The organism is Methylomonas lenta (genome assembly GCF_001644015.1).
In the GTDB taxonomy this organism is placed as follows: domain Bacteria; phylum Pseudomonadota; class Gammaproteobacteria; order Methylococcales; family Methylomonadaceae; genus Methylomonas; species Methylomonas lenta.
The window spans coordinates 1-57,671 of the sequence record NZ_LUUI01000114.1; the positions used below are offsets into that span (position 1 = coordinate 1).

The 57,671-nt window shown below is 47.0% G+C and carries 57 protein-coding genes (1 of these 57 running past the window's edge); 42 read left to right on the forward strand and 15 right to left on the reverse strand.

The features are described 5' to 3' along the window. Positions 1-177: 177 nt before the first annotated feature. The 4 genes from A1359_RS13125 to A1359_RS13140 all read left to right on the forward strand — a co-directional run bounded on the left by A1359_RS13125 (position 178) and on the right by A1359_RS13140 (position 3,612). The gene (locus tag A1359_RS13125; RefSeq protein WP_332310090.1) at positions 178-387 is read left to right on the forward strand and encodes a transposase; all 210 of its coding nucleotides are present in this window, start codon (positions 178-180) and stop codon (positions 385-387) included. A gap of 408 nt (positions 388-795) precedes the next feature. Continuing rightward, entirely contained in the window at positions 796-1,431 is a 636-nt protein-coding gene (locus A1359_RS13130) for a DUF1579 family protein (protein WP_066983624.1), read from the forward strand. After that, on the forward strand, positions 1,403-3,175 hold the full coding sequence (locus tag A1359_RS13135) for a hypothetical protein (protein WP_198159357.1): 1,773 nt from the start codon (positions 1,403-1,405) through the stop codon (positions 3,173-3,175). The genes A1359_RS13130 and A1359_RS13135 overlap by 29 nt, the downstream gene beginning before the upstream one ends. A 230-nt stretch (positions 3,176-3,405) precedes the next feature. Beyond that, positions 3,406-3,612 (forward strand): DUF6494 family protein, encoded by a 207-nt coding sequence (locus tag A1359_RS13140; protein ID WP_066983630.1) that lies wholly within the window; start codon positions 3,406-3,408, stop codon positions 3,610-3,612. A gap of 276 nt (positions 3,613-3,888) precedes the next feature. Here the strand turns inward: A1359_RS13140 and A1359_RS13145 are convergent, their stop codons facing one another. After that, the gene (locus A1359_RS13145; RefSeq protein ID WP_066983632.1) at positions 3,889-4,140 is read right to left on the reverse strand and encodes a hypothetical protein; all 252 of its coding nucleotides are present in this window, start codon (positions 4,138-4,140) and stop codon (positions 3,889-3,891) included. A 256-nt stretch (positions 4,141-4,396) separates the two neighbouring features. Continuing rightward, positions 4,397-4,606 carry a DUF3820 family protein gene (locus A1359_RS13150; protein WP_066983635.1) on the reverse strand — a complete coding sequence of 70 codons (210 nt, stop codon included), beginning with the start codon at positions 4,604-4,606 and terminating at the stop codon, positions 4,397-4,399. Between the two features lie 164 nt (positions 4,607-4,770). On the opposite strand from A1359_RS13150, the gene A1359_RS13155 reads away from it, so the two are divergent. The 4 genes from A1359_RS13155 (at position 4,771) to A1359_RS13165 (ending at position 8,240) form a co-directional block, all read left to right on the forward strand. After that, positions 4,771-5,205: a flavin reductase family protein gene (locus tag A1359_RS13155; RefSeq protein ID WP_083960632.1), complete on the forward strand. Its 435-nt coding sequence runs from the start codon at positions 4,771-4,773 to the stop codon at positions 5,203-5,205. A 19-nt stretch (positions 5,206-5,224) separates the two neighbouring features. Further along, complete coding sequence (locus A1359_RS23220) at positions 5,225-5,371, forward strand: topoisomerase DNA-binding C4 zinc finger domain-containing protein (RefSeq protein ID WP_269747922.1); 147 nt, start codon at positions 5,225-5,227, stop codon at positions 5,369-5,371. Positions 5,372-5,502: 131 nt separating this feature from the next. After that, positions 5,503-6,708: a YcjF family protein gene (locus A1359_RS13160; protein ID WP_066983638.1), complete on the forward strand. Its 1,206-nt coding sequence runs from the start codon at positions 5,503-5,505 to the stop codon at positions 6,706-6,708. Further along, complete coding sequence (locus A1359_RS13165) at positions 6,708-8,240, forward strand: GTPase family protein (protein ID WP_066983641.1); 1,533 nt, start codon at positions 6,708-6,710, stop codon at positions 8,238-8,240. Before A1359_RS13160 ends, A1359_RS13165 begins: the two co-directional genes overlap by 1 nt. Positions 8,241-8,305: 65 nt before the next feature. On the opposite strand, the gene A1359_RS13170 is transcribed toward A1359_RS13165, so the two are convergent. Then, positions 8,306-9,052, reverse strand: a complete 747-nt coding sequence (locus A1359_RS13170) for a VIT1/CCC1 transporter family protein (protein ID WP_066983645.1) — start codon at positions 9,050-9,052, stop codon at positions 8,306-8,308. A gap of 29 nt (positions 9,053-9,081) precedes the next feature. Beyond that, positions 9,082-9,768 (reverse strand): cytochrome b/b6 domain-containing protein, encoded by a 687-nt coding sequence (locus tag A1359_RS13175; RefSeq protein WP_066983648.1) that lies wholly within the window; start codon positions 9,766-9,768, stop codon positions 9,082-9,084. Positions 9,769-9,871: 103 nt separating this feature from the next. Here A1359_RS13175 and A1359_RS13180 point away from each other — a divergent pair, with 103 nt between their 5' ends. Together A1359_RS13180 and A1359_RS13185 are read left to right on the forward strand one after the other, a co-directional pair. Continuing rightward, positions 9,872-10,396 carry a helix-turn-helix transcriptional regulator gene (locus A1359_RS13180; RefSeq protein ID WP_066983652.1) on the forward strand — a complete coding sequence of 175 codons (525 nt, stop codon included), beginning with the start codon at positions 9,872-9,874 and terminating at the stop codon, positions 10,394-10,396. A 160-nt stretch (positions 10,397-10,556) separates the two neighbouring features. Continuing rightward, positions 10,557-11,498 carry a DNA-binding protein gene (locus A1359_RS13185; RefSeq protein ID WP_066983655.1) on the forward strand — a complete coding sequence of 314 codons (942 nt, stop codon included), beginning with the start codon at positions 10,557-10,559 and terminating at the stop codon, positions 11,496-11,498. Between the two features lie 421 nt (positions 11,499-11,919). Here the strand turns inward: A1359_RS13185 and A1359_RS13190 are convergent, their stop codons facing one another. From A1359_RS13190 to A1359_RS13200, 3 genes are all read right to left on the reverse strand, one after another. Continuing rightward, a complete protein-coding gene (locus A1359_RS13190) occupies positions 11,920-12,342 on the reverse strand; it encodes a hypothetical protein (protein WP_066983658.1) in 423 nt (140 codons plus the stop codon). Between the two features lie 144 nt (positions 12,343-12,486). Beyond that, a complete protein-coding gene (locus A1359_RS13195) occupies positions 12,487-12,882 on the reverse strand; it encodes a hypothetical protein (protein ID WP_066983661.1) in 396 nt (131 codons plus the stop codon). Positions 12,883-12,973: 91 nt separating this feature from the next. Then, on the reverse strand, positions 12,974-14,653 hold the full coding sequence (locus A1359_RS13200) for an MFS transporter (protein WP_232322226.1): 1,680 nt from the start codon (positions 14,651-14,653) through the stop codon (positions 12,974-12,976). Positions 14,654-14,953: 300 nt separating this feature from the next. On the opposite strand from A1359_RS13200, the gene A1359_RS22490 reads away from it, so the two are divergent. The 3 genes from A1359_RS22490 (at position 14,954) to A1359_RS13210 (ending at position 16,369) form a co-directional block, all read left to right on the forward strand. Then, positions 14,954-15,112: a hypothetical protein gene (locus A1359_RS22490; RefSeq protein ID WP_157200549.1), complete on the forward strand. Its 159-nt coding sequence runs from the start codon at positions 14,954-14,956 to the stop codon at positions 15,110-15,112. Continuing rightward, positions 15,109-15,909 carry an alpha/beta hydrolase gene (locus A1359_RS13205; protein WP_066983664.1) on the forward strand — a complete coding sequence of 267 codons (801 nt, stop codon included), beginning with the start codon at positions 15,109-15,111 and terminating at the stop codon, positions 15,907-15,909. Before A1359_RS22490 ends, A1359_RS13205 begins: the two co-directional genes overlap by 4 nt. A gap of 64 nt (positions 15,910-15,973) precedes the next feature. Continuing rightward, a complete protein-coding gene (locus A1359_RS13210; protein WP_066983667.1) occupies positions 15,974-16,369 on the forward strand; it encodes a hypothetical protein in 396 nt (131 codons plus the stop codon). A gap of 127 nt (positions 16,370-16,496) precedes the next feature. On the opposite strand, the gene A1359_RS13215 is transcribed toward A1359_RS13210, so the two are convergent. After that, positions 16,497-17,975, reverse strand: a complete 1,479-nt coding sequence (locus tag A1359_RS13215; RefSeq protein ID WP_066983671.1) for a DUF1254 domain-containing protein — start codon at positions 17,973-17,975, stop codon at positions 16,497-16,499. 262 nt (positions 17,976-18,237) lie between these two features. Between A1359_RS13215 and A1359_RS13220 the strand changes: the two genes are divergently transcribed. From A1359_RS13220 to A1359_RS13235, 4 genes are read left to right on the forward strand one after another with little or no spacing between them, the layout of a single operon-like run. Then, positions 18,238-18,894: a CerR family C-terminal domain-containing protein gene (locus A1359_RS13220; protein WP_066983673.1), complete on the forward strand. Its 657-nt coding sequence runs from the start codon at positions 18,238-18,240 to the stop codon at positions 18,892-18,894. Positions 18,895-18,953: 59 nt separating this feature from the next. After that, the gene (locus tag A1359_RS13225; protein ID WP_232322228.1) at positions 18,954-20,288 is read left to right on the forward strand and encodes an efflux transporter outer membrane subunit; all 1,335 of its coding nucleotides are present in this window, start codon (positions 18,954-18,956) and stop codon (positions 20,286-20,288) included. Continuing rightward, positions 20,281-21,495: an efflux RND transporter periplasmic adaptor subunit gene (locus tag A1359_RS13230; RefSeq protein ID WP_066983680.1), complete on the forward strand. Its 1,215-nt coding sequence runs from the start codon at positions 20,281-20,283 to the stop codon at positions 21,493-21,495. Before A1359_RS13225 ends, A1359_RS13230 begins: the two co-directional genes overlap by 8 nt. Then, positions 21,492-24,632 carry an efflux RND transporter permease subunit gene (locus A1359_RS13235; RefSeq protein WP_066983697.1) on the forward strand — a complete coding sequence of 1,047 codons (3,141 nt, stop codon included), beginning with the start codon at positions 21,492-21,494 and terminating at the stop codon, positions 24,630-24,632. Before A1359_RS13230 ends, A1359_RS13235 begins: the two co-directional genes overlap by 4 nt. Positions 24,633-24,684: 52 nt before the next feature. Here the strand turns inward: A1359_RS13235 and A1359_RS13240 are convergent, their stop codons facing one another. The 3 genes from A1359_RS13240 to uvrD all read right to left on the reverse strand — a co-directional run bounded on the left by A1359_RS13240 (position 24,685) and on the right by uvrD (position 29,108). Continuing rightward, positions 24,685-25,875, reverse strand: a complete 1,191-nt coding sequence (locus tag A1359_RS13240; protein WP_269747923.1) for a glycosyltransferase — start codon at positions 25,873-25,875, stop codon at positions 24,685-24,687. Then, positions 25,872-26,693, reverse strand: a complete 822-nt coding sequence (locus A1359_RS13245; RefSeq protein WP_157200550.1) for a hypothetical protein — start codon at positions 26,691-26,693, stop codon at positions 25,872-25,874. Before A1359_RS13245 ends, A1359_RS13240 begins: the two co-directional genes overlap by 4 nt. A 246-nt stretch (positions 26,694-26,939) precedes the next feature. Beyond that, positions 26,940-29,108, reverse strand: coding sequence for a DNA helicase II (gene uvrD / locus A1359_RS13250; protein ID WP_066983706.1), 2,169 nt, complete (start codon positions 29,106-29,108; stop codon positions 26,940-26,942). Between the two features lie 99 nt (positions 29,109-29,207). On the opposite strand from uvrD, the gene A1359_RS13255 reads away from it, so the two are divergent. Continuing rightward, complete coding sequence (locus A1359_RS13255; RefSeq protein ID WP_066983709.1) at positions 29,208-29,483, forward strand: YgaP family membrane protein; 276 nt, start codon at positions 29,208-29,210, stop codon at positions 29,481-29,483. Between the two features lie 47 nt (positions 29,484-29,530). Here A1359_RS13255 and A1359_RS13260 read toward each other — a convergent pair whose 3' ends face one another. After that, a complete protein-coding gene (locus A1359_RS13260; RefSeq protein ID WP_066983713.1) occupies positions 29,531-29,980 on the reverse strand; it encodes an FxsA family protein in 450 nt (149 codons plus the stop codon). 95 nt (positions 29,981-30,075) lie between these two features. On the opposite strand from A1359_RS13260, the gene cutA reads away from it, so the two are divergent. From cutA to A1359_RS13315, 11 genes are all read left to right on the forward strand, one after another. Beyond that, positions 30,076-30,393: a divalent-cation tolerance protein CutA gene (gene cutA / locus A1359_RS13265; RefSeq protein ID WP_066983716.1), complete on the forward strand. Its 318-nt coding sequence runs from the start codon at positions 30,076-30,078 to the stop codon at positions 30,391-30,393. Next, positions 30,375-32,594: a protein-disulfide reductase DsbD gene (gene dsbD / locus A1359_RS13270; protein ID WP_066983718.1), complete on the forward strand. Its 2,220-nt coding sequence runs from the start codon at positions 30,375-30,377 to the stop codon at positions 32,592-32,594. Before cutA ends, dsbD begins: the two co-directional genes overlap by 19 nt. Continuing rightward, positions 32,591-33,115 carry a TlpA family protein disulfide reductase gene (locus A1359_RS13275; protein ID WP_066983722.1) on the forward strand — a complete coding sequence of 175 codons (525 nt, stop codon included), beginning with the start codon at positions 32,591-32,593 and terminating at the stop codon, positions 33,113-33,115. Before dsbD ends, A1359_RS13275 begins: the two co-directional genes overlap by 4 nt. Positions 33,116-33,218: 103 nt before the next feature. Next, positions 33,219-33,680, forward strand: coding sequence for a type II 3-dehydroquinate dehydratase (gene aroQ / locus A1359_RS13280; RefSeq protein WP_066983727.1), 462 nt, complete (start codon positions 33,219-33,221; stop codon positions 33,678-33,680). Beyond that, positions 33,670-34,104 carry an acetyl-CoA carboxylase biotin carboxyl carrier protein gene (accB, locus tag A1359_RS13285; RefSeq protein WP_066983729.1) on the forward strand — a complete coding sequence of 145 codons (435 nt, stop codon included), beginning with the start codon at positions 33,670-33,672 and terminating at the stop codon, positions 34,102-34,104. The genes aroQ and accB overlap by 11 nt, the downstream gene beginning before the upstream one ends. A gap of 18 nt (positions 34,105-34,122) precedes the next feature. After that, the gene (gene accC / locus A1359_RS13290; protein WP_066983732.1) at positions 34,123-35,466 is read left to right on the forward strand and encodes an acetyl-CoA carboxylase biotin carboxylase subunit; all 1,344 of its coding nucleotides are present in this window, start codon (positions 34,123-34,125) and stop codon (positions 35,464-35,466) included. A 60-nt stretch (positions 35,467-35,526) separates the two neighbouring features. Next, on the forward strand, positions 35,527-36,411 hold the full coding sequence (gene prmA / locus A1359_RS13295) for a 50S ribosomal protein L11 methyltransferase (RefSeq protein ID WP_066983735.1): 885 nt from the start codon (positions 35,527-35,529) through the stop codon (positions 36,409-36,411). A gap of 3 nt (positions 36,412-36,414) precedes the next feature. Beyond that, a complete protein-coding gene (locus tag A1359_RS13300; RefSeq protein ID WP_066983738.1) occupies positions 36,415-37,053 on the forward strand; it encodes a DUF3426 domain-containing protein in 639 nt (212 codons plus the stop codon). A gap of 5 nt (positions 37,054-37,058) precedes the next feature. Continuing rightward, positions 37,059-38,255 carry a class I SAM-dependent rRNA methyltransferase gene (locus A1359_RS13305; RefSeq protein WP_066983741.1) on the forward strand — a complete coding sequence of 399 codons (1,197 nt, stop codon included), beginning with the start codon at positions 37,059-37,061 and terminating at the stop codon, positions 38,253-38,255. Positions 38,256-38,437: 182 nt separating this feature from the next. Beyond that, entirely contained in the window at positions 38,438-39,010 is a 573-nt protein-coding gene (locus tag A1359_RS13310; protein ID WP_408606557.1) for a hypothetical protein, read from the forward strand. 271 nt (positions 39,011-39,281) lie between these two features. Continuing rightward, positions 39,282-39,650: a hypothetical protein gene (locus A1359_RS13315; RefSeq protein ID WP_066983745.1), complete on the forward strand. Its 369-nt coding sequence runs from the start codon at positions 39,282-39,284 to the stop codon at positions 39,648-39,650. A gap of 110 nt (positions 39,651-39,760) precedes the next feature. Here A1359_RS13315 and xdp1 read toward each other — a convergent pair whose 3' ends face one another. Together xdp1 and prsT are read right to left on the reverse strand one after the other, a co-directional pair. After that, positions 39,761-40,621: an exosortase-dependent surface protein XDP1 gene (gene xdp1, locus A1359_RS13320; RefSeq protein WP_066983749.1), complete on the reverse strand. Its 861-nt coding sequence runs from the start codon at positions 40,619-40,621 to the stop codon at positions 39,761-39,763. 232 nt (positions 40,622-40,853) lie between these two features. Beyond that, positions 40,854-43,670 (reverse strand): XrtA/PEP-CTERM system TPR-repeat protein PrsT, encoded by a 2,817-nt coding sequence (prsT, locus tag A1359_RS13325; RefSeq protein ID WP_232322234.1) that lies wholly within the window; start codon positions 43,668-43,670, stop codon positions 40,854-40,856. Positions 43,671-43,870: 200 nt separating this feature from the next. Between prsT and parC the strand changes: the two genes are divergently transcribed. From parC to A1359_RS13385, 12 genes are all read left to right on the forward strand, one after another. Beyond that, on the forward strand, positions 43,871-46,102 hold the full coding sequence (gene parC, locus A1359_RS13330) for a DNA topoisomerase IV subunit A (protein WP_066983881.1): 2,232 nt from the start codon (positions 43,871-43,873) through the stop codon (positions 46,100-46,102). Positions 46,103-46,307: 205 nt separating this feature from the next. Beyond that, positions 46,308-47,465, forward strand: coding sequence for an MlaE family ABC transporter permease (locus tag A1359_RS13335; RefSeq protein ID WP_066983755.1), 1,158 nt, complete (start codon positions 46,308-46,310; stop codon positions 47,463-47,465). 18 nt (positions 47,466-47,483) lie between these two features. Beyond that, positions 47,484-48,266: an ABC transporter ATP-binding protein gene (locus A1359_RS13340; RefSeq protein ID WP_066983758.1), complete on the forward strand. Its 783-nt coding sequence runs from the start codon at positions 47,484-47,486 to the stop codon at positions 48,264-48,266. Between the two features lie 2 nt (positions 48,267-48,268). Beyond that, on the forward strand, positions 48,269-49,303 hold the full coding sequence (locus A1359_RS13345) for an MlaD family protein (protein ID WP_066983761.1): 1,035 nt from the start codon (positions 48,269-48,271) through the stop codon (positions 49,301-49,303). Position 49,304: 1 nt separating this feature from the next. Beyond that, positions 49,305-49,907 carry a PqiC family protein gene (locus A1359_RS13350; protein WP_066983764.1) on the forward strand — a complete coding sequence of 201 codons (603 nt, stop codon included), beginning with the start codon at positions 49,305-49,307 and terminating at the stop codon, positions 49,905-49,907. A gap of 115 nt (positions 49,908-50,022) precedes the next feature. Beyond that, positions 50,023-50,994 (forward strand): tRNA dihydrouridine(20/20a) synthase DusA, encoded by a 972-nt coding sequence (gene dusA, locus A1359_RS13355; RefSeq protein ID WP_066983768.1) that lies wholly within the window; start codon positions 50,023-50,025, stop codon positions 50,992-50,994. Positions 50,995-51,037: 43 nt separating this feature from the next. After that, positions 51,038-51,583: a GTP cyclohydrolase I FolE gene (gene folE / locus A1359_RS13360; protein WP_066983771.1), complete on the forward strand. Its 546-nt coding sequence runs from the start codon at positions 51,038-51,040 to the stop codon at positions 51,581-51,583. A 9-nt stretch (positions 51,584-51,592) separates the two neighbouring features. Continuing rightward, entirely contained in the window at positions 51,593-52,570 is a 978-nt protein-coding gene (gene hemH / locus A1359_RS13365; RefSeq protein WP_066983774.1) for a ferrochelatase, read from the forward strand. Positions 52,571-52,597: 27 nt separating this feature from the next. Then, entirely contained in the window at positions 52,598-54,196 is a 1,599-nt protein-coding gene (locus tag A1359_RS13370) for a MutS-related protein (protein ID WP_066983775.1), read from the forward strand. Further along, on the forward strand, positions 54,193-55,395 hold the full coding sequence (purT, locus tag A1359_RS13375) for a formate-dependent phosphoribosylglycinamide formyltransferase (protein ID WP_066983780.1): 1,203 nt from the start codon (positions 54,193-54,195) through the stop codon (positions 55,393-55,395). Before A1359_RS13370 ends, purT begins: the two co-directional genes overlap by 4 nt. 22 nt (positions 55,396-55,417) lie before the next feature. After that, the gene (locus A1359_RS13380) at positions 55,418-55,999 is read left to right on the forward strand and encodes a lytic transglycosylase domain-containing protein (RefSeq protein ID WP_066983783.1); all 582 of its coding nucleotides are present in this window, start codon (positions 55,418-55,420) and stop codon (positions 55,997-55,999) included. A 2-nt stretch (positions 56,000-56,001) separates the two neighbouring features. Next, positions 56,002-56,886: an HDOD domain-containing protein gene (locus A1359_RS13385; protein WP_066983785.1), complete on the forward strand. Its 885-nt coding sequence runs from the start codon at positions 56,002-56,004 to the stop codon at positions 56,884-56,886. On the opposite strand, the gene A1359_RS13390 is transcribed toward A1359_RS13385, so the two are convergent. Beyond that, the gene (locus A1359_RS13390; RefSeq protein WP_066983788.1) at positions 56,862-57,440 is read right to left on the reverse strand and encodes a Maf family protein; all 579 of its coding nucleotides are present in this window, start codon (positions 57,438-57,440) and stop codon (positions 56,862-56,864) included. The genes A1359_RS13385 and A1359_RS13390 overlap by 25 nt on opposite strands. Positions 57,441-57,507: 67 nt before the next feature. Here A1359_RS13390 and A1359_RS13395 point away from each other — a divergent pair, with 67 nt between their 5' ends. Next, positions 57,508-57,671: the beginning of a YceD family protein gene (locus A1359_RS13395; RefSeq protein WP_066983791.1), read on the forward strand. It continues 355 nt past the right edge of the window; only the first 164 of its 519 coding nucleotides appear in the window; its start codon is at positions 57,508-57,510; its stop codon lies beyond the right edge, outside the window.

A 57,671-nucleotide genomic window follows, 5' to 3' on the forward strand; every position in this document is an offset into this window, starting at 1 on the left:
TAACTTAATGGCAGTGACTTGATAGGTGGGAAAGAGAGGTTTTAGTTAATCTTAAAAGTTGGTCGGTTGAGCGTTATAAAGTTGCATTAGTCGATAGCTTGGCAACCGAAGCAATGACTTTGATCGATAATTACTCAGAACTCAAGTGTGTTTTTGAATTACTGACCGGCTTAAGGCATTGCCGAAACCAGCTCCATTGCCCTGATGGACGAACTACTGTTATTGTCACCCAGATTGTCTGATCGCGAGTGGATCAAGTTTGCCGGCCTTGCCCTCAAGGCCTTTGAATCCGGAAAAAGCGTCCACAAAAAGATTTGCCTATCCAAAGCCGGTAACCGGCATATTCGCTCGGCGCTATATGCCGGCACTTGGCGCCAAACAGCATGATCCACATATGCGAGCTTATTTCCAACATTTGATCGACAACGGCAAGAAACGGCTTCAAGCCGTCTGGGCCATCATGCGTAAATTGCTGTATGTTAAAGCTCGACCAGCCCCTCGATAACACGCGGTTTTATGCCATTCCAGCACTATCGTCGTCGAATACAAAATCGGTGACATTTATTGTTTTTGAACAGCGTATCTACGAGCGGATTGGGCTGTTTGATGTTACGGGGGCTCTAAGGCCCGTTATAACAATTAACTACCCAAGCGGGTGTCACGGTAGCATAATCGGCGTTAGCGTATCGCGCCGTAAAATGCCGTCATGGCAATTTTTGCGTACAACCTCCATCGTGTTTAACGGGTTTAGTAAGTGGGCATGAGGGGTGAACAATCGAAACGAGGAGGATTCAGATGAAGTATGTCAGCAACATAACGTCTATCTGCCTGTTTTACCTGCTTTTATTCGTAAGCATCACTCAATCGCAGGCGGACCAAATCCAAGATACCGCACTCAGCACCCCTCCGCCAAACCATCGCATTCTCGACAAATGGCGTGGCACCTGGAAAGTCACGGCGATCTACCATCCGCCGGCCCCGAAAACCCTAACTTATGTCGATACCTTCAAATGGGTACTTAACGGCCGTTTTTTACAAGGTGAGTCATCTGAAAAATCCGATGGCACCAAAGCCATGTCCATGATTTGGTTCGACCTCTTCACCCAGTCGTATCGGTTCGTGATTTATGATTCGTCGGAACCGAAACCCGCGGAAAAGGCTGGAGAAGTGCCTTTACCGTGGGGCGGTATCGCGGTTGAACTGCCTCCGCCCACATGGCACGAAGATACGCAAACCATGGAGTGGGATAGTGGTTTCTTCGGCCCGGTGAAATACACCGGCCGCAGTCGCTTCGTCAATGACGATATGATTATATCGAGCGGCCTTTTGAAAGACTGGAAAGGTACGGTCATAGTGGACGTGGAAACGACTAGTATCCGGCAACATAACGCGCCAAATGAAAATGCCTGCCGTTGCCCTCAGCCTCAATAGCGGATTTGGTATTTTTTTCGGCTTATTGTTTGTGGTGTTGCTTGCCTCGCTGATGACGATTTTGCTGTCCTGGCTGTTGTTAAGCCGTTATAAAAAATCGGTCGGTCAATTAATGTTGGCATGCGGTAATTCCACAACCGCCACAGCGGAGTATAGCCGTCACGAGGCTGATGACACTCTCGGTCCTGGTCTAGCCTGCTCCAATATATCCGCGGATAGCCATGCCGATCTATTGTATCGACGGATGATAGCCGGACCTTGGTTGTATGCGGCCCGATACGCCTTGGCGGGGATGCCTTTCGCAGTGGTGATGTCGGTTTCATTCGGTATGGCCTTTTCACAAGCACAAATCAATCCTTTGGGAGCGGCGGATCACCCTCTACAATTTTTGTTGATGGGGTGGCTATTTGCCTGGCCAGTGGTAGTCGCGGCATTGCTGATTACTAAACTGAATTGGCAAAACAGGTGTGCGCTACTGTGTGGATATTTTGTAATATTGATCATTTTAGGCGCCTTACTCACCCTGATGCCGACGGAAGCAATCTCGCTGTGGGGAAAGAGGGCGATAGGTTGGTCGGGTGAAACGCCGACGCGGGTGGCGGCCAAGTGGTTTATGTTAAATCTGGTGCCGACGCTACTGCTAATCACGTTTCGGAACCGTCGCATACGCGCAGTAGCGCCGCTAGTATTGGCTTTTATGACAGCGGTGGCCACAGGTTTGCTGAGTGTACTGTTATGGTTAGTGATCAATCATCAACATTTTCAGGCGGCGAGTGATTTTCTGACGGTAGCATTTGCCATGCGAGCCAATACGGCATTTATTATAACACTAATATTGATTACGCTAGCGGCTTGCGGCGTATTTGCCGTTCTGGGAGGATGGCTTTCACAAAAAATTCGGCAAGGTTATCTGGCCAAATCGCTGAGCGACCTGTCGTTGAGCCTGGATGCTGTGTGGCTGCTGTTTGCTTCTTGTTATGCCATCGTGTTGGCGCTGGCTGGTCCCGGTTGGGCGGTATTTGGAATAGCCGCTTTTTTGCTGTACAAATTTTCCTTAAAGCATACGTACAAACTGCTGCCCTCGCATCAGTCGGATGCGTATTTTTGCCCCACGCTCTTGGTATTAAGAGTCTTTTCTCTGGGCAAACGAAGCGAGACATTGTTTGATACCATCGCCGCCTATTGGCGCTATATCGGCACTATCCAACTGATTGCCGGTACGGACTTGGCTCAATCGACCGTAGCACCACATCAATTTCTGAGTTTTATCACCGGTAAACTGAAAGGGCTGTTTATCGATAGCGAAGCGGCTGTGAATCGAAGTATTCGAGCAATAGACCACCGTCCGGATGCCGACGGCCGATTCAGGATCAATGATTTTCTTTGCCATCAGGATACCTGGCAAAGCGTACTGTCAAAGTTGGTTGCCGGCAACGATGTGGTATTGATGGACTTAAGAAATTTCCAGCCGGAAAACCAGGGCTGCATTTTTGAAATTAATCAGCTACTACAGTCAGTGTCCGTTCATCGCCTGGTTTTAGTTGTCGATAACACTACCGATAGGCAGCTGTTTAGGGAAGTTTTGCTGGCAGCATGCGCTGGATTACCGCTTGGTTCGCCTAATTCAGGCATTTCGGCGGATGAGGTACAACTGTTTGAATTGAAATCTGATCATGCGAAGGCATTGCGGATGCTGCTGATGAGATTATCGGCGGCGGCTGGAGGCGCCAAGAGCGTTGCTTAAAATATCAGCTCGTTAGATACTTTGTGGAAAATAGCCTCTAAATTTAACCACTCATCAGCACTGAATTTTCCAGGCAACTAACTAGTGAATTTAATAATATGTATATGATAGCCATTTAATACTGAAATTTAAGCGCTGTTTTCTTGTGAAAGTGGCAAAATTTAGAGGCTGTTTTCCAGCTGAAAGGCTTTTAAACAGGAAACTTTAAACTTACTCATTAGGACATCGATATGAACGAAGATACCTTTAACATGGAAATCAGAAAATATCTGAAAACCGTCGGCATAGCCTCGCAACGCGAGATTGAACAGGCTGTTTACAAGGCTCTTGAATCAGGCGGATTACAAGGCTCTGAAACGCTTAAAGTAAAGATGACCCTGGAAGTGCCCGGGATCGGTATATGTCATTGTATCGACGGACAGATTGCACTCGAATAGCGTTGGCTAATCTTACGAAAGCTCGAAAGGCTAAATCAATTTTTTTAGAGAATCGATGTGCAGACAGCCGGTAAAACTCCGGTGTTCGATCCGAAACGGCAATTTGAAATACGAGGGGGTATACTTCACGGCTTTGTCATAAAAATCCGCAGGGAGCTGTAGTAGAATCGGCGCCCCGACCGGCAGGTTGTGACCGGCTGCCGCAGATGGCTAGCAACATATTTCAGTTGCAAGTTATGTCGGTTTGCACGCTCGTAAGTTGCCACGATGTCATTTTCAATTTGATACAGGTATTGACATCCATTTTTTGTTTCCGCCTATGTTTTCTAGGCCGTACGATTCGACTATTTTATCCCCACGCCATACGGTTATTTCCCAAAAACCGCTTTCAGCATTGCCGCCTCGCTCTGCAAGACCTGATAGCGCATCAGGTTGTGCTGCCTGCGCTTCATTTAACGAATTGTAATGGCCCATTTCAATAGCAAATTCCGCGTCGTCAGATACCCAAACAAGAGTGTATGTTTTCATGTTGCCTTCCTTTGATTAAAGTGCGGTGACGTTCTCAGCTTGTGTTTCTTCAGTGCCCCTGGTCGCTTCCATGCTGAGGCGTTGACTTTATTTCAGGGTCTTGCAGCCACTGCCTTGGATAAGGTTGAATTATACCAATACATCTTTGCCGCCATCTTGATCGATGAAGCTAAAGCCCTTGTCATCATTAAACCGTTTCAGCAGCATCAAGCCAGGTCATCAGCTTGATGGTGTTTTCGCAGGCTACACTGATGATTCACTTTCTTAGAGGATCGAGCAGTGATTTCAGGCCATTGTGATCGATCTCCTGCATTAAGGCCAATAAACGTCCTAATTCACCATTAGGAAATCCCACGCGTGCAAACCAATTAAGGTAGTAACCTGGCAAGTCCGCAATGACGCGTCCTTGGTATTTGCCGTAAGGCATGGCAAATGTAAGCAGTTTTTGTAAGTCTTCGGATTCCATAAGGGTGTTGTTCGGGCATTTGCCAAATTTAACCAGATAATTGACGTTTTAGCTTATTTTGGACGAATACTGCGAGCCTTTTTGATAAAAAGCCTGGCTGTATGCCATACGGACTGCGATAAACTGTCTACTATCCTCTGGCCAGCAGCATGAGGTATACGGTAATGAAGACGATGGCAATTAGCAAAGCTTTCACGCTGATTGAACCCGGCTCAGTGGTTTTGATGGCGACCAATGATGGAGAGAAAAATAACATCATGACCATCTCTTGGAGCATGGCGATGGATTTTACGCCGAGATTTGCCATAACGACAGGTGCTTGGCATTATTCCTATAACGTGATTCGGGACTCCAAAGTATGCGTCATTGCGATTCCTACTCTGGATCTTATAGGCCAGCTTGTTGGGGTGGGGACATGTTCTGGCACCGACACAGATAAATTTCAAAAGTTCGGACTGACGCCACTTAAGGGAATACATGTCAGGGCGCCGCTGATCAAAGAATGTCTGGCCAATGTTGAATGTAGGGTTATCGATATTGTTGAAAAGTACAGCATAGTTGTTCTCGACGGTATCGAAGCACGACAGATCGATTGTTGAGCATAAGCAGCAACAAGCGGTGCAGAAACAGCAAAACGATAATAATTGTCTAAAGTGTGGGTCGCCGATGCTATTAAGAACGGCCAGCAGTGGAACAAATCAGGGCAACCAGTTTTGGGGATGTAGTGGTTTCCCAAAGTGTAGAGCAGTCAGACCGGTATCTTAGATTTGGGTGACATTGACTGCAAGAGTGGCGAGGTTGGCTTGATGATTTTGGTGCATCTGTTCGGGTACTGTTAAACTGGATCAATAGCAACAACAGTGTCAGTAGCGTCGTTTTGTAACCCAATAAAATCTATGATCAATAACCTTTTGAACAGGGATTGGATAAATCAAATACTCAACCCTAGTGTTTCAGATAGTCATCTACATGAAAAGCTGGAACAGGCGCGTCAAAATATGCCCATTCCGGTGTTTTGGTTATTAGGCAAAACACAAAGCGGCAAGTCTTCAATTATTCAAGCTTTAACAGGTTCGAGTCGCGCGGAGATCGGGCAAGGATTTCGTTCGTGCACTCGACAGTCCACGGTGTTTGACTTTCCCGATGAAGATGCTGCGTTCGTTCGATTTCTTGATACCAAAGGATTAGGCGAAGCGGACTATGATCCCAGCGAAGACATGGCGTGGTGTCAGAGCCAAGCCCATTTGCTAATGGTCGTCATTAAAGCGATGGATCATGAACTGGACGGTGTGCTATCGGCAACTCAAGCAGTCCGGGCTGCACATCCTGAATGGCCATTACTTGTAATACAGACCTGTCTGCATGAAGGATATCCAACTAAAGCCACGAGCCATCGTCAACCCTATCCATTTTCAGGCGAGCATTTTGATAGCCATTGCCCACCGGACTTGGTCCGATCAATGAGTGTGCAAAGGCAGCATTTCAAAGCCTTAAACGCAAAATTTGTCGCTGTCGATTTGACTCAGGAAGAAGATGACTATGACCCAGTGCATTACGGATTAGAGGCATTATGGTCTGCCATCGAATCAGCTCTACCGATGGGTTTGCAGCAAATGTTATTGCAAAACCAACTGCATAGCGATCGACTTAATGATGTCTATGCGCAACACGCTTATCCTCATGTGATGGGTTATGCCATTTCCGCTGGGTTTTTGGCTATGACGCCGGTTCCAGCAGCCGGCATGCCCTTGGTCATCGCGGCTCAAGGCAAAATGTTTCATAGTATAGCTTCGATTTACGGCGTATCCCTCACTAAACGGAGTATTTACGAAGTGATCAGTGCAGTCGGTATCGGTGGGCTGAGCGTGGGCTTTGGCGCACGCGAATTGGCCAAACTGATACCCGGTTGGGGATCTTTGATTTCAGGCTTATCAACCGCCGCCATTACCTATGCCTTGGGCATGACCTTATGCTATTACTACGCCCAAACACAACAGGGCCATGCGTTTAGCGCAAAAATGTTAAAGGTCGTTTACGAGGAACAGTTAAAACGTGGCCGTCAGCTGCTAAAAGCACGATTTACTGAAAAATCCGCATCATGATGAAACATGCTTTATGGCCTTGGTTGGCACTATTGGTTATTGGGATAATCCCTGTTTTGGCCTTGATGGTGATAGGGGCTTGGTGGGTATGGCAACAACAGTGGTATTGGCTATGGCTTAATCTGGCGGTAATGTGTGTCGGCATTGTCTGGATTACTGCACGAAAAATCAATCGATATCAAAAAAATCCGCTAATCGATAACGCTATCAAATTCGACACCCCATTTTCGCAACGCGATCAAGCGGCGTGGGCTGCGGTTCAGGCCTTGATACCCAGCATTAACAAAAATACTCGGCAGAAACTGGACAACATCGATACCTGGCTACAGATAGGTCAACAGGTATTGACGTTGGTGGCTAGGCATTATCGTCCCAAGGCTGAACAGCCTGAAATGGACATACCGGTTACCGAACTGTTGCGTATGGCCGAGCTGGTTTGCCATGATTTGCATGCACAAATTCAGGGCAATTTGCCGCTTAGTCATGTGGTGACTTTGGCAGATGGTTTGAATCTTCAGCGTTGGCTGGATCATTTGAGTGATGCTAATGCGGCATTTCGTTTAGGTCGGCTGATATTAAATCCCCTGACGGGCGGTTTTTACGAAGCCAAAAATTATGCCCAAACGAAAGTGTTAGCCTTAACGCTGCCCCGGCTTCAAGATTGGTTGCTGGAATTGTATGTTCAGAAAGTAGGGCATTATGCAATTTTGTTGTACAGCGGACGCATGGCAGTAGAGCAACAAAGAATTGATGTCTTGTCCGCCAAGTCGAACAAAGACGGTCAACAGGCGATGAAACAACAGACGGCATCGAACCAAGAGCCGTTACGATTTTTGGTGGCTGGACAAACCAATGCCGGTAAATCAACCTTGATCAATACCTTATTTGATTCTCCGCGCGCTGCTGCAGATGTGGTGTCGTGCACAGATGCCATCATGCCCTATGCGCTAGAAAGCGAAGGCCAGTTTTCGGGGTTAATTTTTGACACGCCGGGTTATGGCGAAAAAACCAGTTGGTTGTATGACAACCGGGAGGAGTTAGATAAAACCGATTTGGTCATATTGGTCTGTAATGCCAATAATGCCGCAAGATCAGCAGATCGTCGGTTTCTACAAGAATTTCAGCAACACTTTCAGGATCAACCGAATCGAAAAATCCCCCCGATGATTCTGGTGGTGACACATATCGATGAGCTGCGTCCTATTCGAGAATGGCAACCACCCTATGATATTGCAGAGCCAAATTGTGTGAAGGCAGCCAACATTCGGGCCGCCATGGATGCTATTCAGCATGACTTGTCACTGTTTGATGATACAGCTATCGTTCCCGTTAGTTTCGGCAATAACAATGGCATGGGGTCTTATAACGTCGACTCCTTATTGTTAGCCATAGGCCGGCAAATGGATGAGGCTAATCGAGCCCGCTTATTAAGATGTTTGAAAGACGCCAAAAACAGCGAGAAGTGGACTCGGCTGTGGCAGCAAGTTACTCAATCCAGCCGTTGGTTGTTAAGCAAAATAGTGGATACATAGCCTTAAAAAAATCCACGGTTATTATTTCTATGACAATTGTGATTGCAAACAGAATTAGCAAAAGCTCATCCGCTCACGCTGCCGAAAAGTAAACCGATATAGGCGGTAATACCCATCGACAACAGGCCCCAGAACGTGACGCGGACAATGGCTGTTAAGATCGAAGCGCCGCCAGCCAAAGCAGATAGCCCACCCAATAACATAAGCGAGAACAATGAAATCGAACCTACTGTGGTAATCAGCGGCATAGTTTTCGATGCGGTTAAATCTACAATTACTTGATTGACTTGTACCAAAGTTAAATAAGGGAAAACCAGCACCGTTAAGAGCGGCAACAATGCCCCCAAGGAAAACGTCAGTGCAGAAGTTAAGGCAGCCTGCAAGGGACGAGCCGTAGTGATTTCTGTTAGCCCTAATTCATCCCGCGCATGCGCTGCCAAAGCATCGTGAGCCATCAATTGCTCGGCAACCTGCTGGGCAAGTTCAGGTTTGAGGCCTCTGTCGATATAGATCGATTTCAGTTCATTCACTTCATGAGGGTGATTTTCCGCTAGCTCCTGCTCTTCCCGCTTTAAGTCGGCTTGCTCAGTATCTACTTGAGAGCTGACTGAAACATATTCACCGGCCGCCATCGACATGGCACCTGCTACCAATCCGGCTGTGCCGCTAACCAGTATGGCCTGCAGGTCTGCATGGGCAGCGGCGACGCCGATCACAAGACTGGCGGTTGAAACGATGCCGTCGTTAGCGCCTAATACGGCGGCGCGTAACCAGCCGATACGATGGGCGCGGTGAAATTCAGTATGTCTCAAACAAGCTCCTTACTTTTAGAATTTTGACATTACTGGTAAGTGTCATCGATGTCTTTGTTTCCAGTAAACATAGCTTTAACCAATTTCTCTTTATCGATGTAGCTGGATACTGCAACACCTATAATGTGTAAAAACACTAACAACAGGGTCAGGTTAGTGAAAACCTCATGCAATTCTTCCCAAAATTCTTCCGCTTGCTTATCGATCTTGTATTCGCTGTCAATCAATTCAGATTTTTCATCATCATCTTCGTTATCTTCTGCATTAGCCACGGAAATCAGACTGACAGACTGAATTTGTGTCTGGACTTGTGTTGCTGACAGGGCGAACGGGCCTTTGTTATCTTCTACCGCGTAAAGCTTCAACCCCGTCAATGTGGTTGCCGACAAACTGAGTAATAAGGCGATCACCATGGCACCGCCGGCAGGGTTGTGACCTATATAATGCTGCGGTTTGGTAGCTACCAGATTTTTTATGTAACCCATAATCTGGTTTGGGGAATAGATAAAATTACTGAAGCGAGCATACTTCCCACCCACAAAGCCCCACACTATTCGAGTGAGTAAATAAACCCCCACGACATAACCTGCCCACACATGTAAGGTCATGAAATCATCTTCGGTAAAATAAGCCGTAAAAAATGCAAGCACTAAAGTCCAATGCCCAATACGAATCACCGGCTCCCATACCCTTAATGTTTTTTTCTCATTTGTCATGTTATTGCTCCCAATCAGTTGTCGGATTCAAATCAAGTTCAGCCACATGTTGCGTTAAACTTATCTTTTTGGCATCCGTCATCCGACGTATAGGCGATTATTTATGGCATTTATTAACGAAAACAAACGCTTCAGCCAATGGGCTGTTGCTATCTGTTTGCTGGTTTTTGTGCTGATAACAATGGATTTTCTGGGTGACTATCGAGACGGCGTGCCGTGGCCGCACTTGTTTGTCGAAGCCATCATTCTGATACTTTCTCTGGCAGGGTTAGTTTATTTCGGTCGACTTTATTATCAATTTGCACAAAGCAAAATCAATTTGCTGGCGCGGGATTTGGCATTAGCCAATCAACAAGCGCAACAATGGCGTGAAGCTAATCGTGAGCTTATTGCGGGCTTGGCCGTTCAAATACGGAAGCAGTTTGACAATTGGCAACTCACCCCGGCAGAAGCCGAAGTCGGTATGTTGATGTTAAAGGGCTTGAGCCATGGCGAAATTGCCCAGCTGCGCAATGTCAGCGAGCGCACCATACGCGACCAAGCTCGCGCTGTTTACCGGAAAGCCGGGGTGACCGGGCGCACCGAGCTATCCGCTTTTTTTCTGGAAGATTTGTTGCTGCCACGTTAGCCGCATTAATCCTCCTGGCAGCTGGGCAATCGCTCCGGCAGTGTATGAATGTGGGCGTTAGTCTAAAGTGCCGCAATAGGCACTTGGATACTTTCATGCCATTTTGCTATTCGTTTTAATTACGCTCTACATATTACAATGCACAGTTTTGGGCAAATGAATGGCCATTACAAAACAAGACATCTTTAATGCCGCCACAGCTATTGCTGCAAGAGGTCTAAAGCCAACACTGAATCATATTCGCAAGGAATTAGACTCTTGGGATTTCGCACTGATTAGCGATGCCATGATTGAATGGCGGACTATTCAGAAGGCAGCAGTGCTCAGTATCTCAGCATCAGTCAAAGAACCCGTGCCGGATTCTATCTCCGGACGACTGAACGAACTCGCCAGTGATGTATGGGAAATTGCCTTGCAATTGGCACATGAACGATTACAGTGTGAACGTGAATCTTTGGAGCAAACCAAATCTGAAATGGAGCTGGCGAAGCTGGAATTTGCCGAGTTAGCCGATTCATTAAATACTGATCTTGAAGTGGCCCAAAATTTCATCCAACAGCAAACCGAAGCCGCCTCTGCAGCCCAGGCAGAAATTGATAAGCTGCATAGAGAAATTTCTATATTTAACGATTCACTGGTTAAGGCAAATCATGATGCTCAATTAGCCAATGCGGCGTTGACAGAGGCTCATGGTCGCGTAGAGCAGCTAACAGCGATGTTGGAAAGTGAAAAATCTGAACGCATTCATGCCAGCAAAAAACTCGAGCAATCATTAGTGACTATTGCGGAGATCAATGCCAGTGCGACAGAGTTAGCGGGTGACCTAAGTGTGATAACCGGCAGAGCTACTGCAGCTGAGGCCAAGTCGAATCAAACGGATCAAGTGCTGAATGACGTCACCAAAAAACTAGATAAGTCAGTGATTGAAATCCAGCTATGGCAAAACAAGGCAACCCTGGCAGATGCACAACTGGTTTCCCTAAAAGAGCAACTGAGCGAATTAAAGGCTGAGGCTAAGCACTCGATCGAAGATGCAGCAGAATTACGTGGAAAATTAATTGCGGCTCAGGAACGAATTTTTGCTTTGGAAAGCCTTGCATGACCAAGAAAAATTTAATGTAGATATTCAATGTCTTGAATTGCGCTGTGCAATTGTTTGCCCAACCCTACAGTATCCGGGCGTGGTCGAGCAAGCTTGCTGTATTTTGCAGTCTACTGCCCGACACTCTCTCGTGCGATCACGAGAGAGTTATAGTTTTGCAAAAATGCAAAAAAAACGGCGCCAGGTTTTGCAATAAACCATCTATAGCTTTAACTAACTCGCACCTATCTATTCAGCTGCTGTCACGAACACCTACAACAAAGTGTCCGCAATTGGCCGAATACTGTGAACTCTCCAATCTCGATAGCTGCCGTTAAAATTACTTTTGGTTTTTGGGGAAACTAAGGCTGCCACCGCCCCATCAGTCCGCTAGAGCGAATGGTTAATCAACCGCAGCAACCATACTTTTTTCCATGAGGTGCTACAGAAGCCCGAGGTACTTAAGGAATAGCCATGCCGGCGTCTGCAACGCGTGCGCTGTATAGGCTACAGCTAACCCGAATAGAATGGGTGAACCTGCTATTGCAGCGGACTCTCCAAAGGACAGCGGTGGAGAAACTGATTTACCCACCAGCCAGTGGGCGCCGAACCAGAATATTGGTACTACGGTAAATAGTAGCCCGTAGAACACGGCCAAACCTTCCATCCCCGAAACTGCTTTTGTGGGAACTACTGCAATTGCGACCGCAAAGATAGCAATAGGGATTGAGGAAATTCTGACGCGACGCCAGCAGTGTCCTTTACCTCTCTCAATGAATTGAGATCTCTCCCAGCGAATCATAAAAGCAAATGCAACAAGAGCAAATAGCGCAAATACCAATAGCAATACATGGAATGGATGCATCGCTAATCCCTTTTACGTTCGCTTCTGGGCGTTGCTAATTTCAACACGGAGTACCTTTTTCTTTATGGTTAACTTCGAATTTCACCGGGATTTTACAGAGCGGAGTGGCGCAAAATTTCCGAGTGAAAATGCCTTGTTAGGGGCTTATCCAATTTGAACATTTTTAATGTCAGGGTGATTTTCAAATAGCTTTTTAAAGAATATAAAGCAGCTATCGGTCGCCGACATCTTATTTTTACCAAAGAGCTTCTGTTTGAAACTTCGATTCTTTTCAACTTGAAATACCCATTCCAGCTCTTCCGCTGGATTATCACCTTCTTCGAAATATGCGCTAGCTCCGATAAGATAATTGCTGCCCTGATAAACAAGTTCGCTATACCAACCCCAATCTTCCGCATCAGGCTCTGTAATCTCAAGCTTTCCCTTTAGTTCTTCCTTTAACCATTCCAACAAAGATATTCCGTATATCGGATTTATGGGATTCACTTTTTCTTTTGAAACATCAAACAGTGATGTCTTGAAATGAATTGCGTGGTTCATGGCTCTACTTGGCAACTAACTAGTTATTACGCTGTTAACAGTATATTCGAATAAAGCTTGGCAAACCTATCGTAGCGCTCACAGTGATAATTCATTCTTTGTCATCTTCTTGCTTGACTAAAAAAGTACGTCCGGCGACCACGATCGCGAGCAACGGCATCGCCAAGCTGAGTATCATTACGCAAATCAACAACATGCCCAACTCACTGTAATCGGCCACAGAAATCACTGTACCCGTTGCTGCATCTTTGACTTCTCGTGTAATCAGGAACCACTGGTTCAGAGCCTTAGTCAGCAATTGAGATAGCGACAAAGCCAGATTGACGAAAGCCGCCATTACCGCGAAATAGGTTGCCTTTAGTTTTTCCGGTGCCGAATGAGCGATCCAAGCTAGCATCGGAATCATCGCAATCTGTCCCAATGGCGATTCCAAAGCGTTATCGAACAGTGCGATGAAGCGAGCATCGACCACACCACCGCTATGCGCCGCCGTCCATTCATGCACGCCGTAAAACATGCCGACATTCGGTAGATATAAAACACCCAATGCCACAGTCAGTACCGCGATAATGTATGTAATCGGGCGTTCAGCCATGAAACGGCGAAAAATGAACATGCCGAGCAAGGCTAAAGAACTGGTCAACAGTGACAGTTGGGATAAGAATTGCTGATCGAAATTTAACTCGTCGATCATCCACCAAGTTTCGCCAGAGCCGGTCGTCGGTACGGCGCGAAATGCAAAGATCACAAATGCCGTGCCGAAAAGCTGATTACGCGTTCGACGATCCAAATCACTAGTCAAACGCCAGATCAAAAACAGTATTATCGACAATGAGCCAGCGAATACGATTTCTTCGTTATAGGGTATGTCGGTCAGCCCCATGACTAATGCAAACAGGACGAAACCGAGCCCTCCGCCCAGTATCCACCAATTTACTTGCGTGAGTTGGGTTTCATTTCGCCCTAAAAAACGATCGATATCGACGAACTCATAGCCTTTCGCGGCAAGCTCGCAAGCACGTTGGTGGCGCTGATAAGATGCCAGCAACACGCCGGCTACCGAAATCAAGGGTACCAACAACGCCCAATGATAAATACGTAAATAAACGCCGGCTTTTTCCGCCACTGTCATAGCCGCGACACCACTGAAAAAACCAACATTGGCTGCTGCTACCAGTATAGAGCCACCGATAATGGCCACCCTACCCAATGTTTGCATTGTCGTGTGCGCCAAATGCGCATCGGCCTCGTTAACCGGCCGTCCTTGTGGGTCATAGCGAGGCACAGCCTCGACTGTCATCGCATCGGCTACGGTATCCTGAATGACATAACCAATCGGTGCCAACACCGCAGCCAATACATACCAATTCTCGGCAGGCATGATATTAATCATGAAATCGAGGTCGGCTAGCAAGTTACTCATAATCAACAAGCTGACCGCAATCAGCGCGCCCCCCAGATAAACCAGCTTGTTTTTGTGTTGCCACTGTAAATCGATCAAATGACCTATCGGCATTTTCAGGGTCCACGGCAGCATGGTCCAGAAGCCCAGCGCTGCCAGGAACTCAGCCGATAACCCTAAATATTCCTTGACGAAAAAAGTACCAACGATGCCGGTCAGTCCGGAAATGCCGGCTGCCAAATACACCATCAACGGCGGCAGATAACTCAAGCGAACTTGCCGGCCCAATTCGAGGATATTCTGGTCGAACCAAACCTGAGTTCGAGACATAACATTTATATGTTTAGCATTTTTGTTTTGCTCGATCACTATCAATCTCCCTCGCTAGAAAAAGCACTTTACGCCATTTTTTACGCCGGAATCGGCGCTCCCGTCAAACAAGTCATTACGCATCCTGCGTACAAATAATCTTATCAAGATCCTCTCAAGAAGTATGAAATGGTTAATATGCCAATTGTGCTTGATCAGTAATTTGTTTTTTGGGTTTTTTAGGAAGCTTTATCTTGCATCAATTAAACCAAAAAATGTAGAACAATAAGCGTGTTTTAATGGTTTTAATTGACCACAATACTGCAAAAATCAGCAGATCGGTAGACAGCACAAAACGGCATGCCTGTGGCGTCATTTTCTATCAGTAAAGCCGATGATGGTCGAATGAATATCAAATATCAGGGGGGTAATGAGATGGCAGTGGGTATGGTTGACTTAATCGTGGGGTATGCCAATCGGATAGATGCGCCTGCCGGAATTCCTGCAACATTTTCATGAAACTACCGCATATCGTGTCTTTGATCCTTATTTACTTGTTCATCCTACTCGCGGTTTTCTTGTTACAGCGGAAATTGATGTATTTTCCGGATCGCGTAACACCGGACGAACAGGAAAACCAGCTTGCGGCGTTCAACTTACAAGCTTGGCCGTCTTTGGCCGAATTACATGGGTTTGTCAGTAAAGAAAAACTGACTCATCCGAAAGGCACGCTGCTGGTTTTTCATGGCAACGCAGGTAGTGCGGTGCAGCGGACTTATTACATCGATGCATTACAAAAATTGGGATACCGAGTAATCCTTGCTGAATATCCTGGGTACGGTACCCGCACCGGAAGTCCGTCGGAAGATGTGCTCATCAAAGACGGCATTGCTACAGCTAAACTGGTGTTGCATGCGTTTTCTGGGCCACTATATCTATGCGGTGAATCGATTGGCAGTGGTGTAGCATCAGCTGTTGCCGCTTCGGGAGAAGTGCCGGTTAAAGGTTTGCTGCTCATCACACCATTCGATTCTATGGCCAAGGTTGCTCAACAGCATTATTGGTATTTTCTTGCCCGCTGGTTGATCTTAGATAAGTATGACAATCTGTCCAGGCTGAAAAACTATCAAGGTTCTATCGCGATGCTATTGGCCGAGCAGGATGAAGTAGTACCTAACCAGCGGACAATGACTTTGTTTGATGGTTTATCCGGCCGGAAAAAGCTTTGGCGGTTTGAAAACGCGGGCCACAACTCCCTACCCATGGAACCTTGGCGTCCCTGGTGGGGGGAAGTCATGCAGTTCCTAGAGCACTGAGCGAGTATCCATTCAATTATGGGACGATTAAATTCTATCGACCTGGATAGGTAACGCTATAACAGTGAATTCATTTCGCTTGATCGAGGGCGATGGCTTGGTTGCACACACTTGCGAAACGATAGGTTATGACACCCCCTGGTGCCAGGTTCATGGCATGCTGCTGCAGGCCGCAAAAAGCCCCCCCGGCCTCCGCTCTGAACCCAAGCCATTTGTAGCGCAAACTGCACTGTCTGACTACTATGTTGAATACCGATTGACCGCGCAGGTAGAGTGTCCCGAAATTCGTAGAATCACAATCACAACGCTGCATGTCAATATTCAGGATGTGTTTAACGAGTATGGCGTCCGGATCATGTCACCGCATTATAAAGACGATCCTTTTGAAAAAATCTGGGTTTCGAAAGAACAGTGGTTTGAGGCGTTTGTTGCAGAGGTCATGAAATGTAATTCAATTTAGGCCGGGTAGCTCCGATTAGCGTAGCCTAATCGGAGCAACTAAACTGATTCCGAACAACTAGGCTACGCTATTGTAACTAAGCGCTGTACCAAGGTGGTCATGCAGAGCCACCCAGGCAAACAGTCGTTTACTTGGTTTTGACGATACCCGGCGGACTCCAGGTTCCTGCTCCAGCTGGGAGGACGGAAGGCGAATCTGTTTTTGGCCAATAAAGACGCATAACCAGGTAGATAGTATCGTTGGGTGCAGGCAGCCAGTTGCTCTCCTTGCTCTTGCCGGGACTATCTTTCTGGACATAAATCGTCAGCGAACCGTCGGCATTCTTCTTCATGTTCGACAACATCGGCGAGTTGATAAGGTAGCGGTTAATCGGGTTCTGAATCAGAAACTGCGTCTTGCCGTCGTACATGGTCACTGACCAGAATGCGTTCACGGGTGGCAGTTGTCCTGCAGGAAAGGTCAGCGTGTAGTTGTGCTTGCTGCCGTCGAGCGTCTCGCCATCGGTGTCGACGCGGGTCATCGGATAGGTGGCCTCGACGGAATCATTGCCATAGATACCGGCCTTGGCACCGGCGGCGCGCAGCAGCCAGTCGCCCTTGAAGAAATCCCGATCTCCGAAGAGCGAGCCGATTTTCCAGCCGTTGACGTCTTTTTGCGCGGTGGTGAGAAACTTATCGATCTTGTTTTCGCCTTCCTTCATCGCCAGCAGCATCGCGGCCTTGTGCTCAAGCGAGAGGTCCTTGAAATCGAAGGTCTTGCCCGGTCCCACGCCGATGCTCGCGAGCTTGGCGCGGATTTCCTTTTCCTCAGGTCCGGCTGGCGCGAATTGCAGCGCGAAGTCGAGGTATTGGAAAAAGTTTTCCTTGATCATGGCCTTGTTGATTTTCGGGAAATCGATCTTCGCAGCGGCGGCCGGCGCGGGTTGCTTGAGGAAGGCGGAAAGTGTCTGTCCTTTGTAGCCGGACTGGACTTTCATCACGTTCGGCATGTCCTTGGCATTGAAGAGCTGGGTGCGGAATCCCGCGATCGAGAACTCGGTGGTGGATTGGAAGACCTGCTTGATGCCGGCAGGCGTCTCGCCCTTCCAGCCGGGCCCAACGACCATGTAACTGCCGGCTTCGTTGCCGGTGGAACGGCTGCCGATGTAGCCATAGTTGAAGGTGTTGCCGTCCTCCAGCTGCACCGCGTAGTAGCGGTCCTTCTCCACCGCCGGGACGCTGATCACCATCGGTTCGGCACGTAGATCCATCCACAGGAAGGAATAGGGGGTGTCGCTGTTAGGCGTGATAATGGCGGTGTCCTTGTAAGTGAAGACACGGGCCTCGTTCATGATTTCGTTGAAGGGGGCCTTATACTGGCCGGAATTCTTGTCGACGGAGTATTCATACATCACCGCGTAGTTCATCACAATCGGCAGACCGTAGATAAAGCCCTCCTCGGCAATCGCCTTGGTTTCAGCTATGCCAGGCACAGAAATGCCAGCTTTTTTGTCGACTTGTTCGGCAGCAGAAATAGGATCGCCTGTCTTATTACAGCCGACGAGTAGCGGCACTGCGATAGCACCACACAGCGCGCTGAAGATGAGGATATGCCTAGGTTTATGCATTTGTCTATACTCCAAGTTTGCATTCATAAATAAATAGGTAGGTTAAGTTTTATTCTATCGTTACCAATTTGGCAGTTTGATTATAGACCGCAAATCGGTGTCGAACAGGTTGAACATAGCCTATGGTGACTACCCAGACAAAAAAATCCCTGCTTCACTACCTGGATTCTTACGCTCTTGAGCATGAAAAAATAATTTGCTTTTAAATAATTCAAATGTATATTTGAATTATTCATTTGAATTATAGAGTTGATTTGCTGCTGTGAGCACCCCTAAGCCAAGACGCCCAGATACCCGTACCCGTTTGCTGACGACTGCCAGCCGCATGTTTGCTGAAAAAGGTTTTCAAGAGACGACTATTGCCGATATTTGCAAGCAGGCCGAGGCCAATATCGCTTCGGTAAACTATCACTTTCGAGACAAAGAAAATTTATATCTGCAGGCCTGGCGCTTCGCTTTTCAGCTGGATTTGGCCGCGCATCCGGTCGATGGAGGAGTGCCGTGTGATGCGCCCGCCAACCAACGTTTAGCGGGACGAATCAGGTCCTTGATGGGGCGGATCGATGACGATAACTCACATTTTTTTGCCATTATTAATAAAGAAATGGCCCAGCCCACACAACTTTTACCGGAGATCCTGGTCAAGGAAATCAACCCGCAACGACAGGCAATGATGGCGATTATTAAAGAATTGCTAGGCTCGGCAGCCAGTGAGCAGAATGTGCAATATTCCCATGCCAGCATCATCGGTCAGTGTTTTCATTTCGCCCGCATGAAACATATGCTGGCTAACAGTCAGCTGCCATTTGAATTGCCTGATGAACTGGATGCGACGGCTTATACCGAACATGTGATTCGTTTTTCTCTGGCGGGGATTGCTGCTTTACGTCAACCCATGTCAGGGAATGGTGAGATTTAATGTACCGGATTTTGAGGTTAGCGCCATTTTTGTTGTTTGCGACTGCTTGCAGTGTGGATGTGAAACCATTTGATGTGCCTGTGGCTTTGCCAGAGCGGTTTTCAGCCAGCGGCGAGGCAATGACACCTGATCGCTGGTGGTTAAGTTTTAATGATAGCCAGCTCAACCAATTGATTGATACGGCGCTGATGCAGAATCAGGATCTGCGTGCTACCTTCAAGCGCTTGGAGCAGGCGCAAGCAATTGCTCAAAAAGTCGGGGCTGAACTGATTCCGGCTTTGAATGGCAATAGTGGGATCGATCGCGCGATCCTGGATCAACCGAATGCCGGTCAAAATATTACAGATATTTTTACGATTGGTCTGGCTGCCAGCTATGAACTGGATCTTTGGGGACGGATTCGTGCCAACACGCGTGCAGCCGAACTGGATAGCCAAGCCGTAGCCCTGGATATTCATACTGCAGCAATTGCCTTGAGCGCACAAATTGCCAGCACTTGGTATCAACTCATCGAACAAAATCGCCAGTTGGACTTGTTAAACCGGCAGCTTGTCACCAATCAGCAATATGTTGATTTGGTGATGGCGCGTTTTAAAGGCGGGCAGGGCACCGCTGCCGATGTATTCCAGCAAAAACAGCTGTTAGAAGCCGTAAATGGCGATAAATACTTGGTGCTCGCTGCTATTGATGTGCTGAAAAACCAGCTAGCCGTGTTGACAGGCACAGCGCCCGGATTATTTAAGGTGCCGACTGTGACAAGCTTTCCGCCGCTGGCCGGACTCCCCAGCACAGGCTTGACCGCGGATTTGATTCAGCGGCGACCCGATATCCAACAGCAATATTTGAGCATACAAGCGGCCGATTTACGAGTCGCGGCCGCGATTGCCGATCGATTTCCTAAAGTGAGTCTGTCTACCAGTATCAATACCAGCGCACCAGACTTGCAAGATTTTTTCAACAATTGGCTGGCTACCTTAGCTGGAAACCTAGTGGTGCCCATCATTGATGGCGGTCGCCGGGTGGCTGAAGTTGATAGGAATAAAGCCGTTACTGCGGAAAACCTGGATTTGTATGGGCAAAAAATTCTGAATGCTTTACAGGAAGTGGATAATGCTCTGGCTCAGGAGTATCAGCAGCATAAACGTGTCGACAGCCTGCAGAAACAATTACGCTATTCATCCGATGCTAACAGCCAAATCCGCATGCGCTATGGCTACGGTGGGATCGATTTTCTGCGTATCTTGACCAGTCTTATCAACTTACAAAGCCTGGAAAGATCAATGATTCGGGCAGAACGCGAATTGATTGAATACCGCATCAACCTTTATCGGTCTTTAGCCGGTGGCTGGGAACTGAAGAAGCCTGAGACTGAAAGGAGCGCAACTCATGGTTAATATTTTTAAAAAACTCATCAAATTCTTGCCAGCCTTGCTTATCTTGCTAGTGGCTGGCGGTCTGTCCTTTTACTGGCTGGCAAACAAACCCCGCGCTGCTCGGATGCCTGCAGCTGTAGTAGCGCCCTTGGTGGAAATCATCGAACCGCAGCTGGGCACGCATCAAACCAGTATTAATTCGTTGGGCACTGTGATTGCATCGCAAAGCGTGAATCTAAACTCACGGGTTAGCGGTATGGTGATATCGGTGAGTCAAAACTTTATTGAAGGTGGCATTCTTAAAAAAGGCGAGCAAATCGTACAACTCGATCCGACAGATTTTCGCTTGTCTGTGCAACAACGCGAAAGCGAATTAGAGCAGGCTAAATTCAATTTCAAAATCGAAATGGGACAGCAGTCCATCGCCAAGCGCGAGTTTGAATTGTTGGGTGGAGACCTGGATGATCAAGCCAGAGAGCTGGTATTGCGCAAGCCTCATCTGATCGCCGCCCAAGCCAAGGTAAAAGCTGCGGAAGCAGCGCTGGCGCTAGCCAAGCTGGAATTATCCAGAACCGTGCCGGTAGCGCCTTTTAATGCTATCGTTACCGCGCGTAATGCCAATATTGGCTCCTGGATTTCCACTTTTTCAACCGGGACGCCGTTGGTTAAATTGGTGGCCACCGACAATTTCTGGATAGACGTTTCCATACCGCTGGACAAAATTCGCTGGATAGATATTCCAGGTATCAACAGCAGCGAGGGTGCCTCAGCCATTATCAGCTATGATCAAGCTTGGGGATTGGACAATCATCGCAGCGGTAAAGTAAAGCGCTTGAAAGCCGAAGTCGAGGCAGAAGGCCGGATGGCGAAAGTGATAGTTGAAGTGCATGATCCGCTTTGCTTGTTAGCGGAAAACGCTAAATCACCGCCTATGATACTGGGTTCGTTGGTGCGCGTACAAATTGCCGGCAAAACCCTGGAAGATGTTTACGCGCTACCGGAAACAGCTTTACACGACGGGCTAACCTTATGGCTGTTGTCGGAAAATAACACCTTGCAGTTTGTCGATGTGGAGCCAATTTGGGCGCAACAAGGCTTGATTTATCTTAAAGCTGATCAATTGCCCGCTCAGCCAAAAATCATTGTCAGCAATTTGTCCGCACCGGTGGAAAACATGCGCTTGCGTAGCCAAGCAGAAACTACTCAAAACAGTCAAGGCAACTTATGAGCCACGCGCAAATTCCACAACAGCGTGGTCCTGTTGCCTGGATGGCTGGCCATTCGGTTGCCGCCAATTTAGCCATGTTTGCCTGCATCATTGGCGGCCTGCTGTTTATGATGAACATGACGCAGGAGGTGTTTCCGGAATTTGAGCTGGATTCTGTCAGTATCACCGTGGCTTATCCGGGTGCCAGCCCGGAAGAAGTGGAAAGCGGCATTGTTCTAGCCATAGAGGATGCCGTCAGTGGTATCGACGGGATAGACGAAATCAACGCCTCAGCTAAAGAAGGCATAGGCTCGGTGATCGTCGATACTGAGATTGGTGAGGATTTGCAACGCATTACTCAGGATATACAAAAAGAAGTGGATCGTATTACCACCTTTCCGGAGGATGCGGAAAAGCCGCAGGTTACAGTGATAAGCCGTAAGCGTACCGTCATTTCCGTGGTGATGTATGGCGATGCCAAAGAGCGAGTTTTACATGAGCTGGCCGAACAGTTTCGTGACCAGCTGTTACAGGATCCCGGCATTACTCAGGTCGAGCTGTCGGGTGTTAAACCGATGGAAATCAAGGTTGAAATCCCGCAGCAAAACTTGCGGCGCTATGGCTTCTCGTTGGGCGATGTAGCGAAAAAACTTACTGAAGCCAGTATCGATTTGCCGGGTGGCAGCATTAAAACCGGCAGCGGTGAAATATTGATCCGCATGAAGGAGCGCATGGATTACGGTCAACAATATATGCGCCTACCCATCATTACCACGGCGGATGGCAGTCAAGTTTTGCTGGGGGATATCGCCACCATTACTGACGGCTACGACGAAAGCGATTATTACGCCATTTTCAACGGCAAGCCGGCGGTGATGCTTGAAGTTTACAGTGCCAGCAAACAGACACCGATCCAGATTTCCGATACCGTCAAAGCCATACTGGAACAGGTACAGCCCGAATTGCCGGCCGGCATTCATGCAGAAATTCGCCGCGACACCTCAGTCGAATACAGGCAACGGATTGATTTGTTGTTGCGTAACAGCGCCATGGGCCTGAGTTTAGTGTTTATTACCCTGGCTTTGTTTTTGGAATTGCGTCTGGCTTTTTGGGTGATGATGGGGATACCCACTGCTTTTTTGGGATCCTTCCTGATCCTGCCCAGCCTCGGCGTGTCGTTGAACATGATTTCCCTGTTCGCATTTATCATTGCACTCGGTATCGTGGTCGATGACGCCATTGTGATTGGCGAGAATATTTATCATCGCCGGCAAGAAGGGATACCGCCTTTACAAGCGGCCAATCAGGGCACACAAGAAATGCTGATGCCGGTGACGTTCAGTATTTTGACCAATATCGCCACCTTCGTGCCGTTATTGTTTATACCGGGCTTTACCGGGAAAATATTTTCGGTGATACCACTGGTGGTGATCTCGGTATTTTTATTGTCGCTGTTTGAGAGTTTGTTTGTGCTGCCCAATCATTTGGCACATATTGACCAGAAAGAGCGAAACGGGCTGGAAGCATGGCTACATCGCCATCAGCAAAGCTTCAGTCTAAGCTTCAGGCATTGGGTTAATAACCGCTACGGACGATTTTTAAACTGGATTTTAAAACATCGCTATCTGACCATGGTGGCGGCCTTTTCCTTATTGATCGCCACACTGGCCTATGCCACTAGCGGCCGTATGGGCATGACGATGTTTCCGAAAACCGAAGCCGATTACGCTCAGGTGACTTTAACCTTACCTTTCGGTACCCCATTGAGCAAAACAGAGGCCGTGTCGCAACATTTAATTGCCGCTGCGCATCGCGTCGCCGCCAGCATACCGCAGGGCGATAAATTGCTTACCGGCGTCTTCGCCGAATTGGGCACTACCGATCATCGCCAAAGCTTGGGTAGTCATTTGGCCTCGATTCGGGCCTATCTGGCAGAGCCGGAAGTGCGGGAAAAAATCATGAGTACCGAGCAGTTTAGTCAGCGCTGGCGGGAAGAGGCAGGTGAAATTGTCGGCATCGAATCGATACTGTTCGAATCCGATGCTGGCGGGCCTGGTTCCGGTTCCGCGCTTACCATAGAACTCAATCATCGCGATATCAAAGTGCTGGAACAAGCCAGTGAGCAATTGGCGGCCATACTGAGTGCTTACCCGATGGTTAACGATGTCAATGATGGTTTTAGTGCCGGTAAAGAACAGCTTGACTTCAGCTTGTTACCGGAAGGCAAAAGTTTGGGTTTGACTACACAGAATGTCGCGCGGCAAATTCGTAATGCCTACTATGGTGCCGAAGTCATCCGCCAGCAGCGCGGTCGAAATGAAATCAAGATTATGGTGCGCCTACCTGAAGACGAAAGAATGTCGGAGCAAAATCTCAGCAAACTCATGCTGTGGACGCCGGCGGGTAAGGAAATTCCGTTGCGGGAAGCGGTCAGCATGAAGCGGGGTCATGCCTATACCGAAATCAACCGTCGTAACGGTCGGCGTAATGTGCAAGTTAAATCCGGTGTCACCCCAAAAAGTAGAGCCGGGGAAATTATCAACGACCTGAAAGCGACCGAGTTGCCCAGATTAATGGAGACATTTCCAGGCTTGCAGTACAGTTTTCAGGGTAGTCAGGCCGATATGGCAGAAAGTTTTGGCAGCTTGAAGCTAGGTTTCGTACTGGCGGTTCTGGCTATTTACGCCATGTTGGCAATTCCGTTTCAAAGCTATTTACTGCCTTTTATCGTCATTGTCAGTATTCCATTCGGCATTATCGGCGCCATTTTTGGGCATATGCTGATGGGCTTTGATTTAAGCATTATGAGTATGCTGGGCATCGTCGCGTTATCCGGCATTGTCGTCAACGATGCGCTGGTTTTGATCAATTACGCCACAGAACTGAGGATGGACAGTACAAAGTCGGCCTTACAAGCCATTAAGCAGGCCTGCATTCAGCGCTTCAGGCCTATCTTGTTGACGACCTTGACCACCTTTGGCGGGCTGATGCCGATGATTTTGGAAACTTCGCGGCAAGCGAGAATATTGATTCCGATGGCGATATCCATCGGTTTCGGGATTTTATTCGCCACGCTGATTACCTTGATTTTGATACCATCGCTGTATCTAATCGTCGACGATATCAAACGGCTGACCGGGCAGGGTACGCGGCATTAAAGTAGTAATCACCGATTAGGATAAGCTTGTGGCCTGGAATGTCACGTAACCACTATTGCGGCAAGCTGAGCCCTGGGCTTTTATTTAGACAGCTGGCAAACCAGGAGGCGTAGCTATTAATTTGATGAGCAGTTGTATATTGTTGGCCTACAGACTTTGCTATATCGGCTTTTAACTGATGGTAGTTCTCCTCAGCTAAAGCCTTTAACTGTTCAGACCATAAGTCTATGGTATCTTCATCTATAACAGGTATATCGGCGTTTCGATTTTTAAATGGTAGTACTGTGCCAGCCTTACCGACGATCTCCGGTAAGGCGCCGGCATCGGATACTAAGGTCGGTATACCGTTGGCCAAGGCTTCCGCTGCAAGCCTTCCGGCTGCTTCATCTACCAGGGAAGGCATTAGCAATACCCGGGTTGCGGCAAAAATGTCTTTGGGTAACACCGAGCCGGATGAAAACATGACATTGTGCAGTTTTTCTATTTCAATACCTGCTGCTTGCGCAATGATATTGAAATGACCGCTGTGAGCGCGCGATTCCACTATCAGGAATGGCAAGTCTGGATGTCTTGCGGCAAGATGGGCAATCAATTCGGCACCTTTTGCGCGTTCCGGATTGACGAATGTAAAGAATATCGGCTCTTTTTCGGTTGCGATTATCTCCTGATCCCAAATTGGCGGCGCTAATATCTGCACATTTTTGTAGCCTGCCGCAGCATATCGCTGAGCCATAAATGCCGATGGCACTAACAGTTCATCGTATTCCTGAATGATGGCACGCAAATAAGCCAGATTGTGCAGGGCAAATATCACTCGAATACCACGCGCACGCGCCATGGCACGCCGACGTAAATCTGCAGTTGTAGCACCAAACGTCAGTATCAAATCGGGCCGAAATGTGTCGAGTATTGATGAATAACGCCGATCAAAAAAATCAGACACTTTAATGTGCGGGTGGGTTACGGAATTTTGGTCAAACTCAATCAGTTCGAAATCGATACCTTCATGCTGCAGACGAAGGATGGTTTGATTTTCGTTATGAGAGCCACCATCGCGTGTTGTTCTGGTCGCTTGTGGAAATACATTGGCAGCATTCCCTTCGGTCAAGTCAGTAGACAAGGCATGTACCTGCCAGCCGGATTTGGCAAGCAGGTATGCCATGTGCCGCATTGATACTGCTGCGCCGCTCGACCCATCAAAGGGCGATTGAGTCAGCAGTAATAATAGGCGTGGTGAAGTCAAGCCTGGCGTCGGCCGGCCTTGGATAGTAAAGGCAGTAATCCGCTAAGGAATAACAATGCTGCGCCGGGCACAGGTACCGCGGTGACATAGCTCACATCGATAGATTGGTTGGGGACATTCAGAGAAACGCCGGGAAAATGGGTGGTATAGACGCCATTGTCGGTTCGCCTCCAGTCATAGGCCGAGCCATACACACCTATCACGATTTGCCAATAGTAGTTATCCGAACCGACTTCGTAATCCTGTAATGGCTCAGTAGTGACGGAGCCTATCAGATTATCGCCATTGATTTCTGTCCAGTTATCCAGCAAAGCATTGTTAACATTATTGTAAGGTTCGTAACTACCCAAGTAGGCAGACAGAACATAGCTCATCCCGGTGGCAGGCGTATCAAAGTCCACACTGAAATCGTAATGGATGCTCAGTGAGTCGCCAACACCTGGCGCGCGTTGCACTGTGCCGCCCCAAACCATTGCTACCCCGGCATCGTGAGAGAAATAATAAGGCTGACCATTATCGTCATAATGCATGTTGTGTGCGTACAGCTCTGCTGCAGTTGTTGATACTGATCCATAAAGTTTGGGCGAGCCGTCAGGATTTGTTTCGTTTAGCACCTGGCTATTGCCGGGGCCAGAGTCATAATCTGCAAAGTAACCCGATGAATTATAAAAATAGCTGCCGGAATAATTGACCTGTAAGTCGTCAAGCGATACGGGGTCGGCCTGCGCCATATTACTTACCGGGACGATGGCCAATGCGGCAATCAGCGGTGAGTTTGATTTGAGAAGAGAACGGGCGCGATTTAATAGCTGAGACATGTCATGATCTATGTGGGTTGAGGATGAAATAATGGTAACTTGAGATATCTAGTTGTCAATACGTACAAAAGGGCAGAGCTTAGGGTTAGGGTCTACGTAAACATTGAATAACATTTGAATGGGCCAGGGGGGTAAGCCTAATCCTAATATTTAACAGCTTCAAAAGTTGCAAAATATTACTGACGGGATTGCAAACTCCGTCCGATTAAGGTTGCATGTCCCCGACGCCTACGCTACCTGCGGGCGTTAAACAATCTCCAACTTGGCATAAGCCAGCATCAGCCATTTAATCCCGGCATTACGGAAATTGACTTGCACCCGTTCCTGATCGCCATCGCCTTCGGTTTGCAAGACTACGCCTTCGCCGAACTTTTCATGTTTGACGCTTTGTCCTAACCGGTATTTGCCGGTTTTTGTGCTCATCTTGCCAAGATCGCTGTTGCTGTTAGCTAGCGGGCGACTGATATTGGCGCGCATGCGGATTTCCTGCAACGATTCGGGCGGTATTTCCTTTAAAAACCGGGAAGGGCGCGGATAGCTGTCTTTGCCGTACAAGCGGCGGGATTCGGCATGGGTCAGGTACAATTGTTCCATGGCGCGGGTAATGCCGACATAACATAAACGGCGTTCTTCTTGCAGGCGACCAACATCATCTGTGGATTGCTGGGAAGGAAACAGACCTTCTTCCAGGCCCACCATAAACACCAGTTTGAATTCCAGACCTTTTGCGGAATGCAATGTCATCAGCTGCACGCAATCTTCATCGACATCGGCTTGCATGTCGCCGGCTTCCAATGCAGCATGGGTGAGAAACATATCTAGTTCGCTGATATTTTCTTCGGTTTGATTGTCGACATCAAATAGACGTGCCGCATTGACTAACTCCTCCAGGTTTTCCACCCGGGCTTCGCCTTTGTCTTGTTTTTCTTTTTTATACAGTTCGATTAGGCCGCTTTTTTCCACCACCAGTTTGACGGTTTCGTACAATTCCAGGTCTTGAGTGTCGGTGCCTAATTGCAGAATTAACTGTAAAAAACCTTTTAAGGCATTGCTGGCGCGCGGTGGTAAACGGTTTTCGTTAAGCATGCATTCGGCAGCTTGCCACATGGATAAGCTTTGCTCCCGGGCTAGCACCCGCATGTCATCCATAGTTTTAGCGCCGATGCCACGGGTTGGGGTGTTGACTACGCGTTCGAAGGAGGCGTCGTCATCGTGATGGCTGGCCAGACGCAGATAGGCGAGGGCATTTTTGATTTCCATCCGCTCAAAAAAGCGTAAACCACCATATACACGATAGGGGGTGCCGGTAGTCATCAAGCGCTCTTCAAATTGCCTGGATTGGGCGTTGGAGCGATATAAAATAGCTATATCGCTGCGCAAGCCGCCGTCTTTGACCCATTGGCGAATTTTTTCCACCACAAAATAAGCTTCATCTTGTTCGTTAAAGGCGGTGTACAAAGAAATGGCATGCCCCTCGCCGGCTTCGGTCCACAGTTCTTTTCCCATCCGGCTGTCGTTGTTGGCAATCAAGGTGTTGGCGGCTTTTAAAATATGGCCGGTGGAGCGGTAGTTTTGCTCCAGTTTAACCACTTGATGGCCGGGGTACTGTTTTTGGAAGGCAAAAATATTTTCGATTTTGGCACCGCGCCAACCGTATATCGATTGGTCGTCATCACCGACTACGAACAAGTTGTTATTGCCTTCGGTTAATAAACGTAACCAGGCATATTGTATGGTATTGGTATCTTGAAACTCGTCGACATGCACTTGTTGAAAACGCTGGCGGTAAAAATTCAACAAATCCTCGTTATCGCGCAGCAGTTCGTGGGCGCGCAACAGTAATTCGGCAAAATCTACCAGGCCGGAACGGTCGCAGAGCTCTTCGTAAGCTTTGTAAACAATCAGCATTTGCCGCTGATAAAAGTCGCCGTTGTCGGCCATGTGCCGGGCACGAATGCCTTCTTCTTTTTGGCCGTTGATAAACCATTGCACCTGTTTGGGCGGCCATTTGCTGTCGTCGATATTCATGGCTTTTAGCAGACGTTTTACGATGCGTAATTGATCGTCGCTGTCCATCACCTGAAAGTTATCCGGTAGTTTTGCCTGTTTGGCGTGCTGACGTAAAAGTCTATGGGCAAGGCCGTGGAAGGTGCCTATCCACATTGAGCGGGCCGATATTTCCAGCAGTTCTTCAACTCGCCCGCGCATTTCGTTGGCGGCTTTGTTGGTAAAGGTGACCGCCAAGATATGCTGCGGCGAAATATGATTGATTTTAATGTGCCAGGCGATGCGGTGTACTAATACGCGGGTTTTACCACTGCCGGCACCGGCTAATACCAGCATGGCCTGCGGTGGAGCGGAAACAGCCAGACGCTGGGCATCATTTAGCGGGGCTATGATTGAGGAGACATCCATATTTATTTGCAGAATTTAATGAGCTGTGTATATTTGCTGACACTTAAGGGAAAGCCTTACGTCAGGAAAATAAAAAATATTACATAGAGAGGGTTGGAAATGAATTTTGATTATAAACGTATGATTAAGTTTGAGCACAATGTCGGGGCAAAAGACAAAAAAGTTCGCATGATAGCGGGCGTTGTATTGTTGGCGGCATCTTTGTTTACTGCAAAAATATTGCTGTTAATAGTCGGTTTGTTACTAGTAACTACTAGTTATATTGGCTGGTGTCCGGCTTATTCAGGGTTTGATAAAAACACACTGGGTTCAGATGCTGATACAGTCGTTGCTGATGCAGGGGCGGAGACTGACACTGACAACGACGGTCAATAAAACATAGATCCTCTAAATTCGGATTTTTGTCGAATTTAGAGGATCAATTAATCTTTGCTATCTTCTTTACTAAATTCTCCTTCAATTGCATCTATATCGGGGCGTTTTTGTTTAAATGCGCTGCCGAATTCTGATACCAATAAATGGTTTTCGATGATGTATTGGGCAATTTTGCGGCGTAAAGTCGGGATAAGGCAGGCAAACCCCAAAATATCGGTAAAGAAACCGGGCGTCAGTAACAGCGCGCCGCCGACCAATAGAATCGGCCCCTCTATCATTTCATAGGCTGGAATCGTACCTTGCGCCAAATTGGTTTGAAAGCGTTGCCAGGTGACAAAGCCTTGACGGCGTAATAACCAGGCGCCTAGCGCGGCGGTAAATACCACCAGAAAGATTGTTGGGAAAGCACCAATTAAGCTGCCGACTTGTAGCAATAGGTAAATCTCTACAAAAGGCACGACAAGAAAAAATATAAACAGGATTTGCAGGGGTTTCATTAGAGAACTCGTTGTTGGGTTAAAAATGACGTCACTTTTTAGCGGAAACTTTGTATCTCGACAAAATTTCAAGTCATTTGCAGGATAATAGCAGCATGTATCATTTGATTTATTGTACCTGTCCTGACCAGGAAACTGCTGAGCGGATTGCCCGGCAATTGATCAGCGATAAATTGGCGGCTTGCGTTAACATTTTACCGGGTGTTAGCTCGATTTACGAATGGCAAGGCCAAATCGAAATTGCGCAGGAACATTTGTTGCTGATAAAAAGTCAAGAATCTCTTTATGCGACAATTGAAACTGCCATTAAAGCGTTACACCCTTATCAATTGCCGGAAATCATTGCAGTCGCCATAGAACGCGGCTCTGCTGAATACTTAAAATGGATCGATTCATGCCTGTCTACCGACTAATTTTACTCTGTATTTTTGCATTATATGTTCAGCCGGTTGCGGCTTTGACCAGTGCAGATATTCTTCCGCCCGAGCAAGCCTTCCGATTGACAGTTGTCGGTCAGTCGCGGCAGCAGGTCGAACTTAGCTGGCAAATTGAGCCTGGTTATCACTTATATCGAGACAAAACCAAGATTGAGTCGCAAAGCCCCGCGATACAATTAGACGCGTTTGAAATGCCGCAGGGTGCGCGGGAGCATGATGAAGTATTTGGTGATGTCAGTGTCTATCGCGATCAAGTCAAACTCAGTCTACCGTTAATCAATCCAAATAATCAGCCTCAGGTCAAACTACTGATCAAATACCAGGGTTGCGCCGATATCGGCGTTTGTTATCCACCGCAAAAAGTGGTCATGGATGTAAGTCTGCCGGAAGCCTTGGGTCCCAATCAGGTCAATGCAGTCAATCAATTTTTTGGCGGTTTAAAAAAACTGACACCTAGTTTGTTTGCAGAAGAATTATTACCGCCGGAACAGGCTTTTCAATTTTTCGCCAGCCTCAAAGACCCACAGACCGTACATGTCAGCTGGATAATTGCAGAGGGCTATTATCTCTATAAGAATAAACTGGGCCTTACACTGGATGAAGCCAGTAAAACTAGGTTAGCTCAACCATCTTTGCCGGTTGGCGAATTGCATCTGGATGAGGAATTCGGTGAAGTCGAGATTTATCGCCAGGAATTGAGTTTGGATGTGCCGATAATCCGGCAAGGTCTGGCGGCAGAAACTGTAGAATTAACCGCCAAATTTCAAGGTTGTGCAGATCGAGGTGTCTGCTATCCACCAATGACCAGTAAAGTGGTTTTGGACTTACCTGCAACGGCCAGTTTAGAGTCGATTCCTGAACAGAAACCCCAGGTTGCTGCCTCCGAACAGGATCAGATTGTTAATGCGCTTAAGCAGGACAGCTTAGCCTTAACCTTGCTCAGCTTCTTTGGGTTTGGCCTGCTGCTGGCGCACACGCCGTGTGTGTTTCCTATGATTCCAATTTTATCCGGCATCATTGTTGGTCATGGACATCAGATCAGTACTCGTAAGGCTTTTTTGTTATCGGCTAGTTTTGTATTCGCTTCGGCCTTGATGTATACCGTATTTGGCATATTGGCGGCATTGTTTGGAGCAAATTTGCAAGCCACCTTTCAAGAGCCCTGGGTGATTGCAACCTTTGCCGGTTTATTTGTGTTGCTGTCATTGTCCATGTTTGGTTTTTACAACTTACAGTTGCCATCTGCATTGCAATCGAAATTACATCATTCCAGTGATCAACATCGTGACGGTTCTTATTGGGGGGCGGGCATCATGGGGGCTTTATCATCACTGATCGTTGGGCCTTGTGTGGCAGCACCGTTGGCGGCAGCTTTGATTTATATTGGTCAGACCGGTGATGTGGTATTGGGTGGTTCCGCCTTATTCGTAATGGGTTTGGGTATGGGGCTGCCTTTATTAATAGTGGGTGCTTCAGCGGGTAAGTTGTTACCTAAAGCCGGTGCCTGGATGGACGCTACCAAGGCGGTATTTGGGGTGATCATGTTGGCGGTAGCAGTTTGGATGTTGTCGCGGATTTTGCCCGCAGCCATTACCATGTTGTTAACCGCAATGTTGTTGATTATTCCAGCTATTTACCTTAACGCTATCGAGCCATTGCCACAACCCGTGTCTGGATGGAAAAAGCTGTGGAAAGGTGTCGGTTTGATAATGTTGGTGTTCGGCGTCATGCAATTGATCGGATTGAGCGCGGGGAATAGTAATCCTTTGCAACCTTTGGCTGGATTGGCAGTTGGGGGGGATGTGCAAGCCAAGACTGGGATCCAGTTTCAACGAGTGCGTTCGTTATCCGAGCTGGAGCAAAAGTTGCAGCAAGCTAAAGCCAATCAGCAATGGGTGATGTTGGATTTTTATGCCGACTGGTGTGTATCCTGCAAAGAGATGGAGGTCTATACCTTTTCAGATGCTCAAGTTAAACAGCAGTTAAATGGATTTATGCTGATACAGGCCGATGTGACGGACAATAACCCAGAAGATAAAGCTTTATTGCAGCGTTTCAATTTAGTGGGTCCGCCCGGCATTATTTTTTTCGATCCTGAGGGGCAAGAGCATAGCGAGCGTCGTGTCATTGGTTATCAGGATGCAGCCACTTTTGTTAACACGCTAAAACAATTATGAAAACAAATTTGCTGATTGTAGTGGTGGCGGCGCTGGCATTGGGTGTGGGTGTTTTGCTACAGAGTAACCGTCCTTCGGCCGGATTGCCTGAAACCATCAGTCCAGCGTTGGATTTTAGTTTTCCGGATATACACGGGCAGCAACAACCGGTGTCGCAATGGCAAGGCAAAATTTTAGTCATTAATTTTTGGGCAACTTGGTGTCCGCCTTGTTTGAAAGAGATACCTGAGTTTATTCAGTTACAGCAGGCCTATCAGGCTAAGAATCTGCAGTTTGTTGGTATTGCCATAGAAGACAGGCAGCCTGTGGCTGATTATATGCAAGGTATGAATTTCAATTATCCGGTCTTGGTTGCTGGCGATGCTGGCAGTTCATTGTCACGTCAATTGGGTAATATTATTGGCGCTGTGCCCTTTACGGTTATCGTGAATCCTGAAGGGCAAATTATTCATCGACAGCCTGGCGAGTTCAGTAAAGAACAGTTTTTGCAGATTGTGCAGCCATTGTTGCTGGGTAAATAATCTAAAATCGCCTTAAATTGACTAAAAAGCGGGTTTATCTGGACAAAAACTGACAAAGTAGGCAAAATTCGCACCTTCAAAATTTTGACTGTTTAGTGATTGCATGGCGACTATTTCCGTTCTTAACGGCCCCAATTTAAATTTGTTAGGTGTGCGAGAACCAGGTATGTACGGCAATAAAACTTTACTCGACATACAAAACAGTCTTGAACTGATGGCAGGCCAACTTGGACATCAGCTAAACTTTTTTCAAAGTAATGCAGAGCACGCCATAATAGAACAAATCCATTTGGCTTATAGTCAGAGTGTAGATTTCATCATTATCAATCCTGCAGCATTTACTCATACCAGCGTGGCGATTCGTGATGCCTTGCTGGCGACCAAGATTGCATTCATTGAAGTACATTTGTCCAATGTGCATGCCCGCGAAGCTTTCAGGCGACATTCCTATTTTTCAGATATCGCAGTCGGCGTTATCTGTGGCTTGGGCGCACGCGGTTACGAACTGGCCTTACAGGCTGCTCATCAGATTTTACTAGAGAGAACTCATAACAATGGATATTAGAAAAATAAAAAAACTTATCGATCTTATCGAGGAATCCGATATTACCGAGATAGAAATTAGCGAAGGGGAAGAGTCGGTTAGAATTAGTCGCTATTCAGCGGCAGCCCCAGTTCAATATGCGGCTCCGGCTGCGGCGGCACCTGTAGCGATTGCTGCTGCACCAGCTGCAGCTGTTGAAGAAAAAATTAGTGGCCATGTAGTTAAATCTCCGATGGTCGGGACATTTTATCGTTCTGCATCACCCGGCTCTGCTTCCTTTGTTGAAATCGGTCAGTCGGTATCGGTCGGTCAAACAATCTGTATTATTGAGGCCATGAAAATCCTTAACCAGATTGAATCGGACAAAAGCGGCAAAATTAAACAAATTCTGGTCGAAAACGCCCACCCGGTTGAATACGGTCAGCCTTTATTCATCATCGAATAGCGGCCAGGGGACTAATCAATGTTTGAAAAAATTGTAATAGCCAATCGTGGCGAAATTGCGTTGCGGGTATGGCGCGCTTGCCGTGAATTAGGTATTAAAACCGTGGCGGTTTTTTCAGAAGCCGATCGTGATCTAAAACATGTCCGCTTGGCCGATGAAGCGGTTTGTATCGGTCCGGCACCTTCTGCACTCAGTTATCTGAATATTCCTGCCATCATTAGTGCGGCTGAAGTGACGGATGCGCAAGCTATACACCCTGGGTATGGTTTTTTATCCGAAAACGCTGATTTCTCGGAAAAAGTTAGTCAAAGCGGTTTTGTGTTTATCGGACCAAGAGCGGACACCATACGCTTGATGGGCGATAAGATTTCTGCAAAAAATGCCATGCTGGAAGCCGGTATTCCTTGTGTGCCGAGTAATGGCGATGCCTTAGGAGATAACGACGAGGCCAATCTAAAGTTGGCGCGGGAAATTGGTTATCCGGTGATTATCAAAGCAGCCGGTGGTGGTGGCGGTCGCGGTATGCGTACTGTGCATACCGAAGCAGCGTTGATAAACTCGATCAGCCTGACTAAAGGTGAAGCTGGCGCGGCATTCGGTAACGATACGGTGTTTATGGAAAAATTCCTGGAAGATCCACGTCATATCGAGTTTCAGGTGTTAGCGGATTCTCATGGCAACGCTATTCACTTGGGGGAGCGTGATTGTTCCATGCAGCGTCGCCATCAAAAAGTAGTTGAAGAAGCACCTGCACCCGGTATTACAGCAGAACAGCGCAAAATGATCGGTGAACGATGCGCCCAGGCCTGTGTGAAAATTGGTTATCTGGGTGCGGGCACGTTTGAGTTTTTATACGAAAATGGCGAGTTCTACTTTATCGAGATGAACACCCGGGTGCAGGTTGAGCATCCTGTGACTGAGATGATTACTGGTTTTGATATTGTCAAAGAGCAGTTACGCATAGCTTATGGCTTGCCTTTGTCGATTACACAAGATCAAGTCAGATTTACCGGTCATGCCATCGAATGTCGTTTAAACGCAGAAGATCCAAAAACCTTTATGCCTTGCCCTGGCATTATTGATCAATTCCACATGCCGGGTGGGCCAGGTATTCGCTGCGAAACTCATATCTATAATGGGTATAAAGTGCCAGCCTATTATGATTCCATGATAGGCAAGCTGATTGCGCATGGTGATGATCGCAATAGTGCTATTGCCCGTATGAAAACGGCGCTTAGCGAAATGGTGATAGACGGCATCAAAACCAATATTCCTCTGCAGCAAAATATCATGGCTGATTCGGCATTCGAGCTGGGCAGTCAAAACATTCATTACCTGGAAAAGAAACTGGGTATTCATTAAACAAAAGACACGTTTATGTCAGCAACGATGTAAACGTGTTTCTTACTCTAAAATCAAACTATGGCATGGCATCAGCTTTCAGTGGTGACTGACGAGCAAACTGCTCCTGAGTTGTCGGATTTTTTCAGCGAACTGGGTGCGGTTTCCGTCACCTATAGTGACGCCGAAGACGAACCGGTTTACGAGCCGGCCATCGATCAAACCCAGATTTGGAGCAATACTCGGGTGACGGCTTTATTTGAACTGGATGCCGATCCCGATGTATTGCAAACCCTGATGTTTAATTCATTCATCGGCCAGCCATTGCATCAATGGCAAGTGGAAGTTATTCAGGATCAAGCCTGGGAGCGGGCCTGGATGGAGCATTTTAAGCCTATGCAATTTGCGGGTAGGTTATGGGTGTGTCCCAGTGGTCAGGAAGTGACAGAACCTGGTCAGGTTTGTATGACCTTAGATCCGGGCTTGGCTTTTGGTACTGGCACCCATCCTACGACAGCTTTGTGTCTGGAATGGTTGGCGGGACACGATTTACAAAACAAGGTCATGATCGATTACGGTTGCGGCTCTGGAATTTTAGCAGTTGCCGCCTTATTGCTGGGCGCCGAGCAGGCGCATGCAGTAGATATCGATCCGCAAGCCATAACCGCGACGCAATACAATGCCGAAAAAAATCAGGTACTGGATCGCATCAGCTATTACCTGCCGGAACAATTTACAGTAAGCGGCGCAGAGGTGGTGGTTGCCAATATTTTGGCCAAGCCGTTGATCGAGTTATCTGCCACGATTGCTGGATTGGTCAAGCCTGGCGGTTATCTCGTATTGTCCGGCATACTCAACGAACAAGCAGAAGCTGTAGCGGATGCTTACCGAGCCCAAGGATTACAAGTGGCCGAACCCGTCAGCCAAGAGGACTGGTGTAGACTGGATGCCGAGAGACCGGCTTAATCCATGTATAGCCGTTGCCCCCATTGCGATGCACAACAAGAATTAACCGCGCAGCAATTACGCGATAGTCGGGGGTTATTGCATTGTGTTAGTTGTCATCAGCCTTTTGATGCCTTGCTTTCGTTGTCCGAGCAGGCGGATGATGTCGTGGAGCCGATCAGTACAGACATTGCATTAGCACAGCAGCAGAATACTGAGTCTGTCTGGCGCTGGCGCGTGGGTAGTTTAATGATGCTTTTGGCTTTGTTGGGACAAGTGGTTTATTTCGAAGGCGAGTCTTTAGGTCGTCAGCCCAAAATTTATGCAACATTGCTACAGGCTTGCGAAACTTTAGGTTGTGCGTTGCCGGCTTATAAAAACAGCGATGATTGGGCCGTATCACACAGTGCTTTACAAGTTCATTTGGATAAGCGCTTCCTTGTGACAGCAGCGCTGACTAATCAAGCCGGCCTTGCGCAAGCACTACCGATTTTAAAGCTGACTTTAAAGGATTTTAACGACCAGCCAGTGGCAGAACGCCTATTTGCTCCGCAACAGTATGCGAATGATGCAGCCTTGTCAGCCAACCAAACCACTCAAATTCGCTTGCCTTTGGTATTTTCCACCAACGAAGTTGGCGGATTCACTCTTACTTTGATTTAAAAACCATGAATTATCCCGAATTGTTCCTGAAAAAACACGAAGACAAGCGCTTGCGGCAGGGGCACTTGTGGGTGTTTAGTAATGAAATTGACATCAAACGCAGTCCTTTGGAGCAATTCACAGCTGGTGACCTGGTGCTAGTGAATGATAGCGCTGGTAAGGCTTTAGGTGTGGCTTACATCAATCCGAATGCATTGATTTGCGCCCGCTTACTGACCCGTAAACCCAATAGCAGCATCGGCGAAAAGTTTTTCAAAGCTCGGTTGATGCAAGCTTTGGCTTTGCGCCAACGTTTATTTGAGCAACCTTTTTATCGATTGGTGTTTGGCGAAAGTGATGGTTTGCCTGGTTTGGTGATCGATCGTTACGACACTGTATTGTCGGTACAAATCACCACCGCCGGCATGGAGATGCATAAGTCATTATTGGTTAAAGTGCTGGTCGACTTACTTCAGCCGAGCGCAATACTGCTTAAAAACGACAATAGCCAGCGCCAGTTGGAAAATCTGTCTTTGCAGCCGGAACTGGCTTACGGTGAGATGCCCGACCGTTTGATTATTGAAGAAAACAATACCCGCTTCATAATCAATGTGGCGGCAGGCCAGAAAACCGGCTGGTTTTACGATCATCGTTGCAGCCGGGCGCAGTTTGCGCAATGGTCAAAAGGTCTTAAAGTGCTGGACTTATTCAGCTATGCCGGTGCTTGGGGTATAACTGCGGCGGTGGCAGGTGCTGCAGAAGTGATCTGTGTGGATAGTTCTGAAAGTGCTTTGGCACTGGCTGTAGAAAGCGCTACATTGAATCAGGTACAGGACAAAATGCAGTTTGTGCGCAGTGATGTATTTGAATTTTTGAAACAAGCTCGCGAACAAAATCTGCATTTTGATGCCATCGTGTTGGATCCTCCGGCTTTGATCAAACGTAAAAAAGATCATAAGGCTGGTTATGAAGCTTATCGCCGCTTGAATCATCTGGCGTTGCAAGTGTTATCGAATGACGGTATTTTGGTGTCGGCGTCCTGCTCACATCATTTAAGCCGCGATAATTTGCACGAAATTTTGCGCTCATCGGCACGCCATATCGATAGGCATTTAGTGCTATTTGCCAGTGGCGGTCAAGGGCCGGATCATCCTGTTTTACCTGCCATGCCGGAAACAGAATATTTAAAAACCTTTTTCTGCGCGGTATCAAGCCGGATATAAATCTGCCGTATGAAAAAAAGTCATTATCCTTGCGACCTCTGCGGTCAGCCTGTGAAAATATCTGGATTTAGTTTAGTCAGTCCAAGTGGGCAGAAAAAATTTTGCTGCGAAGGCTGCTTACGTATTTTTCAATTGCTCGATCCCGAGCAAAACTTAAACCATGAATCAGGGGAGAAAATTTCATGAATACCCAAAAGGGCATAAATACCCAAAAGGGCATAAAAGCCTGCGAATCTTGTGCCGAGCGTGTCAATATCGGTTGCCATCATAAACAAATGTCTGTGCTAGCCAGGGCATTCGGTTTGCTATTAGTTTATTTACCGATTTTAACCCTGCCGTTTGTGATCACCAGTGCTTATTTGACTTACTTTAGCTTGAAGTTTGCAGGGGCGCAAAAGGTAAAAAAATGGGGCGATTTTTTGCCGGATCGTGCCAGCCATCGTTACAGCATGAAAAATCAGATCGTTATGAACGGATCGTTTAAGCTGAGTATGGCGCAATCAAGATTATTTTGGATACTCAATTGCACGTGGTATTGTCCTTATAGCGTGGGTTTGTTTGAGTGGCATGCTTATTTAGTCAAGGTTGTGGAAAACTGGTGGTGCCCGTTCGGCCACAGTCGTAAAGACAGCTATACCGAGGGCGCAATAGACCAATCTTTCTGGCACATTTATCCTGATGAAAAGGCAAAATTAACCGAAGAAGATAAAAACAACCCAATTTTTACAAATGAGGCAGACAAACCGCATGATTGATTAAGGCGATGGCTTTTTGTCGTGCTGTACAGCTCAACCATCCTGTAGATACTGTTTGATTTTCCGAAACATGAAAAGGTGAATATGTTTTAACGTATTCACCTTTTGCTACATTTAGGATGGTTGCGCTGAGCTTATCCACTCCGCTTAGTTTTTATCCAGGTATGCAGTTTGTTGAGGCCATATTGGTTGCTTGGCTTGCTCTGGGCAATCGTGATAATAAAAACCAATTCTCGCCTCCAAAACCACCGAAAATCGCCAAAACATCATTATGAAGCTAAATAAACTATTGATCCTGGGATTGGCCTTAATCCTAGCTGGCTGCGGACATGGGTTCGAAGGTGAATACACCGAACAAGTCGGCTCGTCGGTCGAATTCCTCAACGCGTTTGCTCAGGTAGCAGGCGAAAAAACTGTAGTTATCGGCCCTGATTACATCGATTCAGACGGACTTAGGACTGAATACAAAGATATTTTCGTACGCGATTCGGGTAGTCAGAAATATCTGATTTTACAAAAACCGGATAATAGTGAAGAAGCCTGGAAGATTGAAGACAACGATACGTTGATTCGTGGTGGTGGCTTGGTGTCAATTACTTTGCAACGAATACAGCCGAAAAAGCGCGAAGCTTATGATTAGTTTCGGCGCGCCCTGCGGATTTCAGGGTTGTTTTTGGTAAGATTTGGGTATAAAAAACCGTCTTTCCAGTTTTGGGAAAGACGGTTTTTAATTTGAAAAAATCGTTTATTTTAAGCAGCTAAAGCTTCGTTGGATTCAGCTTGTGCTTTGCTGTAACGGTTTAAGCGCCAGCCAAGTAGCCCGCCAGTGAATAATAATAGGCTGGAAGGTTCGGGCACGCTGCCGGTGTTACCACTACCGCCACCTACGGTACCGGTTAGTCCGGAGATTTTAAAGAAGTCATCACCAAAATCTAAAGAACCGTTTGAATCCGGTACGCATACGTAGCTATTGCTGCTATTGGCATTAGCGCAGCTGGTGTAGGCGCTAACCAGCCAGTAGCTTGAGGAAACATTGCTTGCATTGATGCTGGCGGTTGGATTTGAGGGATGATCCAATTCCGAGTAGTTACCTATAAGTTGCCAGCCAGAGCTTAAAAGTTGGGTAAATGTTTTGCCTAGGATACTTGCGGGGCCGCCACTGCCAGTATAGGCTAATACTGATATATCGGCATCATAGTCTGGGTTGGTCCCATCCCAGCCAATTGACAGTGAGGTCAAGCTTACGCTTTGGTCAAAAGCGAATATGGCTGCGTCGACATCTCCGCCGGGACCCTCATCGCTTGTGGTATTGGCGCCGCCGTCATTATCGAATGCATGGTGAGGAGAGCTGCCAAAGGAACCGTCTTCCTGGCTCTGAACGCCTATGCCACCGCTCCAGGAGCCAAGTGTTCCTGTTTCAAACTTGTCTCCAGACGAGTCCAGAGTGGTCGAAAAAGCACTTACGCTGACCGATCCCGCACCAGAAGAGCCGCTAAAGGTATGTTGTGAGCCATAATTCTGCCCACTTCCGGTAAAACTCCAGCTTAATGTAGCATTTGCGGACAAAGGTGTCAGCATAGCTGCTATGAAAAACAAATCTGACTTTTTCATGACAATTCCTTAACTTTATTTTTGAAACTAAGCTTATTTGCGTTCTATCTTGTGTGTTCTAACGATTGTTTGTTATTGTACAAAAGTGCAGGACTTAGATAGTAAAAATATTAGCACTTATCATGCCTGTTATTGTTATTTATGTTGATTCATAATCTTATATTAATTTTATCTTTGCCCAAACACGTTCAATTGGGGAAAGTGTAAAAAAATCCGACAGCTTTGTAGTCAATTACTGACTCAGTTTTTCCGATAAAGCCTTGGCTTGCTCAATGCCGTTAAATGAAAGATTCGAATTCAACGCTTGTTCAAGTTCTTGCTTCGCCTCGTCTTTTCGGCCTAGCTTGTCCAACGCCACCGCAATGTGGTAACGAATTTCCGGATTCTGTGACTCACGTGAATGCGCGCTACGCAGGTAATGTAAGCCTTCATCCACTTTACCGGTATTAACCAGAATCCAGCCTAGAGTGTCGTTGCTGGAGGCTTGTTCCGGGGCCAATTGTTGGGCTTTTTCCGCATAAGATGAGGCTTTGCTGTCGCCGCTAGAGAAGTAAATATAAGCCAGATTATTCAAAAACTGTGCTTCGTTAGGATATTGAGTTAATAAAAATTCATAATGCTTTTGGGCTTCCTTGAGCTTACCTTGTTGCAGTAGTTCCTCGGCCAATGCAGCTATTGGAACCAGATCTTTGGGGTGTTTCTTGGTCCATTCAGCCAATAAATCGAACGCTTTTTGGTTTTGTCCGGTTTGATTAAGGCTTTGATACAGTTTCATCAATAAAGCGGTATCGGGTTCTAAATCAAAGGCGGTTTGGTATCGGGTGGCCGCCAGACTGAAATTTTTATCTTGTGCGGCAATATCGCCCAATAAGCGGTTCGGAAAGCCGCTTTGGGGGTATGCCTTGAGCAAGTTATTGGCACGGCTGAGGGCAAACACCGGTTTGCCGTGATAAAGCTCCATTTCTGTCAGGGCGATTTGGGCTGGGATGTGTTTTTCATCCGCCACTATGGCTTTTTTCAGGGTTTTGATGGCATCCGAGTAATCGCCGGCCTGAATTTGATAGCGCGCAACGTTGTAAAGTTTTTTGACATTCAAGCGAGCTTGGTCCGCCATGCGCCGATAAATACTCAGGGCTTTTTCACGATTATTGGAGGCTAGATAGCTACGTGCCAGGGCTTGCAAAAGCTGTGGGTTTTCTCTATCGATTAATTCTGCTGCTTCACCTATGCTGAGAGCTTGCAGAGTACGACCGGTTTTGATGTTTAAGTCCATCTGAGCTAACAGCACCGGCATCGATTTTTGGTCGATTCTGCGGGCTTTTTCCAACCATTGATTAGCGCTGTCGTTGTTGCCGATGGCTTGGTCTACTGTCGACAATTCGATTAATACGGCCACGTTATCAGGGAATTTCTGATTAAGCGCTACTAATCGTTGTTTGGCTTTATCGATTTTTTTCTCGGCCACGTCGAGCTTACTCAGGTTGAGGTGGCCGGTGATAAAGGTCGGGTCGAGTTCTACAGCTTGTTCAAAACTTTGCCGAGCTTGCTTCAAGTTTTGCGTTGCCACTTGGGCGGTACCCAATAAATTCAACAGTGTAAGATTTTTCGACTGTTTTTTGTGCATAGCCTGGGCAATTCGCAAGGCATTTTGGCCTTCACCATTTCTAATATAAATTGCAACCAGCGGTATGCCGGCCTGGGTATTGCCGGGATTTTTTTGGATCGCAGCTTCCAGTTCCTGGATGGCAAGTGTTTCCTGGCCCATGGACAAGCGGTTGAGGCCGATTTCGGCGTGAATGTTTTCGCCGCCGTCTTCGCCGGCCGAGGCTTTTTCCAGTAGCGCGTTGGCTTTGTCGTGTTTGCCGACGTTCATATAGGCGGTGCCGAGCAGGAATAGCAGGCGATAGTCGTTCGGGTTGCTGGCAACCACTGGCCTAAGTAGGTCGATGACTGTTTCGGGTTCGTTTTTATTTAACAGTATCGACGCCAGTAACTTATACGGGCCTGGTTGACCTGGGTAGGACTTTACATATTGACGCAAGTATTCGGCGGCGAGGTCAAAGCGTTGCAAGCTGTAGTTGATCAAGCCGGACAGCATCAGGGTTTGGCTGTGTTGGACGAGGTATTCCGGTTTGACGGCAACGATGATGTCCGAGGCGGCTTCCAGCTCCTTGATGGAGGCTGCTTGTTGGCCGTTGCGAGCCAATAACACTGCATGCAGATAGGCTGCCTTGGGATCAAACGGGTAGTGTTTCCGTAAATAGGCTAAATCCTCGTCTGCACGCTGGTCTTGCTGCAAGTCCATCAGAACGCCGGCTCTGGCAATGCGTGCATCCTGATAATCAGGCAGTAGTGTTATGGCTTTGTCATAGTCTTTAATGGCATTTTCCAGGTCGCCCTGCACATGTTCGATGCTGCCTTTGACATACCAGTTACCGGGATTGTCGGGTTGCATGGCCATGGCTTTTTCGACTGCCTGCGTGGCACCGGCGAGATCGTTGCGGCGCAGCAAGGCGTTGGCCCGGCCTATCACGGCATCTACCCGGCTAGGGTCGATTTGTGCCGCTATGTCGTATTCATTTAGCGCTTCGCTGATTTGATTTAGCTGCAAATAAGCGTGGCCGCGAAAAACGTGTAAATCCGGCTGCAGCTGCCGGTTAAATTGGCTGGGTTGAATTTCCTTGAGCAACTGGTTGTATTTGATTTGGTATAGATACAGTTGCGCCAGTGCTTTAACGGTTAGCGATCTGTCTGCACCCAATTGGTTGGCTAGGTTGAGGTGCACCTCCGCTTCGGAAAGCGACTTTTTTTGTAAAAAGAGTTTGCCCAGCAGAATGTGCGCCGCAACATAATTAGGATTTTGCTGTAACGCGTTTCTCAATTCGATGATGGCAGCATCAAGGTCCTGTTTTTGGTATGCCACCAAGGCGTTTTCATAATATTTGCCGGCCAAGTTTTCATCGGCCAGGCCAGGTGATGGTAAGCTCAGAATGCTAGCCAACATCAGGCCGGATAAGACTTTTACGCTGCTTTTACGGTGCGGTTGCATAGGTATGATCTGTGCGAATTTGAGTGATGATTGCCATAGCATAACGGCAAAGCCCGTCAAAAAATAGTTTCTAGGTATTTCAGCTTAATAGACCAGTCAGCAAGCTTTCTGAGTCTGCCATGCTTTGATGCGGTATCATTTTAATGGAATTAAAACAGCTGGGCTTATGCCAGTTTCTATCATCCACTCATTTATTAAGCATGGGCATACAGGAAAACTTCGAACAACTCCCGCTAAAAGAATTTACCGAAAAAGCCTACCTGGATTATTCCATGTACGTGATTTTAGATCGGGCTTTGCCGCATATCGGCGACGGACTTAAACCCGTGCAGCGGCGTATCGTGTATGCGATGTCGGAACTGGGTCTGACTGCACTGGCCAAATATAAAAAATCGGCACGTACTGTCGGTGACGTGTTGGGTAAATACCATCCGCACGGCGATTCGGCTTGTTACGAAGCCATGGTGTTGATGGCGCAGAATTTTTCCTATCGTTATCCTTTGATCGACGGCCAAGGCAACTGGGGTTCGCCGGATGATCCAAAGTCGTTTGCCGCCATGCGTTATACCGAATCACGCTTAACGGCTTACGCGCAAACTTTGCTGTCGGAACTGGGGCAGGGCACGGTCGACTGGACGGATAATTTTGATGGCACCTTAAAAGAACCCAGTTTATTACCAGCTCGATTGCCGAATGTGCTGTTGAACGGCACCATGGGTATCGCGGTAGGTATGGCCACCGATATTCCACCGCATAATTTGCGCGAAGTGGCCCATGCCTGTCTGCAGTTATTGGATGAGCCGGAAACATCGCTGGAAGGTTTGCTGGCGCATGTCAAAGGACCGGATTATCCGACCGATGCCGAAATTATTACCTCAGCCGCCGATATTCAAAAGATGTATACCACCGGCAACGGCTCGGTAAAAATGCGCGCGAAATTTGAGGTGGAAGATGGCAGTATTGTGATTACTGCACTGCCGCATCAAGTGTCCGGTGCGAAATTGCTGGAACAAATCGCCGCCCAAATGCTGGCGAAAAAGCTGCCGATGATAGAAGATTTGCGCGACGAATCGGATCATGAAAATCCCACCCGTTTGCTGATTATCCCCAAAACCAAGCGTATTGATGTCGATGCGGTGATGTCGCATTTGTTTGCCACCACCGACCTGGAGAAAAACTACCGGGTCAACATGAATATGATAGGCTTAAACGGTAAGCCGCAGGTGAAGAATTTACGGCAGATTCTGACTGAATGGATCAGCTTTAGAACCGAAACCGTGCGCCGCCGTTTGCAATATCGCTTGGATAAAGTGTTGGCGCGATTGCATATTCTGGATGGCTTGCTGATTGCGTATCTAAATATCGATGAAGTGATTGCCATTATTCGCAGCGAAGATCATCCCAAACCGGTATTAATGGAACGTTTCGGTTTGAGCGATATTCAAGCGGAAGCCATTTTAGACTTGAAATTGCGCCACTTGGCCAAGCTTGAGGAAATGAAAATCCGCGGTGAGCAGGATGAGTTGGAACTGGAGCGGCAGGCTTTGGAAAAAACCCTGGGTTCCGAGCGATTGCTGAATCGCTTGATTCGCAAAGAGATTGAGCGTGATGCAGAGAAATACGGCGATGACCGCCGTTCGCCGATTGTTGAACGCGGTGCTTCGCAAGCCTTGAATACCACAGAATTGATTGCCAACGAACCTGTGACCATCATCTTGTCGCAAAAAGGCTGGATTCGTGCCGCCAAAGGCTATGATATTGAAGTGGAAACGCTGAATTATCGGGCCGGAGATGGGTATTTATCGGCGGCCAAAGGCCGTACTACGCAGCCAGCCTATGTGCTGGACTCTACCGGCCGAGTTTATAATATTGCTACGCATGATTTGCCGTCTGCACGTAGTCAGGGTGAGCCATTAACGGGGCGATTGAATCCACCGGCTGGTAGTCTGTTTACCGATGTGTTTTCCGGTCAGGCCGATGATTGGCTACTAATGGCGAGTAATGCCGGCTACGGTTTTCGTGTACAGTTAAAAGAATTGTTTAGTAAAAACAAGGCGGGTAAGGCGGTGTTGAGCTTACCGCAAGCTGCGAAAGTTTTGACGCCGACACCAATTTTGCACATGGATGATTTGCTGGCAGTAGCAACCTTGCAAGGTCGCTTGCTGATTTTTCCGGCGCAGGATTTACCGGAATTGACGAAAGGCAAAGGAAACAAGATTATGCAAATTCCTGCGGCTGATCTTGTATCTGGTAAGGATGCTGTGGTTGCGGTAACCGCATTGTCGCTGAGCAGTGAATTGAAAATCTTATCCGGCAAACGCCATGTTACGTTAAAAGCTATGGATATCGCGCAATACAGAGGTCAGCGAGCCAATCGAGGTACAGCGCTTCCGAGAGGATTTCAGAAAGTGGATGGATTGGAAAGTGTCTAAACATAGACAAAGATTTTTAGTGCAACAAATTCCCTGGGCATGTGGTCGTCCAGGGACGGTTTTGCTGACAGCTTTAGTTTTTAGCTGATTTTAGGCGTCATTCTATTGAAGCTTCAAATTAATCAATGTTCTGTTTTTGCTGTTATTTCCATTTTGGTGCGGTTAACATGAAAAAACCTCAAAATTTAAGGGCTAATCATAAAATATGAGTGAGAGCAACAGTGCATCGCAAGCAGACCTAGTAGGCCATATAGCCGTTCAAGCTAATGACAGCACTACTTTGTCGCTTGAATTCAGTGGGCACTGGCTGCGTAGTGCTCGTATCCGGCCGGTGGAACAAGTGCTGGCGGAATTAAACGGTCAGTCATTGCAAAGCATAGTTGCTAAGTCAAATGATCTGCAGGCTTGGGATAGTCGCTTACCCAGTTATTTATTGAAAATAGCCGAGTACTGCGATGGTAAGCAAATCCAGTTAGATACCAGCAATTTACCCGACGGTGTGCAAAGTCTGTTGAATTTGGCTAGAGCTGTGCCTGAGCGAACGGGTGCTCGCCGCAGTCAATCGCAATCATCTGTATTGATGAATATAGGTAATAGTGTTGTCAATTTGGTTAAAGACTCACAGGGTTTAATGGTCTTTATCGGCGAAATGATTTTGGCTAGCTGGACTTTAATGCGTGGTCAAGCCCGTTTTCGGATGGTTGATCTATTTATTTTTATTCAAGATGTCGGCCCCAGCGGCTTTCCGATTGTCTCCTTGATTAGTTTGTTGGTTGGGCTGATTTTGGCTTTTGTCGGTGCTTTACAGTTGGCTATGTTTGGGGCTCAGATATATATTGCCGATCTGGTGGCGCTAGGCACAGTCCGGGAGATGGGGCCGTTAATGACCGCCATTATTATGTCGGGACGCACCGGTGCTGCCTATGCCGCTCAATTGGGCACCATGAACGTTAATAGCGAGATCGACGCTTTGCGAACCATGGGTATTTCGCCGATGGAGTTTTTGGTGATGCCCAGGATGATAGCGTTGATTTTAATGATGCCCTTGTTGACGATGTATGCTGATTTCATGGGTATTTTAGGCGGTGCTTTGGTAAGTATTAGTGCCTTCGATATATCGCTGACTCAGTATTACAACGAAATTACCAAAGCGGTCGATCTGACGGACTTCATGGTTGGTTTTTTCAAGAGTGTGGTGTTTGCAGTGTTAATTGCTATTGCTGGTTGCAGACGGGGGATGGCTTGCGGTCAAAGCGCTTCGGCCGTTGGTGATGCAGCGACTGCTGCGGTTGTGGATAGTATTGTCTATCTCGTGGTATCGGATTCTGTGCTTACCCTGATTTGTAACCGACTGCATATCTAACCGGGTTAAGATATTGTCATGAACACACCGCATATCACCGTGCAAGACTTGACCATGGCCTATGGATCTTTTGTTATCCAACGCGACCTGAACTTTACTATCGATCATGGTGATGTGTTTATCATCATGGGAGGCAGTGGCTGCGGAAAAAGCACCTTGTTACGACATTTGATCGGCCTGAAGAGTCCTGCTAAAGGCAATGTATTTTATGATCAGCTAAGTTTTTGGCAGGCCGAAGAAGAGCAACGTATCCAGGTCATGCGCCGCATAGGGGTTTTGTATCAAAGTGGGGCGCTGTTCAGCTCTTTGACGCTGGCAGAAAATATCGCTCTGCCGTTGGGTGAATTTACCGATTTGAATGCAAAGGATATCGCCGACATCGTCGCTTATAAACTGGCATTGGTCGGGTTGGCGGGTTTTGAGGATTACTATCCGGCAGAAATCAGTGGCGGTATGCAAAAACGGGCGGGTCTGGCCAGAGCCATGGCATTGGATCCGGAAATCCTTTTTTTCGATGAGCCGTCTGCTGGTCTCGATCCAGTGAGTGCCCGCTTACTGGATGATCTTATCATTAGTCTTTGTGCGACCCTGGGTACCACCATTGTGGTTGTGACCCATGAATTGGCCAGTATTTTTGCCATTGGTACCAACTCAGTATTTCTCGATTCGGAAAGTAAAACCATGCTGGCTACCGGCAATCCGAAACAACTTTTGGCCGAATCGAATGATCCCAGAATCATCCAGTTTTTGACACGAGGCGAAGGCCGCGCGGACAAACCCAATGTAACAGGAGTGATATAACAATGAGTAAACCCGTTAATCCAGCGGTTATTGGTGGTTTCAGCCTGGGCGCGTTGACGTTGCTGGTGGTTGCATTGCTAATATTTGGCGTGGGCGATGACCTTAAGGCGGATAAAGTTCAGTATGTTGTGTTTTTCGATTCTTCCTTAAACGGCCTTGATGTTGGGGCGCCTGTGAAAATGCAGGGTGTCAAAATCGGTCAAGTGAAAGAAATTTCTTTGCAGCTGGATAGAAAGGAGGGCAAGCTTTTTAAGCCGGTGGTTTTGGAAATCGATCGCAGTAGCATCACTGGGTCAAGTGGTGCTCCATTGCCAGATCCGAGTGACTTTGAGCAGCTAGAAAAAAATCGGGATAGATTGGTTGAATTGGGCATGCGCGCCAGGCTGGAAACTCAAAGTTTGTTGACCGGCTTGTTATATGTGGATCTAAGCTTTTATCCAGACAAGCCGCCGGTTTATGCGGGTTTGGAATATAAGGATTTACTGGAAATTCCTGGTGTACCGACGACTGTCGATGAATTGAAGAATACAGCCGAAGAAGTGGCGCAAAAATTACGCGCCATGCCATTGGATCAAATTGTAGGAGACTTGGCCGACAGTTTGCGTGAAATTAAAGACCTTTTGCGTTCGGAAGACGTTAAAAGATCACGTGCAGCACTGGCCGACAGCTTGGAAGGTCTCGACAAAACAACCAAAATATTGAATAAAAACCTTGAGCCGATTTTGAGGAATGCCGACAAAACCATACTTAATACCAATTTACTGATAAAGGACACTCAAGCCATGGTGGCTGAGTTGGGTAAACAGTTGCCACCGTTAATTTCCAACACCGATAAAACTCTAAATGCTGCAACTGCTGCGATGAAAAGGGCAGAAGATTCACTGCAATATGTTGATGATGCAATAGGGCCGGAGTCTACATTGAGCGATACTTTGGAGGCTGTGAAACAGGCCGCCCGTGCCGTTCGCGATTTGGGAGACTATCTGGAGCGTCATCCGGAGTCTTTGTTGTCCGGAAAGAATCATTCAGAGAATTAACATGAAATTATCCCCGTTTGTTTTACGTAGTTTGCTGATTTTATCGTTGTTATTGCAAGTGGCTTGTTTGGGTACCACGCCGCCTTCACAATTTTATTTGCTAGAGCCATTGGCTGAAACCGATGCGATGCTAGCAAATGCGAATGCTGCCAAAATAACCTTGGCGTTATCGCCGGTGCGGATTCCTCATTATCTGGAACGTCCGCAAATTGTCACAGCTGCCGGCAAAAACACCTATCAACTGGATGAATTCCATCGCTGGGCCGAAAATCTGGGCGACAATATGACGCGAGTCATGTTGCAGGATTTAACCGTCATAGTGCCTGCAGATGTCGTGATGTCGACGACAAATAGAGCCAAGCAAGCTGAATTTCACTTGTCTGTCAATATTTTGGAATTTTACATTGATCCGCAAGGCCAAGCCCAACTAAACGCACAATGGCAAGTCAGCAAAGGTAAGGATGTTGTTTTGAGCCAAAATACGGCCTATCAGGTGCCGGCTGGCAATGAAGATGTACAAAGTAAAATCGAAGCGCTAAACCAATGTTTAAATTTTCTCAATCAGGATATTGCTACGGCAATCAAGGCTATATCAGTGCATTGATTTAGCTTTAGCCATCGATAGCTTTCAAACTGGCTGAATAAATCCGTTTGGATGAAGTCAGTGTTTGCAAGTCTGATCGGCAATTTTTAGCGCAACAAATAATCACTCAAGTTTAATGGAAAACAAAATCAATCGGCGTTTTTGCGTTGCCCCGATGCTGGATTGGACGGATAGGCATTGTCGATATTTTTACCGATTATTATCTAGGCATGCAGTGCTATACACAGAAATGGTCACCACAGGGGCGATTTTACACGGCAACTCAGAACGGCATTTGCAGTTTAATCAAGCAGAGCATCCTGTCGCTTTACAGTTGGGTGGTAGCAATCCGCCGGATTTGGCTTTATGTGCCAAAATTGCTGAAGACTATGGTTATGATGAGGTTAATTTGAACATCGGTTGCCCCAGCGATAGGGTGCAGAATGGTCGATTTGGTGCCTGTTTGATGGCAGAACCCGCATTGGTGGCTGAGTGTGTGGCGGCGATGCGGCAGGCGGTGTCGATTCCGGTGACAGTAAAATCCCGTATTGGGATTGATGATCGTGATTCTTATGCCGAGTTAACACAGTTTGTGGGTGATGTTGCAGCCAGCGGCTGTGAGACTTTTATCATTCACGCCCGTAAAGCCTGGCTGTCAGGCTTGTCGCCCAAACAAAACAGACATATTCCGCCTTTGCGTTATGATGTGGTTCTTCAGCTTAAGCAGGATTTTCCGCAGCTGGAAATCATAATTAATGGTGGTATCGATACTCTGGATACCTGTTTAACATTACTAAACACCGTTGATGGTGTCATGCTCGGCCGAGAGATTTATCACAATCCTTACCTTCTCAGTGAGGTAGATAATCGTTTATTTGGCGATCACTTTCCACTGAAAACGCGGCAGGAATTGATACTGGCTTTGATTCCCTATGTGCAACAGCAGTTACAGCAAGGTGTACGCTTGAATACTATGGCTCGCCATTTGCTGGGATTGTTTCATGGCGTGGATGGTGCGCGAGCCTGGCGCCGGCATATCAGCGAAAATGCCAACAAACAAGGCGCCGATGAACAGGTATTGTTGCGCGCCTTAGAATTTACAGTTTGATACTGTATACTCGGAACATTTTTTACGCAGGGTTGGGTTGGTGATGGAAGAATATTTCTCCAAAATTATTCAGGCAATCGGTGAAGATGTAAATCGTGAAGGTTTACGTGACACGCCGAAACGGGCTGCAAAAGCCTTTAAATTTCTTAATAATGGTTACGAAAAAAGCCTGGATGAAGTGCTAAATGGCGCGATTTTTCAGGCCGACACCGAAGATATGGTGATCGTCAAGGATATCGAACTGTATTCCTTGTGTGAACATCATCTATTACCTTTTATTGGTAAATGTCACATCGGTTATTTGCCACAAGGTAAGGTGCTGGGTTTATCCAAGTTGGCGCGAATTGTGGATATGTACGGACGTCGCTTACAGATTCAGGAGCAATTGACTCGCCAAATTGCCACTGCCGTGCAAACTGCCGTTAATGCGCGCGGGGTAGCCGTTGTCATTGAAGCCAAGCATTTATGCATGATGATGCGAGGCGTGGAAAAACAGAATTCGGTGATGACCACATCAGTGATGACCGGTATTTTTCGCGAAGAAATCAGTACCCGTTCTGAGTTTTTGAATCTAATCAATCGTAGATAATAATCGGCCATGTTTGAGAACCTGGAAAAGAAAACCGGCGTATTGCTGGTTAATTTGGGCTCACCTGCTAGCACAAGTACCCGTGATGTCAGAGCCTTTTTGCGCGAGTTCTTGGGTGATCCGCGGGTGGTGAATCTCCCGCGTCCATTATGGTGGATGATCTTGAATTTGTTTGTGCTGCCGTTTCGGCCAAAAAAATCCGCGCATGCTTATAAAACTATTTGGACCGATAAGGGCTCGCCGCTGATCGTATTGACTCAGCAATTAACCGAAAAGCTGGCTAAACGTTATGCCAGTGAGCAATTGTTGATCGATTGTGCCATGCGTTATGGTAAGCCGGCTTTGCGGGAAAAATTGCAAGATTTTAAAAAACAGGGTGTAGAAGATATTATTATCCTGCCGCTGTATCCGCAGTATTCGTCTACGACAACCGCTTCTATTTTTGATGTAGTGGCTGATGAGTTTATCAGTTGGCGGCACATGCCGTCACTGCGATTTGTCAGTGATTATTATCAGAGCCCAACCTATATCAAAGCGCTGGCGGACTCGATTCGAGCGCATTGGCAAACGCATGGACAGGCCGCGTTATTGCTAATGTCATTTCACGGTTTGCCGGCAAAATTGACGGAATGGGGCGATCCTTACTTTTATCACTGTCAAGCCACGGCTCGTTTACTGGCAGACGAGTTGCAATTAAACGATACCCAATGGCGGTTAGTGTTTCAATCTCGCTTTGGTAAAGCCGAATGGCTGAAACCTTATTGTGTTGAGGTGTTACAGGATTTACCAAAACAGGATATCAAGCAAATTGATCTGGTGTGTCCGGGCTTTGGGGTGGATTGTCTGGAAACCCTGGAAGAAATTGCCATCACCAATAAAGAAATTTTCATGGAAGCAGGCGGTAAGAGTTATCGGTATATTCCTGCCTTGAATGATGATGATGCCCATGTCGAGCTAATGGCTGAATTAATAAAATCCGCCCGTTAAGCGGAATAAAAAAACCGGGGAGGCAACATGCAACAAAATATTTTACAAAGCTGGGCAGATGATGAATGGCCAGTGATTCGAAAAAGTAAGCCGTTACCAACCGGGGAAGGCGTATTGGATCAAGGGGCTTTTGATGCCATTGAAGTTGACGAACTATTCGATAACGTCAACTATGCCAACACAATCGCGGGTCAAACTGTACTGTATCGATCATTGACGCAGCCTTTGGATAATCTTGATGCTATCGCCGCCAAACAACAGGCTGTGCGAGAAATTCGGGATAATCCGGATGTGCGGGCGAATGTAGAAAACATAGTTTCCAGTGCAGTTACTGGTGAAAGTCGATTGTATTTGTTGTTGTTTGGTGAATTTCTGGGTGGTTTTGGTACGGCGCGCGAAGATAATCAAATTGAAGGATACGGCTATAAACAATATCGGCGCGGCATTAATGCTGTGTTGAATCTGGTTGGCGCCATTCAAAACTCGGGCACTCCGCAAAGTCCATATTTGCAAAGTGTGTTTAATAAAATTGCTAGCTTTGCGCAAAGCAATGATTACTCGCTGATGGTAGGGCCGGTTTATAACAGCGAAAAAGGTATCCAAAGCAAGGAAGAGCGCAAGAACTCGTTTTCACCAGCCACAATTTTCCGCCCAACCTTGTTTAAGCCCCTATTGATCGGTATGTTGCTGGCTGCTATTTGGGGGGTGGTGAAAATATTTCCTACTGATATGTTCCAGTTTTCCAAAGACGGCATTTCGGTAGCTTCAGTATTTTTCTTTCCTTTGATGTTTGCCTATATTCCGATAATTGGTGGTTATGATAAGGAAAATTGCATTATTCCACTACGTAATCGTTTCAAGAGCTCGCAGGCTTTAGGTGAATTGCTGGATGGTCTTGGGCAGCTTGATGAATTGCTGGCTTTTATAAAATATGCCGAGGCCTATGGCAGTGAAACAATTTTGCCGGACATGCAAGCAACCGATCACCACAGCATGAAGCTGGTTGGCGCGAAAAACCCAGTTTTGGGGCATAAAAATCCAGAGTATGTTGCTAACGATTTTGCCATGGAAGAGGATCGATTGATTTGTGTAACCGGGCCTAATAGCGGTGGTAAAACTGCATTTTGCAAAACCGTTACTCAAGTTCAATTACTGGCACAAATTGGTTGTTATGTGCCGGCTAAATCGGCCAAGCTCAGCGTGGCAGACAAGATTTTTTATCAAGCGCCCGAAATCAGTCATCTTGATGATGGAGAAGGCCGCTTCGGCACCGAACTGAAGCGCACCCGGGATATTTTCCTGGCAAGCACTGCAAAAAGCTTGCTGGTACTTGACGAAATGGCAGAAGGCACTACCTTTGAAGAGAAGATGCAGTCTTCGATTGACGTTTTAGACGGATTTTATCGTAAAGGAAATAGCACTATTTTGATTACTCATAACCATCAATTAGTGGATGTATTTGTCAAAAGAGGCACAACGACACCGAAGCAAGTTGAATTTGCCGACGACTTGCCTACCTTTAAATTGATACCCGGTATTTCAAGGGTCAGTCATGCCGATAGGGTGGCTAAAAAAATCGGCTTTTCTAAACAAGACATCGAAAATTATCTGACCAAATCAACATGAGAATAGGTACCCCTGGCAGTTTGACTGCTACTAAAGCGATGTTATTGGGTAGCGGTGAGCTAGGAAAAGAAGTCGCTATTTCACTGCAGCGTTTCGGGGTTGAGGTGATTGCTGTTGATCGGTATCCGCATGCGCCTGCCATGCAAGTGGCGCATCGCAGTCATGTCATTGATATGACTGATGCGGCAGCGGTAAAGTCACTGATTGCTGCTGAAAAACCTGATTTCATCGTACCGGAAATTGAAGCCATTGCTACTGCTGCCTTGGCTGAAATAGAAGCGGAAGGTGAAGTGAAAATAGTACCTAATGCCAGAGCTATTCAATTGACCATGAATCGGGAAGGAATTCGACAAATGGCTGCTGAAGAATTGGGTTTACCTACTTCGAAATATGCTTTTGCCGAGACGTTTGAACAATTACAGGCTGCTGTGGCGGATGGAATTGGTTATCCCTGTTTTATCAAGCCCACCATGTCTTCGTCCGGTAAGGGGCAGTCGATGGTGAAAAGTGCTGATGATTTGCAATCAGCTTGGGATTATGCCAAAGCGGGCGGTCGTACTGATACCGGTAAAGTTATTGTCGAAGCCAAAATCGAATTTGACTTTGAAATTACTTTGCTGACAGTGCGAGCCTTGAATGCCGAAGGACTGGTAGAAACGCATTTTTGCGAGCCGATTGGGCACGTGCAAGAAAATGGCGATTATCGGGAAAGTTGGCAGCCGCAAGCTATGTCAGAAAATGCTATTCAATTATCTCAGCAGATTGCCGCTAAAGTGACGGAGGCCTTGGGTGGCTTGGGATTATTCGGTGTCGAATTGTTCGTGCAAGGCGATCAGGTCTGGTTTAGTGAAGTCAGTCCGCGTCCGCACGATACCGGTATGGTGACCATGGTCAGTCAGCGTCAAACTGAATTTGATTTGCACGCGCGGGCAATTTTAGGTTTACCTGTTGATACGGCTTTACTTAAAGTCGCCGCTAGTGCAGTGATTCTGGGTGGCATCAATGCTAAAGCAGTGATGTTTCAGGGGTTGGAGCAGGCGTTAAATGTGGCTGAAACCGATGTACGCCTATTTGGTAAGCCAGAGGCTTTTGTCGCGCGTCGTATGGGGGTGGCGTTGGCTACTGCCGAATCTGTCGTCGAGGCCAGAGCGAAAGCGGTCAAGGCGGCAAGTCTGATTACGGTTTTAGAAGCGAGTTAAGACTATCGATAAGGAAATGTGGATGAAGCTGTTAAAAAATGCTGTTTTAATCATGTTGATAGGCATTTCTTCGTTTGCGTCTGCCGATATTTATAAACGTATTGGCGTAAATGGCCGAGTGTATTACACCGATCGTCCGGAAAAAGGGCTGGGGTATCGGTTAATCATCCGTACGCCACCTAAAACCTATACGCATGATTTAAAGTTCATGACGGGCAACAAGCTGAAATTTAAGGACATGGTTGCTAGAGCAGCCGTTAAGCATCAAATGGATCCGAAGTTGCTTCACGCAGTAATCCAGGCAGAGTCTGCTTATAATCCGCATGCCGTGTCATCAGCAGGTGCCGTGGGTTTGATGCAATTGATGCCGGATACTGCTCGCAGATACGGTGTGAATGATAGGCATGATGCCGAACAAAATATTGATGGTGGCACGCGATATCTGAAAGATTTGCTGGCCATGTTTAATTCCAATCTGAAATTGGCCGTGGCAGGGTATAACGCCGGAGAGGGTGCGGTGATGAAATATAATTACACTGTGCCACCGTATCGTGAAACCCAGAATTACGTTCAGCATGTACTCAAACTTTACGGGAAAAGTTGAACGTGACCTACCAAACCCCATCTGCAGTTGTTGCCGAGACAAAAGATTTATTTTCTTTGCCGGATATCTATTTTCAAGTCAATGAAATGATTCGAGATCCGCGCTTCAGTATGGCGGACATCGGCAGTGTAATTGCCAAAGACCCTGTTTTGTCAGCCCGATTGTTAAGGTTGGTGAATAGTTCTTTTTACGGATTCCAGTCTCGAATCGATACAATTACCCGAGCTATAACGATAGTCGGAATCGATGATCTTTATAATTTGGTTGTTGCCACCTGCGTGCTGGATAAGTTTGCCAAAATTCCTACCGACTTAGTCGATATGACGGCTTTCTGGATGCGCAGTGTGCATTGTGGGGTGGTGAATAAATTATTGGCTAAATGCTGTGGGGTAATGAACACCGAGCGTCTGTTTTTGGCGGGTTTGCTGCATGATATCGGTTCATTAGTGTTATACCAAGCTATGCCGGATCAAGCCAGAAGCGTGTTAATGGCAATCAGACAGGATAGGCGCTTACTCACCAGTTTTGAGCAGGAAATATTGGGTTTCACACATGCCGATGTCGGTCGAGAGTTGTTAAAAGCTTGGGGTTTGCCGCAGTCTCTCTACGAAGTGGTGGGGTGTTATCGGCAACCGGATTTTGCTGTTAATCACAAGCTGGATGCGACTTTATTGAATCTGGCTAGTCGGTTGGTTGATGATCAGGAATATGGCAGGTTGATTGAGCAAACCCTGGTGGAAACTTCGGATCATACCTTAGATTTTCTGCGCTTGAATAGGGAGCAGGTCGAACAAGTCATGCAGCAGGCGGACATTGAGTTTGAACAGGTTTTTGAACAAATCTTACCGCCCATCAAGCGTGATCAGGGGATTGCCAGGCCACATTGATCGAGTAATTTAATAAGTTTTATCAGTGGTAAACCGATTAACGCATTGGGGTCTTCGCCCTCAATTTTGCTGAATAATGTAATGCCGTATCCTTCCGACATGAAGCTACCGGCACAATCAAACGCTTGCTCAATCGTTAGATAACGCTGAATTTGGCTATCGGACAGGTTTCGAAAGTGGACCTTGCAAATATCCAAGTCGGTAAAAGTGTGGCCGGATGCGCTATTAAGGACGCAGATTCCGGTAAAAAAACTGACTTTTTGACCGGATTGAGCTTGCAGTTGCTGGAAGGCTTTTTCACGATTGCCTGGCTTGCCTAATAGTATATTGCCAAAAGTGGCGACTTGGTCTGAGCCGATAATCAGATGGTTGGGGTATTTTTCAGCTACGGCTGCAGCTTTTTCAATGGCTAAGCGAATCGCCAGTGCGGAAGCTGATTCATTGGCTTGTGGACTTTCATCGATATGGCTGCTGTCATAAATAAAATCGATCTGCAGCTTTTTCAAAAGCTCTCGGCGGTATTTAGAACTTGAGGCTAGAACAATTTTTTGCATAGATTGAGTACTTGGAAATGGTTGTCTATTTGACGCAACATTGACTAATCTGTATCATTGTACAGTTATGTCAGACAAACTTCCCGACCTTATTGATCCTATGTTGTTCGCCGAAAGGCGGAGTGCATTGTCAGGTGTGATAAAAATAGCCTCGCTTGAGCGTTTGGCTGATTTTATCGTTAGCAACGATGGCGATATTAAAGTCGAAGTCTTGTTTGCCAAGCATGGTAA

Coding starts and splice junctions, on each gene's coding strand:
- A1359_RS13205 (WP_066983664.1), top strand. CDS start 15,109: ATGAAACTACCGCATATCGTGTCTTTGATCCTTATTTACTTGTTCATC.
- cutA (WP_066983716.1), top strand. CDS start 30,076: ATGTATCATTTGATTTATTGTACCTGTCCTGACCAGGAAACTGCTGAG.
- A1359_RS13340 (WP_066983758.1), top strand. CDS start 47,484: ATGAACACACCGCATATCACCGTGCAAGACTTGACCATGGCCTATGGA.
- parC (WP_066983881.1), top strand. CDS start 43,871: ATGGGCATACAGGAAAACTTCGAACAACTCCCGCTAAAAGAATTTACC.
- A1359_RS13335 (WP_066983755.1), top strand. CDS start 46,308: ATGAGTGAGAGCAACAGTGCATCGCAAGCAGACCTAGTAGGCCATATA.
- prsT (WP_232322234.1), bottom strand. CDS start 43,670: ATGCAACCGCACCGTAAAAGCAGCGTAAAAGTCTTATCCGGCCTGATG.
- A1359_RS13155 (WP_083960632.1), top strand. CDS start 4,771: ATGAAGACGATGGCAATTAGCAAAGCTTTCACGCTGATTGAACCCGGC.
- A1359_RS13145 (WP_066983632.1), bottom strand. CDS start 4,140: ATGAAAACATACACTCTTGTTTGGGTATCTGACGACGCGGAATTTGCT.
- prmA (WP_066983735.1), top strand. CDS start 35,527: ATGGCATGGCATCAGCTTTCAGTGGTGACTGACGAGCAAACTGCTCCT.
- A1359_RS13390 (WP_066983788.1), bottom strand. CDS start 57,440: ATGCAAAAAATTGTTCTAGCCTCAAGTTCTAAATACCGCCGAGAGCTT.
- accC (WP_066983732.1), top strand. CDS start 34,123: ATGTTTGAAAAAATTGTAATAGCCAATCGTGGCGAAATTGCGTTGCGG.
- accB (WP_066983729.1), top strand. CDS start 33,670: ATGGATATTAGAAAAATAAAAAAACTTATCGATCTTATCGAGGAATCC.
- A1359_RS13185 (WP_066983655.1), top strand. CDS start 10,557: ATGGCCATTACAAAACAAGACATCTTTAATGCCGCCACAGCTATTGCT.
- A1359_RS13175 (WP_066983648.1), bottom strand. CDS start 9,768: ATGACAAATGAGAAAAAAACATTAAGGGTATGGGAGCCGGTGATTCGT.
- A1359_RS13315 (WP_066983745.1), top strand. CDS start 39,282: ATGAAGCTAAATAAACTATTGATCCTGGGATTGGCCTTAATCCTAGCT.
- dusA (WP_066983768.1), top strand. CDS start 50,023: ATGGAAAACAAAATCAATCGGCGTTTTTGCGTTGCCCCGATGCTGGAT.
- A1359_RS13255 (WP_066983709.1), top strand. CDS start 29,208: ATGAATTTTGATTATAAACGTATGATTAAGTTTGAGCACAATGTCGGG.
- hemH (WP_066983774.1), top strand. CDS start 51,593: ATGTTTGAGAACCTGGAAAAGAAAACCGGCGTATTGCTGGTTAATTTG.
- A1359_RS13150 (WP_066983635.1), bottom strand. CDS start 4,606: ATGGAATCCGAAGACTTACAAAAACTGCTTACATTTGCCATGCCTTAC.
- A1359_RS13165 (WP_066983641.1), top strand. CDS start 6,708: ATGAAACATGCTTTATGGCCTTGGTTGGCACTATTGGTTATTGGGATA.
- A1359_RS13160 (WP_066983638.1), top strand. CDS start 5,503: ATGATCAATAACCTTTTGAACAGGGATTGGATAAATCAAATACTCAAC.
- A1359_RS13190 (WP_066983658.1), bottom strand. CDS start 12,342: ATGCATCCATTCCATGTATTGCTATTGGTATTTGCGCTATTTGCTCTT.
- uvrD (WP_066983706.1), bottom strand. CDS start 29,108: ATGGATGTCTCCTCAATCATAGCCCCGCTAAATGATGCCCAGCGTCTG.
- purT (WP_066983780.1), top strand. CDS start 54,193: ATGAGAATAGGTACCCCTGGCAGTTTGACTGCTACTAAAGCGATGTTA.
- A1359_RS13380 (WP_066983783.1), top strand. CDS start 55,418: ATGAAGCTGTTAAAAAATGCTGTTTTAATCATGTTGATAGGCATTTCT.
- A1359_RS13195 (WP_066983661.1), bottom strand. CDS start 12,882: ATGAACCACGCAATTCATTTCAAGACATCACTGTTTGATGTTTCAAAA.
- A1359_RS13215 (WP_066983671.1), bottom strand. CDS start 17,975: ATGCATAAACCTAGGCATATCCTCATCTTCAGCGCGCTGTGTGGTGCT.
- dsbD (WP_066983718.1), top strand. CDS start 30,375: ATGCCTGTCTACCGACTAATTTTACTCTGTATTTTTGCATTATATGTT.
- A1359_RS13260 (WP_066983713.1), bottom strand. CDS start 29,980: ATGAAACCCCTGCAAATCCTGTTTATATTTTTTCTTGTCGTGCCTTTT.
- A1359_RS13275 (WP_066983722.1), top strand. CDS start 32,591: ATGAAAACAAATTTGCTGATTGTAGTGGTGGCGGCGCTGGCATTGGGT.
- A1359_RS13350 (WP_066983764.1), top strand. CDS start 49,305: ATGAAATTATCCCCGTTTGTTTTACGTAGTTTGCTGATTTTATCGTTG.
- A1359_RS13310 (WP_408606557.1), top strand. CDS start 38,438: ATGAATACCCAAAAGGGCATAAATACCCAAAAGGGCATAAAAGCCTGC.
- A1359_RS13140 (WP_066983630.1), top strand. CDS start 3,406: ATGAACGAAGATACCTTTAACATGGAAATCAGAAAATATCTGAAAACC.
- A1359_RS13180 (WP_066983652.1), top strand. CDS start 9,872: ATGGCATTTATTAACGAAAACAAACGCTTCAGCCAATGGGCTGTTGCT.
- A1359_RS13130 (WP_066983624.1), top strand. CDS start 796: ATGAAGTATGTCAGCAACATAACGTCTATCTGCCTGTTTTACCTGCTT.
- A1359_RS13235 (WP_066983697.1), top strand. CDS start 21,492: ATGAGCCACGCGCAAATTCCACAACAGCGTGGTCCTGTTGCCTGGATG.
- A1359_RS13345 (WP_066983761.1), top strand. CDS start 48,269: ATGAGTAAACCCGTTAATCCAGCGGTTATTGGTGGTTTCAGCCTGGGC.
- aroQ (WP_066983727.1), top strand. CDS start 33,219: ATGGCGACTATTTCCGTTCTTAACGGCCCCAATTTAAATTTGTTAGGT.
- A1359_RS13370 (WP_066983775.1), top strand. CDS start 52,598: ATGCAACAAAATATTTTACAAAGCTGGGCAGATGATGAATGGCCAGTG.
- A1359_RS13135 (WP_198159357.1), top strand. CDS start 1,403: ATGCCTGCCGTTGCCCTCAGCCTCAATAGCGGATTTGGTATTTTTTTC.
- A1359_RS13230 (WP_066983680.1), top strand. CDS start 20,281: ATGGTTAATATTTTTAAAAAACTCATCAAATTCTTGCCAGCCTTGCTT.
- A1359_RS22490 (WP_157200549.1), top strand. CDS start 14,954: ATGCCTGTGGCGTCATTTTCTATCAGTAAAGCCGATGATGGTCGAATG.
- A1359_RS13300 (WP_066983738.1), top strand. CDS start 36,415: ATGTATAGCCGTTGCCCCCATTGCGATGCACAACAAGAATTAACCGCG.
- folE (WP_066983771.1), top strand. CDS start 51,038: ATGGAAGAATATTTCTCCAAAATTATTCAGGCAATCGGTGAAGATGTA.
- A1359_RS13245 (WP_157200550.1), bottom strand. CDS start 26,693: ATGTCTCAGCTATTAAATCGCGCCCGTTCTCTTCTCAAATCAAACTCA.
- A1359_RS13305 (WP_066983741.1), top strand. CDS start 37,059: ATGAATTATCCCGAATTGTTCCTGAAAAAACACGAAGACAAGCGCTTG.
- xdp1 (WP_066983749.1), bottom strand. CDS start 40,621: ATGAAAAAGTCAGATTTGTTTTTCATAGCAGCTATGCTGACACCTTTG.